This window comes from Pantoea sp. sgz302252, from assembly GCF_047713085.1.
GTDB lineage: Bacteria > Pseudomonadota > Gammaproteobacteria > Enterobacterales > Enterobacteriaceae > Scandinavium.
Genome location: NZ_JBLFJW010000001.1, coordinates 284,941 through 341,561 on the forward strand (window position 1 = coordinate 284,941; position 56,621 = coordinate 341,561).

At 52.7% G+C, this 56,621-nt stretch carries 59 protein-coding genes (2 of these 59 only partly in view); 20 read left to right on the forward strand and 39 right to left on the reverse strand.

The window, feature by feature from the left end; all coding sequences use genetic code 11:
* The 9 genes from pabC to yceD all read right to left on the reverse strand — a co-directional run.
* Positions 1-654 carry the 5' portion of an aminodeoxychorismate lyase gene (gene pabC, locus ACLW56_RS01425; protein WP_330982032.1) on the reverse strand. 162 nt of this gene lie to the left of the window's left edge, so 654 of the gene's 816 nt are visible here — the first part of the coding sequence; the start codon lies at positions 652-654; its stop codon lies beyond the left edge, outside the window.
* Between the two features lie 269 nt (positions 655-923).
* Complete coding sequence (gene fabF, locus ACLW56_RS01430; RefSeq protein WP_330982033.1) at positions 924-2,165, reverse strand: beta-ketoacyl-ACP synthase II; 1,242 nt, start codon at positions 2,163-2,165, stop codon at positions 924-926.
* An 88-nt stretch (positions 2,166-2,253) separates the two neighbouring features.
* Positions 2,254-2,490 (reverse strand): acyl carrier protein, encoded by a 237-nt coding sequence (gene acpP, locus ACLW56_RS01435; protein WP_000103754.1) that lies wholly within the window; start codon positions 2,488-2,490, stop codon positions 2,254-2,256.
* Positions 2,491-2,700: 210 nt separating this feature from the next.
* Complete coding sequence (gene fabG, locus ACLW56_RS01440; RefSeq protein WP_330982034.1) at positions 2,701-3,435, reverse strand: 3-oxoacyl-ACP reductase FabG; 735 nt, start codon at positions 3,433-3,435, stop codon at positions 2,701-2,703.
* A 19-nt stretch (positions 3,436-3,454) separates the two neighbouring features.
* On the reverse strand, positions 3,455-4,384 hold the full coding sequence (gene fabD / locus ACLW56_RS01445) for an ACP S-malonyltransferase (RefSeq protein WP_330982035.1): 930 nt from the start codon (positions 4,382-4,384) through the stop codon (positions 3,455-3,457).
* 14 nt (positions 4,385-4,398) lie between these two features.
* Positions 4,399-5,352: a beta-ketoacyl-ACP synthase III gene (locus ACLW56_RS01450; RefSeq protein WP_330982036.1), complete on the reverse strand. Its 954-nt coding sequence runs from the start codon at positions 5,350-5,352 to the stop codon at positions 4,399-4,401.
* A 6-nt stretch (positions 5,353-5,358) separates the two neighbouring features.
* Entirely contained in the window at positions 5,359-6,393 is a 1,035-nt protein-coding gene (gene plsX, locus ACLW56_RS01455; RefSeq protein ID WP_330982037.1) for a phosphate acyltransferase PlsX, read from the reverse strand.
* 79 nt (positions 6,394-6,472) lie between these two features.
* Positions 6,473-6,646 carry a 50S ribosomal protein L32 gene (rpmF, locus tag ACLW56_RS01460; protein ID WP_330982038.1) on the reverse strand — a complete coding sequence of 58 codons (174 nt, stop codon included), beginning with the start codon at positions 6,644-6,646 and terminating at the stop codon, positions 6,473-6,475.
* A 16-nt stretch (positions 6,647-6,662) separates the two neighbouring features.
* Entirely contained in the window at positions 6,663-7,184 is a 522-nt protein-coding gene (gene yceD, locus ACLW56_RS01465; RefSeq protein WP_330982039.1) for a 23S rRNA accumulation protein YceD, read from the reverse strand.
* A 141-nt stretch (positions 7,185-7,325) separates the two neighbouring features.
* On the opposite strand from yceD, the gene ACLW56_RS01470 reads away from it, so the two are divergent.
* The gene (locus ACLW56_RS01470; protein WP_330982040.1) at positions 7,326-7,910 is read left to right on the forward strand and encodes a nucleoside triphosphate pyrophosphatase; all 585 of its coding nucleotides are present in this window, start codon (positions 7,326-7,328) and stop codon (positions 7,908-7,910) included.
* Positions 7,911-7,998: 88 nt separating this feature from the next.
* On the opposite strand, the gene rluC is transcribed toward ACLW56_RS01470, so the two are convergent.
* Positions 7,999-8,952 carry a 23S rRNA pseudouridine(955/2504/2580) synthase RluC gene (gene rluC, locus ACLW56_RS01475; protein WP_330982041.1) on the reverse strand — a complete coding sequence of 318 codons (954 nt, stop codon included), beginning with the start codon at positions 8,950-8,952 and terminating at the stop codon, positions 7,999-8,001.
* A gap of 693 nt (positions 8,953-9,645) precedes the next feature.
* Here rluC and rne point away from each other — a divergent pair.
* A complete protein-coding gene (gene rne, locus ACLW56_RS01480; RefSeq protein ID WP_330982042.1) occupies positions 9,646-12,822 on the forward strand; it encodes a ribonuclease E in 3,177 nt (1,058 codons plus the stop codon).
* Positions 12,823-13,044: 222 nt separating this feature from the next.
* On the opposite strand, the gene flgL is transcribed toward rne, so the two are convergent.
* From flgL to flgB, 11 genes are all read right to left on the reverse strand, one after another.
* Positions 13,045-13,995, reverse strand: a complete 951-nt coding sequence (gene flgL / locus ACLW56_RS01485; RefSeq protein WP_330982043.1) for a flagellar hook-associated protein FlgL — start codon at positions 13,993-13,995, stop codon at positions 13,045-13,047.
* A gap of 13 nt (positions 13,996-14,008) precedes the next feature.
* A complete protein-coding gene (gene flgK, locus ACLW56_RS01490; RefSeq protein ID WP_330982044.1) occupies positions 14,009-15,670 on the reverse strand; it encodes a flagellar hook-associated protein FlgK in 1,662 nt (553 codons plus the stop codon).
* Positions 15,671-15,745: 75 nt separating this feature from the next.
* Positions 15,746-16,699 carry a flagellar assembly peptidoglycan hydrolase FlgJ gene (gene flgJ, locus ACLW56_RS01495; RefSeq protein ID WP_330982045.1) on the reverse strand — a complete coding sequence of 318 codons (954 nt, stop codon included), beginning with the start codon at positions 16,697-16,699 and terminating at the stop codon, positions 15,746-15,748.
* Positions 16,699-17,796 (reverse strand): flagellar basal body P-ring protein FlgI, encoded by a 1,098-nt coding sequence (locus ACLW56_RS01500; protein WP_330982046.1) that lies wholly within the window; start codon positions 17,794-17,796, stop codon positions 16,699-16,701. Before ACLW56_RS01500 ends, flgJ begins: the two co-directional genes overlap by 1 nt.
* A gap of 11 nt (positions 17,797-17,807) precedes the next feature.
* Positions 17,808-18,506, reverse strand: a complete 699-nt coding sequence (flgH, locus tag ACLW56_RS01505) for a flagellar basal body L-ring protein FlgH (RefSeq protein WP_330982047.1) — start codon at positions 18,504-18,506, stop codon at positions 17,808-17,810.
* Positions 18,507-18,563: 57 nt separating this feature from the next.
* Complete coding sequence (gene flgG, locus ACLW56_RS01510; protein ID WP_330982048.1) at positions 18,564-19,346, reverse strand: flagellar basal-body rod protein FlgG; 783 nt, start codon at positions 19,344-19,346, stop codon at positions 18,564-18,566.
* Between the two features lie 161 nt (positions 19,347-19,507).
* Positions 19,508-20,266, reverse strand: a complete 759-nt coding sequence (locus tag ACLW56_RS01515) for a flagellar basal body rod protein FlgF (protein ID WP_330982049.1) — start codon at positions 20,264-20,266, stop codon at positions 19,508-19,510.
* A 20-nt stretch (positions 20,267-20,286) separates the two neighbouring features.
* Positions 20,287-21,540 carry a flagellar hook protein FlgE gene (gene flgE, locus ACLW56_RS01520; protein WP_330982050.1) on the reverse strand — a complete coding sequence of 418 codons (1,254 nt, stop codon included), beginning with the start codon at positions 21,538-21,540 and terminating at the stop codon, positions 20,287-20,289.
* A gap of 20 nt (positions 21,541-21,560) precedes the next feature.
* A complete protein-coding gene (gene flgD, locus ACLW56_RS01525) occupies positions 21,561-22,256 on the reverse strand; it encodes a flagellar hook assembly protein FlgD (protein WP_330982051.1) in 696 nt (231 codons plus the stop codon).
* An 11-nt stretch (positions 22,257-22,267) separates the two neighbouring features.
* Positions 22,268-22,672, reverse strand: coding sequence for a flagellar basal body rod protein FlgC (gene flgC, locus ACLW56_RS01530; RefSeq protein ID WP_330982052.1), 405 nt, complete (start codon positions 22,670-22,672; stop codon positions 22,268-22,270).
* A gap of 3 nt (positions 22,673-22,675) precedes the next feature.
* Positions 22,676-23,089 (reverse strand): flagellar basal body rod protein FlgB, encoded by a 414-nt coding sequence (gene flgB, locus ACLW56_RS01535; RefSeq protein ID WP_330982053.1) that lies wholly within the window; start codon positions 23,087-23,089, stop codon positions 22,676-22,678.
* A gap of 158 nt (positions 23,090-23,247) precedes the next feature.
* On the opposite strand from flgB, the gene flgA reads away from it, so the two are divergent.
* The 3 genes from flgA (at position 23,248) to flgN (ending at position 24,721) form a co-directional block, all read left to right on the forward strand.
* Positions 23,248-23,907, forward strand: a complete 660-nt coding sequence (flgA, locus tag ACLW56_RS01540) for a flagellar basal body P-ring formation chaperone FlgA (RefSeq protein WP_330982054.1) — start codon at positions 23,248-23,250, stop codon at positions 23,905-23,907.
* Between the two features lie 93 nt (positions 23,908-24,000).
* On the forward strand, positions 24,001-24,294 hold the full coding sequence (gene flgM / locus ACLW56_RS01545; RefSeq protein WP_330982055.1) for a flagellar biosynthesis anti-sigma factor FlgM: 294 nt from the start codon (positions 24,001-24,003) through the stop codon (positions 24,292-24,294).
* A gap of 4 nt (positions 24,295-24,298) precedes the next feature.
* Positions 24,299-24,721 (forward strand): flagella biosynthesis chaperone FlgN, encoded by a 423-nt coding sequence (gene flgN / locus ACLW56_RS01550; RefSeq protein WP_330982056.1) that lies wholly within the window; start codon positions 24,299-24,301, stop codon positions 24,719-24,721.
* A gap of 66 nt (positions 24,722-24,787) precedes the next feature.
* Here flgN and ACLW56_RS01555 read toward each other — a convergent pair whose 3' ends face one another.
* From ACLW56_RS01555 to rimJ, 5 genes are all read right to left on the reverse strand, one after another.
* Positions 24,788-25,240 (reverse strand): LysR substrate-binding domain-containing protein, encoded by a 453-nt coding sequence (locus ACLW56_RS01555; protein ID WP_330982057.1) that lies wholly within the window; start codon positions 25,238-25,240, stop codon positions 24,788-24,790.
* Positions 25,218-26,756 carry a murein biosynthesis integral membrane protein MurJ gene (gene murJ, locus ACLW56_RS01560; RefSeq protein ID WP_330982058.1) on the reverse strand — a complete coding sequence of 513 codons (1,539 nt, stop codon included), beginning with the start codon at positions 26,754-26,756 and terminating at the stop codon, positions 25,218-25,220. The genes ACLW56_RS01555 and murJ overlap by 23 nt, the downstream gene beginning before the upstream one ends.
* Before the next feature lie 113 nt (positions 26,757-26,869).
* Positions 26,870-27,796 (reverse strand): Gfo/Idh/MocA family oxidoreductase, encoded by a 927-nt coding sequence (locus tag ACLW56_RS01565; RefSeq protein WP_330982059.1) that lies wholly within the window; start codon positions 27,794-27,796, stop codon positions 26,870-26,872.
* A 2-nt stretch (positions 27,797-27,798) separates the two neighbouring features.
* Positions 27,799-28,446 carry a YceH family protein gene (locus tag ACLW56_RS01570; protein ID WP_330982060.1) on the reverse strand — a complete coding sequence of 216 codons (648 nt, stop codon included), beginning with the start codon at positions 28,444-28,446 and terminating at the stop codon, positions 27,799-27,801.
* Between the two features lie 9 nt (positions 28,447-28,455).
* Positions 28,456-29,040, reverse strand: a complete 585-nt coding sequence (gene rimJ, locus ACLW56_RS01575; protein ID WP_330982061.1) for a ribosomal protein S5-alanine N-acetyltransferase — start codon at positions 29,038-29,040, stop codon at positions 28,456-28,458.
* A 222-nt stretch (positions 29,041-29,262) separates the two neighbouring features.
* Between rimJ and mdtH the strand changes: the two genes are divergently transcribed.
* The 7 genes from mdtH (at position 29,263) to ACLW56_RS01610 (ending at position 34,874) form a co-directional block, all read left to right on the forward strand.
* Positions 29,263-30,471 carry a multidrug efflux MFS transporter MdtH gene (gene mdtH, locus ACLW56_RS01580; protein WP_330982062.1) on the forward strand — a complete coding sequence of 403 codons (1,209 nt, stop codon included), beginning with the start codon at positions 29,263-29,265 and terminating at the stop codon, positions 30,469-30,471.
* A 106-nt stretch (positions 30,472-30,577) separates the two neighbouring features.
* Positions 30,578-31,138 (forward strand): lipoprotein, encoded by a 561-nt coding sequence (locus ACLW56_RS01585; RefSeq protein WP_330982063.1) that lies wholly within the window; start codon positions 30,578-30,580, stop codon positions 31,136-31,138.
* A 142-nt stretch (positions 31,139-31,280) separates the two neighbouring features.
* Positions 31,281-32,327, forward strand: a complete 1,047-nt coding sequence (pyrC, locus tag ACLW56_RS01590; RefSeq protein WP_330982064.1) for a dihydroorotase — start codon at positions 31,281-31,283, stop codon at positions 32,325-32,327.
* 76 nt (positions 32,328-32,403) lie between these two features.
* Positions 32,404-32,646 carry a DNA damage-inducible protein I gene (dinI, locus tag ACLW56_RS01595; RefSeq protein WP_330982065.1) on the forward strand — a complete coding sequence of 81 codons (243 nt, stop codon included), beginning with the start codon at positions 32,404-32,406 and terminating at the stop codon, positions 32,644-32,646.
* 411 nt (positions 32,647-33,057) lie between these two features.
* On the forward strand, positions 33,058-33,312 hold the full coding sequence (bssS, locus tag ACLW56_RS01600; protein ID WP_330982066.1) for a biofilm formation regulator BssS: 255 nt from the start codon (positions 33,058-33,060) through the stop codon (positions 33,310-33,312).
* A 119-nt stretch (positions 33,313-33,431) separates the two neighbouring features.
* On the forward strand, positions 33,432-34,550 hold the full coding sequence (gene solA, locus ACLW56_RS01605) for an N-methyl-L-tryptophan oxidase (protein WP_330982067.1): 1,119 nt from the start codon (positions 33,432-33,434) through the stop codon (positions 34,548-34,550).
* A gap of 210 nt (positions 34,551-34,760) precedes the next feature.
* Positions 34,761-34,874, forward strand: coding sequence for a DUF2770 family protein (locus ACLW56_RS01610; protein WP_330982068.1), 114 nt, complete (start codon positions 34,761-34,763; stop codon positions 34,872-34,874).
* Here ACLW56_RS01610 and ACLW56_RS01615 read toward each other — a convergent pair.
* A complete protein-coding gene (locus ACLW56_RS01615) occupies positions 34,836-35,927 on the reverse strand; it encodes a rhodanese-related sulfurtransferase (protein WP_330982069.1) in 1,092 nt (363 codons plus the stop codon). The genes ACLW56_RS01610 and ACLW56_RS01615 overlap by 39 nt on opposite strands.
* Positions 35,928-36,148: 221 nt before the next feature.
* Here ACLW56_RS01615 and ACLW56_RS01620 point away from each other — a divergent pair, with 221 nt between their 5' ends.
* Positions 36,149-37,078: a Kdo(2)-lipid IV(A) acyltransferase gene (locus ACLW56_RS01620; protein WP_330982070.1), complete on the forward strand. Its 930-nt coding sequence runs from the start codon at positions 36,149-36,151 to the stop codon at positions 37,076-37,078.
* 189 nt (positions 37,079-37,267) lie between these two features.
* Here ACLW56_RS01620 and ACLW56_RS01625 read toward each other — a convergent pair whose 3' ends face one another.
* From ACLW56_RS01625 to ACLW56_RS01640, 4 genes are all read right to left on the reverse strand, one after another.
* Positions 37,268-38,407, reverse strand: a complete 1,140-nt coding sequence (locus tag ACLW56_RS01625) for a CfaE/CblD family pilus tip adhesin (protein WP_330982071.1) — start codon at positions 38,405-38,407, stop codon at positions 37,268-37,270.
* Complete coding sequence (locus tag ACLW56_RS01630) at positions 38,407-41,097, reverse strand: TcfC E-set like domain-containing protein (protein WP_330982072.1); 2,691 nt, start codon at positions 41,095-41,097, stop codon at positions 38,407-38,409. The genes ACLW56_RS01625 and ACLW56_RS01630 overlap by 1 nt, the downstream gene beginning before the upstream one ends.
* A 135-nt stretch (positions 41,098-41,232) precedes the next feature.
* Positions 41,233-41,766 (reverse strand): fimbrial protein, encoded by a 534-nt coding sequence (locus ACLW56_RS01635; protein WP_330982073.1) that lies wholly within the window; start codon positions 41,764-41,766, stop codon positions 41,233-41,235.
* Between the two features lie 100 nt (positions 41,767-41,866).
* The gene (locus ACLW56_RS01640) at positions 41,867-42,583 is read right to left on the reverse strand and encodes a fimbrial protein (RefSeq protein WP_330982074.1); all 717 of its coding nucleotides are present in this window, start codon (positions 42,581-42,583) and stop codon (positions 41,867-41,869) included.
* A 545-nt stretch (positions 42,584-43,128) separates the two neighbouring features.
* Between ACLW56_RS01640 and mdtG the strand changes: the two genes are divergently transcribed.
* Positions 43,129-44,385 carry a multidrug efflux MFS transporter MdtG gene (gene mdtG / locus ACLW56_RS01645; protein ID WP_330982075.1) on the forward strand — a complete coding sequence of 419 codons (1,257 nt, stop codon included), beginning with the start codon at positions 43,129-43,131 and terminating at the stop codon, positions 44,383-44,385.
* Between the two features lie 94 nt (positions 44,386-44,479).
* Entirely contained in the window at positions 44,480-44,854 is a 375-nt protein-coding gene (locus ACLW56_RS01650; protein WP_330982076.1) for a MysB family protein, read from the forward strand.
* Here ACLW56_RS01650 and ACLW56_RS01655 read toward each other — a convergent pair whose 3' ends face one another.
* From ACLW56_RS01655 to mdoG, 3 genes are all read right to left on the reverse strand, one after another.
* On the reverse strand, positions 44,855-45,082 hold the full coding sequence (locus ACLW56_RS01655) for a YceK/YidQ family lipoprotein (protein WP_330982077.1): 228 nt from the start codon (positions 45,080-45,082) through the stop codon (positions 44,855-44,857).
* A 70-nt stretch (positions 45,083-45,152) separates the two neighbouring features.
* A complete protein-coding gene (gene mdoH, locus ACLW56_RS01660) occupies positions 45,153-47,681 on the reverse strand; it encodes a glucans biosynthesis glucosyltransferase MdoH (protein ID WP_330982078.1) in 2,529 nt (842 codons plus the stop codon).
* Complete coding sequence (gene mdoG, locus ACLW56_RS01665) at positions 47,674-49,227, reverse strand: glucans biosynthesis protein MdoG (protein ID WP_330982079.1); 1,554 nt, start codon at positions 49,225-49,227, stop codon at positions 47,674-47,676. Before mdoG ends, mdoH begins: the two co-directional genes overlap by 8 nt.
* 252 nt (positions 49,228-49,479) lie before the next feature.
* On the opposite strand from mdoG, the gene mdoC reads away from it, so the two are divergent.
* Positions 49,480-50,613, forward strand: coding sequence for a glucans biosynthesis protein MdoC (mdoC, locus tag ACLW56_RS01670; protein ID WP_330982080.1), 1,134 nt, complete (start codon positions 49,480-49,482; stop codon positions 50,611-50,613).
* A gap of 56 nt (positions 50,614-50,669) precedes the next feature.
* On the opposite strand, the gene ACLW56_RS01675 is transcribed toward mdoC, so the two are convergent.
* The 5 genes from ACLW56_RS01675 to csgB form a co-directional block, all read right to left on the reverse strand.
* Positions 50,670-52,124, reverse strand: coding sequence for a phospholipase D family protein (locus ACLW56_RS01675; protein WP_415377461.1), 1,455 nt, complete (start codon positions 52,122-52,124; stop codon positions 50,670-50,672).
* 70 nt (positions 52,125-52,194) lie between these two features.
* Complete coding sequence (locus tag ACLW56_RS01680) at positions 52,195-52,518, reverse strand: type 1 fimbrial protein (protein WP_330982081.1); 324 nt, start codon at positions 52,516-52,518, stop codon at positions 52,195-52,197.
* 142 nt (positions 52,519-52,660) lie between these two features.
* Positions 52,661-52,990 carry a curli assembly chaperone CsgC gene (csgC, locus tag ACLW56_RS01685; protein WP_330982082.1) on the reverse strand — a complete coding sequence of 110 codons (330 nt, stop codon included), beginning with the start codon at positions 52,988-52,990 and terminating at the stop codon, positions 52,661-52,663.
* A gap of 226 nt (positions 52,991-53,216) precedes the next feature.
* Entirely contained in the window at positions 53,217-53,660 is a 444-nt protein-coding gene (locus tag ACLW56_RS01690) for a hypothetical protein (RefSeq protein WP_330982083.1), read from the reverse strand.
* A gap of 39 nt (positions 53,661-53,699) precedes the next feature.
* On the reverse strand, positions 53,700-54,158 hold the full coding sequence (csgB, locus tag ACLW56_RS01695) for a curli minor subunit CsgB (RefSeq protein ID WP_330982084.1): 459 nt from the start codon (positions 54,156-54,158) through the stop codon (positions 53,700-53,702).
* 720 nt (positions 54,159-54,878) lie between these two features.
* Here csgB and csgD point away from each other — a divergent pair.
* The 4 genes in view from csgD to csgG are tightly spaced (at most 25 nt apart) and all read left to right on the forward strand, a layout consistent with a single transcriptional unit that may run on beyond the window.
* Positions 54,879-55,526 carry a biofilm master transcriptional regulator CsgD gene (gene csgD, locus ACLW56_RS01700; RefSeq protein WP_330982085.1) on the forward strand — a complete coding sequence of 216 codons (648 nt, stop codon included), beginning with the start codon at positions 54,879-54,881 and terminating at the stop codon, positions 55,524-55,526.
* Positions 55,527-55,543: 17 nt separating this feature from the next.
* On the forward strand, positions 55,544-55,936 hold the full coding sequence (gene csgE, locus ACLW56_RS01705) for a curli production assembly/transport protein CsgE (RefSeq protein WP_330982086.1): 393 nt from the start codon (positions 55,544-55,546) through the stop codon (positions 55,934-55,936).
* A gap of 21 nt (positions 55,937-55,957) precedes the next feature.
* Positions 55,958-56,368 carry a curli production assembly/transport protein CsgF gene (csgF, locus tag ACLW56_RS01710; protein ID WP_330982087.1) on the forward strand — a complete coding sequence of 137 codons (411 nt, stop codon included), beginning with the start codon at positions 55,958-55,960 and terminating at the stop codon, positions 56,366-56,368.
* A 25-nt stretch (positions 56,369-56,393) separates the two neighbouring features.
* On the forward strand, positions 56,394-56,621 hold the 5' end (the start) of the coding sequence (csgG, locus tag ACLW56_RS01715; protein ID WP_330982088.1) for a curli production assembly/transport protein CsgG. The gene runs 606 nt beyond the window's last position; only the first 228 of its 834 coding nucleotides appear in the window; its start codon is at positions 56,394-56,396; the stop codon falls past the right edge of the window.

Consider the following 56,621-nt stretch of genomic DNA (forward strand, 5'->3'; position numbering starts at 1 on the left):
TTCGACAACGCGAAAACGGCTTTGTGCCAATAGTGAAAGGCAGTGCTGTCGCATAATGCCATTCACTCCGGCCTGATCCAGCCGCGGCGTGAATACGGTATCACCGGCTCGCCAGAATAAATTAGCCGCACAGCATTCCGTAACCCACCCTTCACTGTCAAGGACCACCGCCTCATCGGCAGGCGTCTGTTCAAGATGCGAGCGGATTAAGACCTGTTCGAGACGATTGAGATGTTTTAGTCCCGCCAGCATGGCGTTGCGTCCAAGGCGCACAGGGCTTAATGCGAGCGTAATGCCTTCGCTTTGCCAGCGCGGATAATGTGCAGGAGCAGGAGAAACCGACAGAATGCGAGTGGGTGACTGGCAGCCGTTAGTGCTATAGCCGCGTCCGCCGCTGCCGCGCGTAATAACGACTTTCAACACACCCTCGTCCGCCGTCTTTGCCAGTGCCTGCATTTCTTCGGCGAGAGTGGCCCAGTCGGTAAAGGGGATAAATAATGCAGCGCAGGTTTTCTGTAGACGCTCAAGATGCTGGGTGAAAAACGCGATTTCACCGCGCTGAATGCGGGCGGTGGTGAAGCAGCCGTCACCAAATTGCAGGCCGCGATCGCCGGCGCTCAGAAAATCCTGGTTAATACCATTAATCATCAACATGGCATCTCCTAATCAATGGCCTTTCAGTCTGACAGGAAAGCTCAAGGGGACCAGCGGATAATACCTAAAGAAAAGGCCTGCTATGCAGGCCCGAGAGTGATGACAAACCTCTAACGAATGAAGATTTGTCATAGGGTGCCTAATAAGAAACAAGGAAAATCAATTTATTGATTTTCGGCTACTCACCACAAAGAAGGAAAAACCACGTTTTATCCTTCTTTGTCAGCAACTAAGGCCTGCTATGCAGGCCTTTTTCATCTGGCTGGCTGTCAGACCTTTTTAAAGATCAGAGAGCCGTTGGTGCCACCAAAGCCGAAGGAGTTACACAGTGTGTATTCCATGCCGCTAACCTGACGCGCTTCGTGCGGAACCAGATCCAGGCCAAGGCCCTCTTCCGGATTATCCAGGTTAATGGTCGGCGGAACAGCCTGATCGCGCAGAGCCAGGATGGAGTAGATTGACTCAACCGCCCCCGCCGCGCCTAACAGGTGACCTGTCATTGACTTCGTGGAGCTGACCATCACGCGGCTAGCATCTGCACCAAACACAGACTTCACAGCCTGGGCTTCAGCGATATCGCCTGCCGGAGTGGACGTGCCGTGGGCGTTAACGTAGCCAATCTGACCCGGTTCAATGCCCGCATCGCGAATCGCGTTAACCATGGCCAGGGCTGCACCTGCGCCGTTTTCCGGCGGTGAGGTCATGTGGTAGGCATCGCTGCTCATACCAAAGCCAACCACTTCAGCGTAGATTTTCGCACCGCGTTTTTTCGCGTGCTCATACTCTTCAAGCATGATGATGCCTGCGCCGTCGCCCAGCACAAAGCCATCACGATCTTTATCCCACGGACGGCTTGCGCCCTGTGGGTTATCGTTGCGAGTAGAGAGTGCGCGTGCGGCACCGAAACCCCCTACGCCCAGCGGGGTACTGGCTTTCTCAGCACCACCTGCCAGCATCGCGTCAGCGTCGCCGTAGGCAATCATACGTGCGGCATGACCGATGTTATGCACACCGGAAGTACACGCCGTGGCAATAGAAATGCTAGGGCCACGTAAACCAAACATAATGGTCAGATGACCGGCCACCATGTTAACAATCGTAGACGGGACGAAGAAGGGGCTAATTTTACGTGGACCGCCGTTCACAAGCGAACTGTGGTTTTCTTCGATTAGACCAAGACCGCCAATGCCGGAGCCGATAGCAGCACCGATACGTGTGGCGTTCTCTTCCGTCACTTCCAGGCCAGAATCCTGCATGGCCTGAACGCCAGCGACAATTCCATATTGAATGAAAGCATCCATCTTGCGCTGTTCTTTGCGCGAGATAATGTCTTCACAGTTAAAATCCTTTACTAAGCCAGCAAATTTCGTTGCATAGGCGCTAGTATCGAAATGGTCGATTAGGCTGATGCCGCTCTGACCGGCAAGAAGAGATTTCCAGGTGGACTCTACGGTATTGCCGACAGGAGACAACATGCCAAGTCCGGTCACAACTACACGACGCTTAGACACGTTTGTCCTCCAGGGAGGGATAAAAAAGAGAAATGTGGAACTAAAAGATAAAACTCAGGCGGTCGAATGACCGCCTGGAGATGTTCACTTACGCCTGGTGACCGTTGATGTAATCAATGGCAGCCTGAACGGTGGTGATTTTCTCAGCTTCTTCGTCCGGAATCTCAGTATCAAACTCTTCTTCCAGAGCCATTACCAGCTCAACGGTGTCAAGAGAATCAGCGCCCAGGTCTTCAACGAAGGAAGCATTGTTGGTAACTTCTTCCTGCTTAACGCCCAGCTGTTCGCCGATAATTTTCTTAACGCGTTCTTCGATAGTGCTCATACTCTTAAATTTCCTATCAAAACTCGCTTTCGCGATGGTTTTCGTAGTGTATAAAATGTTGAAAAATTTGCAACTAAATCCCGGCAGGTCTTACCACGATTTTACGCTATTTTGCGGGTGTTTGCCCCAATAACGCAAATCATTTTGCACGTTATTATGTCCAGGAGCGCACAGACTGCGCGGTTCCTGAGCATTTTGTGCAAACTACGGTCAGACCATGTACATTCCGCCGTTGACGTGCAGAGTCTCACCAGAGATGTAACCCGCTTCGTCAGAGGCTAAGAATGCCACCGCACTGGCGATTTCTTTTGCATCGCCAAGGCGACCCGCTGGAACTTGCGCCAGAATACCCGCACGCTGATCGTCTGACAGCGCACGCGTCATGTCCGTTTCAATAAAGCCCGGAGCAACAACGTTCACCGTAATACCGCGAGACGCAACTTCACGCGCCAGCGATTTACTGAAACCAATCAGACCGGCTTTCGCCGCAGCGTAGTTAGCCTGACCAGCATTTCCCATGGTACCAACCACAGAACCGATAGTGATAATACGACCATGACGCTTCTTCATCATAGCTCGCATTACCGCTTTTGACAGACGGAAAACAGATGACAGGTTGGTTTCGAGAATGTCGTTCCACTCATCATCTTTCATTCGCATTAACAGGTTATCACGAGTGATCCCGGCATTATTGACCAGAATGTCCACTTCGCCAAACTCTGTACGAATATTTCCCAGAACAGATTCGATAGATGCCGGATCGGTCACATTCAACATCAGACCTTTCCCATTTGCACCCAGATAATCGCTGATGGCCTGCGCACCGCTTTCGCTGGTTGCAGTGCCGACAACTTTCGCGCCACGGGCAACGAGTGTTTCAGCAATCGCACGGCCAATGCCGCGGCTTGCACCGGTAACCAGTGCAACTTTTCCTTCAAAACTCATGGTTTTGCTTTTCCTCTTATTATTGTTCAAGCGCCGCTGACAGTGCCGCCGGCTCGTTAATGGCCGACGCAGTCAGGGTGTCAACAATACGTTTTGTCAGGCCGGTGAGGACTTTACCCGGACCCACTTCATACAGATGTTCAACGCCCTGAGAGGCCATGAACTCAACGGTTTTGGTCCACTGAACCGGGCTGTAGAGCTGACGAACCAGCGCATCGCGAATCGCGTCTGCAGAGGTTTCGCCCTTCACATCTACGTTATTGATAACCGGAGCCTGTGGAGCGCTGAAGGTAATGTTCGCCAGTTCAGCAGCCAGTTTTTCCGCAGCAGGTTTCATCAACGCACAGTGAGATGGCACGCTAACCGGCAGCGGCAGCGCACGCTTCGCGCCAGCAGCTTTACAAGCAGCACCCGCACGCTCAACGGCTTCTTTATGCCCGGCGATAACCACCTGGCCCGGTGAGTTAAAGTTCACCGGCGAAACCACCTGCCCTTCAGCAGACTCTTCGCAGGCTTTGGCGATTGCCGCATCATCCAGACCGATGATAGCAGACATACCGCCCGTGCCTTCTGGCACAGCTTCCTGCATGAATTTACCGCGCAGTTCAACCAGACGAACGGCATCGGCGAAGGCAATGACGCCTGCACAAACCAGCGCAGAATATTCGCCCAGGCTGTGGCCCGCCATCAGCGCTGGCGTTTTACCGCCCTGCTGCTGCCATACGCGGTACAGCGCAACGGAAGCGGTCAGCAGCGCAGGCTGTGTCTGCCAGGTTTTGTTCAGTTCTTCAGCCGGGCCCTGCTGAGTCAGTGCCCACAGATCGTAACCCAGAGCATCAGAAGCTTCACGGAATGTTTCTTCGATAACCGGGTATTGCACGGCCATATCAGCCAGCATACCGACAGTCTGAGAACCCTGTCCCGGGAACACAAAAGCAAATTGCGTCATGTTGTAATCCTTAATTAGAAACGAACCAGTGCAGAGCCCCAGGTGAATCCACCGCCGAAGGCTTCAAGCAGCACCAACTGACCACGCTTAATACGGCCATCACGCACGGCTTCATCAAACGCGCAAGGCACGGAAGCGGCGGAAGTATTCCCGTGGCGGTCAAGCGTGACCACGACATTATCCATCGGCATGCCCAGCTTCTTCGCTGTCGCACTGATAATGCGCAGGTTGGCCTGATGAGGCACCAGCCAGTCGAGTTCGCTACGATCCAGATTGTTCGCCGCCAGCGTCTCTTCGACGATATTGGCCAGTTCTTTCACCGCCACTTTGAAAACTTCGTTTCCAGCCATGGTCAGGTGAATAGAATTTTCCGGATGAACGCGATCGGCATTGGGCAGGGTGAGCAACTCACCGTAGTTGCCATCTGCATGCAGGTGCGTGGAGATGATCCCCGGCTCTTCGGAAGCACTCAGAACGACGGCGCCAGCGCCATCGCCAAAAATAATGATCGTCCCGCGATCGGTCGGATCGCAGGTACGTGCCAGCACGTCAGCGCCAATCACCAGGGCGTGTTTAACCGCGCCTGACTTAACATACTGATCGGCAATGCTCAGCGCATAGGTAAATCCTGCACAGGCCGCAGCGACATCAAATGCCGGGCAGCCTTTCACGCCCAGCATAGACTGGATCTGGCATGCCGCACTTGGGAACGCATGGGTGGCAGAAGTGGTCGCGACCACGATCAGGCCAATCTGCTCAGCCTCAACGCCCGCCATCTCCAGCGCACGTTTTGCGGCTTCATAGCCCATGGTGGACACGGATTCGTCTGGCGCGGCGATACGACGCTCACGGATACCTGTGCGTGTGACAATCCACTCGTCAGACGTATCTACCATTTTTTCCAGGTCGGCGTTGGTACGCACTTGTTCAGGCAGATAGCTGCCGGTACCTACAATCTTCGTATACATGTACGCTCAGTTTTTTGGTGGTAATACAGATTCGAGGCGAGCGCCGATCCGTTGTGGGACCTCGCGCTGCACCGCCTGCACTGCCTGTTCAATTGCCACGCTAAACGCGCGCTGATTGGCTGCACCATGACTCTTAATCACCGTGCCGCGCAATCCTAACAGACAGGCGCCATTATACTGGTCGGGGTTGAGGTGACTGAATCGCCTGGAGAGGCTTTTTTGTAACCAATGTTTCAAAATTTTCAGCCACCACGGTTGTTTTTTCCCCTCGCCCTGAGATTTCAGCAGGGAAAGAAACATTCTGACAACGCCTTCCATGGTTTTTAACGTGACGTTTCCCGTAAACCCGTCACAAACCAGCACATCTGTTTTGCCGGTTAATAATTCGTTGGCTTCAAGATAGCCGATATAGTTGAGGGAGGAGACTTTTTTCAGCAGCGCTGAAGCATCACGAATATTCTCATGACCTTTGCTCTCTTCCTCACCAATATTGAGCAGTGCCACTCGCGGCTGGCTAATGCCGACGACTTCTTCGGCCATCACTGCGCCCATGACAGCAAACTGCACCAGCATCGTACTGTCGCAATCCACGTTAGCGCCCAAATCAAGCACTACCGTTTTGCCCTTTTGCTGGTGCGGCAATACCGTCACCAACGCCGGACGCTCAATGCCGTCAATCGGCTTGAGTAATAATTTTGCAAGCCCCATCAGCGCGCCGGTATTCCCGGCGCTGACACAGGCCTGTGCTCTGCCTTCTTTCACCAATTCAAGCGCAATACGCATTGAGGTTCCCCGGCTGTTGCGAACCGCATAGGCCGGACGGGCATCACTGGCAATAACTGACTGGGCAGGGATTATCTGCAGACGTGAACGTTGTTCAAAATCAGCTTTGGCGAGTAATGGCGTTATGGTGTCGGGATTGCCGACGAGAAGAAGCGAGAGTTGTGGGTTAGCGTGCAGTGCCTGCAATGCTGCAGGCACCGTCACGGAAGGGCCAAAATCGCCCCCCATGACATCCAACGCCAGGGTCAGACGTGTCAAGGTTTCGTCGCCGCCTGGTTCGGTTTATCCCCGCTTGCACGGGGAAATCCTCACTAAGCTTCATCACGCTCGCGCGTGATTACTTAGCGATAACCTTGCGACCGCGGTAGAAACCGTCGGCAGTGATGTGGTGACGCAGGTGTTTTTCACCAGTAGTCTTGTCTACAGACAGGCTGGTAACTGCAGTCAGCGCGTCATGGGAACGACGCATGCCACGTTTGGAACGGGTTGGTTTATTCTGTTGTACGGCCATGGACCTTACTCCTCAATTACTTACGCTTTAAGCTGGCTAATACGGCAAATGGGTTTGGTTTTTGTGCCTCTTCAGGCAGTTCGCCAAAGACCATGTCCGCGTCGGACACTTCACAGTGTTCAGAATCATGCACCGGAACGACAGGTAAGGAGAGGATAATTTCATCCTCGACTAAAGCCCGCAGATCGATTTCACCGAATTCGTTAACCTGAATCGGCTCATACGCTTCCGGGAGTGCTTCAGCCTGTTCATCATTTTTGATCGGGCTGAAACAATACGTTGTGTGAACGGCATGTGGGAACGGTTTCCCGCAGCGCTGGCATTCGAGAGTCACCGCAACCTTTGCCTCACCTTTAATAACGGCGAGGCGCTGATTGTCGATGGCGAATGTCATGTCGCATTCCACATCACTGTCCACACTGACTACAAATTCGGCAAGACGCTCAACCTGTTCCGGGGTGTAGACACCCGCGTAATCAAGGCGTTTTTGAGCGGTACGAACCGGATCAAGAGTCAGGGGTAATTTTACCTTTTGCATAGGGCGCGCATATTAACTTTGTAACGTCATAGAGTCAAAGAAAAAGGCACCCTCAGACGCCTTTTGCCATTTATTCGCACACATTGCGGCCTGTAGTTTAAAATGCCGCAATCCGAATCACCAGATCCTGGTAAAAAAATTATGCCACGTCTAGTTCTTGCTTCCACTTCCCCCTATCGCCGCGAACTGCTTAAAAAGCTGGAGTTGCCTTTTGAATGCGCTGCGCCGCAGGTGGATGAAATGCCTCTGCCTGGCGAATCCCCTCGCCAACTGGTTTTACGTCTGGCTCAGGCCAAAGCCATGGCGCTGAAAGAACGCTATTCCGACCATCTGATTATCGGTTCCGATCAGGTCTGCGTGCTGGATGGGAAAATTACCGGTAAACCGCATACTGAAGAAAATGCTCACCAGCAGCTGCGTAAAGCAAGCGGGCATGTCGTCACCTTCTATACCGGCCTTGCGCTTTATAACAGCACTACAGGGCATTTACAGACCGAATGCGAGCCGTTTGACGTCCACTTCCGCCAACTGACCGAAAGCGAAATTACCCATTACATCCAAAAAGAACAGCCGCTGAACTGTGCGGGAAGTTTTAAAAGTGAAGGGTTGGGGATCAGTTTGTTCGACCGGCTGGAAGGCAGAGACCCGAATACGCTGGTCGGGCTACCGTTGATTGCGCTGTGCAAAATGCTGCGCAATGAGCAGCATAATCCACTGTTGCGTTAGATTGTCCGGTGGCGGCTGCGCCTTACCGGACCTACGCGTCAGGATGCCCTTGTAGGCCCGGCAAACGCAGTGCCGCCGGGCAACTGAATTATTTCTGGCTACGCAGTACCTGCAGGCAGCGCTTAAGTTGCTCGTCCATCGGCGCTTCGATACGCAGCGTTTCACCCGTTCCCGGATGCGTGAACTTTAACGCTGCCGCATGCAGGAACAGACGATTAAGACCCGTGCCCGCAAGCTGGCGATCAAATTCACGATCGCCGTAACGATCGTCAAACGCTATCGGATGACCCGCATGCAGCGTATGCACACGAATCTGGTGCGTACGCCCAGTCACCGGGCTACAGCGAACCAGCGTCGCATGGGTAAAGCGCTCTTCCACTTTAAAGCGAGTTTCGGACGGCTTCCCTTCCTGGCTCACACGCACAATACGCTCGCCGCTTTGCAGAATATTTTTCAGCAACGGGGCCTGCACCACTTTCATGTGGGACTGCCACTGCCCGCGCACCAACGCCAGGTAATCTTTCTGCATACCCTTTTCACGCAATTGTTCGTGCAGGGAGCGCAGGGCGGAACGTTTTTTGGCAACCAGCAGAACACCGGAAGTGTCCCGGTCAAGACGGTGAACCAGCTCAAGGAAACGTGCTTCAGGACGCAATGCGCGCAGCCCTTCAATCACGCCAAAGCTCAGACCGCTGCCGCCATGTACCGCCGTGCCTGAGGGTTTATTCAGCACCAGAATATGATCATCTTCATAAAGGATAACGTCGCTCAGCGCGGCCACTTTTTGCAGATGCGGTGATACAGCGTCTTCTTCACGCTCGGCGACGCGCACGGGCGGAATACGGACTTCATCGCCCGCTTCCAGCTTATATTCCGGCTTAACGCGCTTTTTGTTTACGCGCACTTCACCCTTACGCAGGATGCGGTAAATCATGCTTTTCGGCACACCTTTAAGCTGGGTGCGCAAAAAGTTATCAATTCGCTGTCCCGCCTCATCTTCGGCGATGGCAACCATTTTTACGGTCGGAGTCTCAGTTTTCATGGGGGGCGATTCTAAAGAGGCACACGCATTCGCGCCACTCCTTTTTCTGTGCTTATATTATGACGTCAGCGGCACTCCTTTTTTATCTCACTGACCGAATTGATGGTTATTAGAACAATCCGTTCGGAAAAGTGAAAAAACTGTGAGTAACCGGGTGATAAATGGTAAAAGTCATCTTGCTATAACAGGGTGAGCAAGGAATAATGATGCCGTTTTCCGTGCTGATATCTTGTGAGTACAAGCAGTAAGCGGAATGACCCATTTTGTCTGAATGATTTTTTATGCAGCAATGGCGTAAGACGTATTTATCTTTCAGACAGTTAGCGGGCTGCGGGTTGCAGTCCTTACCGGTTGATACTCTGAATTTCAAGCCGCTGTTGGCGGCAAACCTGAGATCTCCAGGCGCTACTCCAGTGAGTGACTGGGGTAAGCAGGTGAAGCCAACCATCTGCGACTTGAAAAGCAACGAGTATAGAAGGAACCTTCTCTGGAGAATCATTCCCAGGCTGTTCCCCTGAATAATTGCGCTGTGTTTCCGTTTGAAACGCAGGCTACCGACACTTTGCGCCTCTTAAGCGAGCGACAACCGTGAGGTTGGCGACGTGAACAGTCACGAGGCCATCGGTTTACCCCCGGCAAGGAAAACTCTGCCCGTAGCTTAGTCGTCAATGCAAGAATAATGAGTAAGTTACGATGAAAAGAATGTTAATCAACGCCACTCAGCAAGAAGAGTTGCGTGTCGCCCTCGTGGATGGGCAGCGTCTGTACGATCTGGATATCGAAAGCCCAGGACACGAACAGAAAAAAGCAAACATCTACAAAGGCAAAATTACCCGTATCGAACCCAGCCTTGAAGCCGCATTCGTAGATTACGGTGCTGAGCGTCACGGTTTCCTCCCTCTTAAAGAAATCGCCCGCGAATACTTCCCGTCAAACTACAATGCGCATGGCCGCCCGAACATCAAAGATGTTCTGCGCGAAGGCCAGGAAGTCATTGTGCAGATTGACAAAGAAGAGCGCGGCAACAAAGGGGCGGCACTGACCACCTTTATCAGCCTTGCCGGTAGCTACCTGGTGCTGATGCCAAACAACCCGCGTGCCGGTGGTATCTCTCGCCGCATCGAAGGTGACGACCGTACCGAACTGAAAGAAGCGCTGTCCAGCCTGCAACTGCCAGACGGCATGGGCCTGATTGTGCGCACTGCGGGCGTGGGCAAATCTGCCGAAGCGCTACAGTGGGATTTAAGCTTCCGTCTGAAGCACTGGGAAGCGATTCAGAAAGCCTCTGAAAGCCGCCCTGCCCCGTTCCTGATTCACCAGGAAAGCAACGTTATCGTCCGTGCCTTCCGCGATTATCTGCGTCAGGACATCGGCGAAATCCTTATCGATAACCCGAAAGTGCTTGAGCTGGCTCGCCAGCATATCTCTGCGCTGGGCCGTCCGGATTTCAGCAGCAAAATTAAGCTCTACACCGGTGAAATCCCGTTGTTCAGCCACTACCAGATCGAATCGCAGATTGAATCTGCTTTCCAGCGTGAAGTGCGTCTGCCGTCAGGCGGCTCTATCGTTATCGACAGCACCGAAGCGTTGACCGCTATCGACATCAACTCCGCGCGTGCCACTCGCGGTGGTGATATCGAAGAAACGGCCTTCAATACCAACTTGGAAGCGGCCGATGAAATTGCTCGCCAGCTGCGTCTGCGTGACCTCGGCGGCCTGATTGTTATCGACTTCATCGATATGACCCCGGTTCGTCACCAGCGTGCTGTTGAAAACCGTCTGCGTGAAGCGGTGCGTCAGGATCGTGCACGTATCCAGATTAGCCACATTTCTCGCTTCGGCCTGCTGGAGATGTCTCGTCAGCGCCTGAGCCCGTCACTGGGTGAGTCCAGCCACCACGTGTGCCCACGTTGTAGCGGCACCGGCACCATCCGTGACAACGAATCCCTGTCACTTTCTATTCTGCGTCTGATTGAAGAAGAAGCGCTGAAAGAGAATACCCAGGAAGTTCACGCGATTGTTCCGGTTCAGGTTGCTTCTTACCTGCTGAACGAAAAGCGTGCTGCCATCAGTGCTATCGAAACCCGTCAGGGTGACGTACGCGTGATCGTGGTACCAAACGATCAGATGGAAACGCCACACTACTCCGTGCTGCGTGTCCGTAAAGGCGAAGAAACTCAAACCCTGAGCTATCTGCTGCCGAAACTGCACGAAGAAGAGATGGCCCTGCCGTCTGAAGATGAACCAGCAGAACGTAAACGTCCTGAGCAGCCTGCTCTGGCCACATTCGTGATGCCTGATGCACCGCCAGCGCCTGCCGCTGAAACGGCGAAAGTGGCTGCACCAGAAGCGAAGAAAGCTGCACCGGCTGCTGCAACCGCAGCGGCGCCAGGCCTGCTTTCTCGTTTCTTCTCCGCGCTGAAACAAATGTTCAGTGGCAGCGAAGAAGCAGTGGTTGAACCGCAGCCGGTGAAGACAGAAGAGAAACCAGAACGCCAGCAGGATCGTCGTCGTTCTCGTCAGTCTAACCGCCGTGACCGCAACGACCGTGGCGATCGTCGTGATAACCGCGATAACCGTGGCGAACGCGATAATCGCAATGAAAACAGCGAAGGCCGTGAAGAGAACCGTCGCAACCGTCGCGAAAAACCGCAGCAAAATGCTGAGACTCGCGAATCACGTCAGCAGAACGTCGTGGAAGAGGCTGATAAGTCTAAATCCCGTGACGAGCAGCAGCCGCGTCGTGAGCGTAACCGTCGTCGTAACAATGACGAAAAACGCCAGCCTCAGCAGGATGTGAAGGTTCAGACTCGCGAAGAACAACCGGCTCAGGAAACCGAGCAGGAAGAACGCATTCAATCTATGCCGCGTCGTAAGCAGCGTAATCTGGCGCAGAAAGTGCGCATTGAAACCGCCGCAGAAACCGCTGAAAGAACGGCTGTTATCGAGCCAGTTGCGCCTGTCGCTGCTGCGCCAGCACAGCGTACTGAACTGGCGAAAGTCGACCTGCCCGCTGTTATCGACACGCCAGCAGAAGACGAAAGCAATGATAACCGTGAAACTGCCGGTATGCCGCGTCGTTCACGTCGCTCCCCGCGCCACCTGCGCGTGAGCGGTCAGCGTCGTCGTCGCTACCGTGACGAGCGTTACCCGACCCAGTCTCCGATGCCACTGGCTATCGCCTGTGCGTCCCCGGAAATGGCGTCTGGTAAAGTGTGGATCAGCTACCCGGTATCACGTCAGCATGACAACCAGGTTGAAGAAACCCGCGAGCAGGAAGTTGTTCAGGCAGCAGAAACGGGAGAAACCGTTGCTCCTGTCGTTGAACAGGCTGCACCTCAGGTTGAAACGCCCGTTGCAGAAACGGTTGAAGTGGTAGAGCCGCAGTCTGTTCAGGCTGAACCTGCAGCGCCAGTGGTTGAAACCACGCATCCTGAAGTGATTGCCACGCCGGTTGCTGAGCAGCCACAGGTGATTGCTCAGGAAGATGCTGTTGTCGCCGAAGTCATCGCAGAAGAAGCTGCTCCAGCTGTGGCTGAAGAAGTGGAACAGGTTGTTGTCGTTGAATCAATCGTTGAGCAACCTGTCGTTGAACAGCCAGTGGTTGCCGCTGAACCTGCACCGGTTGTCTCTCAGCCAGTCGTCGAAAAAGCAGCAAAATCTGTTGTTATCGCCACGGCACCAGAGGCTCACCACCACGCGACTGCGCCAATGACTCGTGCTCCAGCACCGGACTATGTGCCAGAAGCGCCACGTCAAAGCGACTGGGTTCGTCCTGACTTCAACTTTGAAGGCAAAGGGTCTGCCGGTGGCCATAGCGCTACGCACACAGCAACCGCTGGCCCTACCCGTCCACAGTCAATGGAATAAGCGTAAAGATCATTACAAACCGCCTTCGGGCGGTTTTTTTTATGCCTTGAATTCGCATTTTGCCTGGCGGCGCTTCGCTGGCACAGGCCTAAGGGTGGTGGTAGGCCCAGTAAGCGAAGCGCCACTGGGCATCACCGGAAGTAAAAAAAGCCCGCGCCGGGGTGAGTGGCGCGGGCAGAGAGAACCTGCCCAGTTTCATGACAGGTTCTAAAAGGTTGAGGCTTATTTATTCAACTGGAACAGGGACATTCCCTGCATATCGCTGAATGTTTTGTAGGATGCTTGCAGGGCCGCCTGCTGCATGGTGTAGTTGGAGATGGTTTCGTTCCAGTCCACGTTCACCAGGTCACTCATCTGTTGGGTCTGGCTGAGTTTGCGGTCATCGCCCAACGCATCAAGCTTATCGAGTTCGTTAAGCTGGGTACCCACTTCGGCACGGACCGTCAGCACGTTGTTGAGAGAGTTACGCAGACCACGGTTGGTTTTATCAATCGCTGCTTGTGCTGTTGCCTGTGCCGCATCGTCGTCTGCTACTGGTGTTTTCAGTGCCGTAATGGCGCTATCCAGCATTTTAAAAATGTTTGTTTCAGAAGCGGAACCATCCGGCTCTTTCACGGCATTGCTGGTAATCGAGTCAAAAATCTTATCACCCGTATGGCCAATGACCATGGTGCGCGAAGAGTCTACCTGCTGCTCCACGTTAGTTGTACCGCCGCCATAAGTGCCGTCGGCAGCAAAAGGCGCGGTGTCCGTGCTGTAACCCGCAAACATATAGCGTCCGTTGCCATCCTGGCTGTTTGCCAGGTTCAGCAACTGGTCACGGATACCTTGCAGATCCGTCGCCAGTGAAGCGCGGTCATCGTCGCTCAGCGTGCCGTTACCCGCATAAACGATTTTTTCCTGTGCAGACTGAATCGCCGTCGTCACCTGCGACAGCGTGTTCTCTTCTTGAGAGATACGCTGAGTCGCAAAGCTGCGCGCGGAAGCAAACTGGGCGGTTTGCGCCTGGGCCTGCGAAAGGACAACAGCCTGAGAAGCGGCAATCGGGTCATCGGAAGGACGGTTCACACGCAGCCCGGTGGACATCTGCTCGCCGTATTTCATCCAGGTGGACTGAGAGTCAGTGATACCACGCATGTTTTGCTGGTACATCATTAAAGTGGTCACACGCATCGTTCACTTCTCCTTAGCGAATGTTGATGATGGCATCGAACAGGGTGCTGGCGGTCTGCAGAACCTGAGCATTCGCCAGGTAATATTGCTGGAACAGCTGCAGATTGCCGTATTCCTCATCGAGGCTAACGCCAGAAATGGACTGCTGCTGTTTTGTCAGCTGCGTGACCACGTTACCCTGCGTCGTGCTGCTGGTTTCGAGGTTGGCGGTTTTGTTCCCCACGTCACTCACCAGCGCCGCATAGGCATCGTTAAAGGATTTGTTGCCGCCGACCAGCTTGCTGTTTTGCAGATCCAGCATCGCCTGGCCGTTACGGTTATCACTTTCACCGCTGTTGCCATCCGGCAGCCCCATCGCAATGGTGCCTGGGTCAGAAATCGCGACGCCCATGTTGACGATAGCGTTCGCCACGGGCTTCACGGTGAAGCTGTCATTTTTGGCGGCGTTGCCGCTGATGCTGACCGAAAGGCCGTCAAATTTCAGCGTGCCTGCCGTGCTGTCGTCCACCGTGACGCTGGTGTTGTCCGACAGACGCGTGACCTGCCAGTTGCTGCCATCAAAACTGACTTTGTAATCTGTAGCCTGCACTTTGGTGCTGTTGGCAGGATCGACGGTTGCCGTCAGCTGCGCTGTCCCGGTGTTACGCGTGTTGCTCAGGACTGACGGTGAGCCAATAGTGAAGAAATCGCCACCGGTCTGTGTATTACCGTCAGCATCAATATACGTACCCTGAGCATTTTGTGCGTTAAACGCATTAGCAAACGACAGCGCCATCTGGTTCAGGCTATTACGGGTCTGATCGAGATCCTGAGAGCGGAACGTTATCAGGCCGCCCAGTGAGCCGGTCGTCAGCTGTTTTTCCGGAATTTCGATATTCCCGGCAACGTTATCGACATACGCAACAGTGGTACGCGAAGGATCGGCGCTGCTTGGTACCGCCGCCAGTTTGTGCGACGTACTGCCCTGCACCAGGCTGTAGCCGTTGGCCATGGTGATGTTATAGGTGCCGCCGTCCTGGACGTTCACTTCCACGCCGACCAGCTGGTTTAACTGGCTGACGAGCTGATCACGCTGGTCGAGCAAGTCGTTTGGCGATGCGCCTGCGCCCACACCGGTGAGCTTAGAAATCTTGTCGTTAAGGGAAGCAATCTGCTGCGAGTAGTTGTTAATCTGGTCGACGCTTGAAGCAATCGCGCCGTTAACCTGCTTATCCTGGTCACGCAGATACTGATCGGTGGTTTTGAACTGATTAACCAGCCCTTGCGCTTTGCCGATCACCGTCTGGCGAGCAGCCGGATCTTCGGCGTTGCTGACCAGCGTTTGCAGGCTGGTGAAAAAGTCCTGCAAGGTCGCTGAAATGGAATTGGTGGTGTCAGACAGCATGTCGTCGATTTTCGACATCTGCTGATAACGCGTGGTCAGGCCGCTGCTCTGGTTTTGTGCCGCATTCAGCTGGTTGCTGATAAAGGCGTTGTATTCGCGCTGCACGCCGGTAACAGTCACACCGTTCCCGACCCAACCGCCCATACCCAGCGTACTGTTTGACGCCGACAGAACCGTCGTCTGGCGGGTATAGCCAGCCACGTTATAACTGGCAATGTTGTTACTGACGGTATTCAGTGCCGCCTGTGCAGCGCCCAGGCCGCTCATTGCACTATTAAATAAACTGGACATGGAGGTTCCTTTATTCTTTTGAGACACGGGTCCTGACGAAGATTATCGGCACTGTTCAGGTGAACTTGAGCGGTTTCAGAACAGATTTTCAATCTCGTTGCTGTACGCCTTACTGACCTTCTCACTCATTCCTTTTAACTGCTGGATCATGCTGGTGAGCTTGCGTGCATAGTTCGGGTCCGTGGCGTAACCGGCGTTCTGCAAGGCCTGTGCGCCCTGCTCTGGCGTTGCCGCTTTGGTGACAGCGGCGTAGCGAGGATTACGGGTTAACAGGCCAACGTAATCCGACAGCGCATCAAGATAAGAGCTGTAGACGCGGAAACGCGCCTTAACCTTTTTCATCTCACCGTTTTCAAATTCGGTGGTGGTGATTTCGGTGACTTTGCCCTTCCAGTCTGAAGAGGCCTTCACGCCAAAGAGGTTGAAGCTTGGCTCGCCGTTTTCACGGCGGATTTGCCGTTGTCCCCAGCCGGATTCCAGCGCCGCCTGAGCAAGGATCAGGTGATGAGGAATACCGCTTTGTTCACTGGCGAGTTTCGCAGGCAGCGAGAGCTGCGCGAGGAAGTCCTGGCTGCCGCCCGTCAAATCCGCGGCGTCTGTTGCTGTAGGCGCTTTCGGCATCGCTTTGCGCACCATTTGCGTCAGCGCCGAGTTCTGATAGCTGGTCACCGTTTCGAGGTCAAACTTCAGCGGCACCTGCGCAGGCGTGTCTTTCACTTCTCCTTGCGCCGCCGCCATCTGTTTCACCATCTCATCGGCCAGCCCCAGTCCTTTGCCCGCCGTTAACTGCTGGGCAATTTGCTGATCGTACATACTGGTGTACAGCCGGGTCTGGTCGCTGCTAAAAAGCCCGTCTTTCGGCAGCGCATCACGCATGCTTTTCAGCATCATTTGCACGAACATGCCTTCCACCTGACGGGCCACGGGCTTGAGATTCGCCCGTGGATCCTGTCCGGCTTTCATTTTCAGTTCGTTGAGCGATTGCGCGTCCCAGGCCGCGCTCGCCATCAGCTTGCTGTCGCCCAGCATCAGATGATTTCCACTTTGGCACGCAGGCAGCCTGCGGTCTGCATGGATTGCAGGATAGACATCAGTTCCAGCGGTGATGCTCCCAGCGCATTAAGCGCACGCACGACGTTATTCAGGTTGGCGCTGGAACGCACGCTTTGAATCGCACCGCCGCTCTGACGCAGATCGATTTGCGTTTGCGGAGTCACCACCGTTGAGCCGCCAGCAAATGGCGTATCCGGCTGGCTGACCTGAGCAGAACGGTTCACCGTGACGGACAAGTTGCCTTGCGCCACCGCGCAGTTATCCAGCGTGACTTCGCGGTTCATTACCACCGATCCGGTACGCGAGTTGATGATCACTTTCGCATCCTGAGGCGTGACGTTCACTTCCAGGTTCTGAATGTCCGCCAGCATACGCACCTGACTGCTGTTGCCGCTTGAACCCTGAATCTGCACGGTACGGGCATCCAGCGCGGTCGCCATGCCAAATCCGCCGCGGCGGTTGATGGTATCGGCAATCTGCTGCGCCATGCCGAAGTCGTCTTCGTTGAGTTGAAGATTAATGGTGTTACCCGCCCCAAACTGACTAGGCAATTCACGTTCGATGGTCGCGCCACCGGTGATACGCCCGCCGTTCAGCTGGTTAACCTGCACGCTGCTGCCACCCGCAGACGCACCGGCACCGCCAACAAGTATGTTGCCCTGCGCGAGGGCATAAATCTGGCTATCAACGCCTTTTAAAGGAGTCATCAACAGCGTACCGCCGCGAAGGCTTTTCGCGTTACCCATTGAGGACACCACCACGTCGATGGTTTGCCCCTGACGGCCAAACGCCGGGAGTTGCGCCGTCACCATGACCGCCGCCACGTTTTTTAACTGCATGTTGGTCCCAGCCGGAACCGTGATCCCAAGCTGCGACAACATGTTGTTCAGACTTTGCGTGGTGAACGGCGTTTGCGTCGTCTGGTCACCGGTACCGTCAAGTCCTACCACCAGCCCGTAGCCGATCAGCGAGTTTTGACGTACGCCCTGTACGCTGGTGAGGTCACGAATGCGATCGGCCTGGGCGAATCCCGCCACCAGAACCAGAGCAATGCCAACCAGAGTTTTAAACATAAGTCACCTCGTTACATCGGTGAGAGATTAAGGAAGAAACGCTGCAGCCAGCCCATGTTCTGCGCTTCATTGATATAGCCGTTACCCACGTATTCGATACGCGCGTCCGCCACTTGGGTAGACGGTACGGTGTTACTGCCGCTGATCGTGCGAGGGTTCACCACGCCCGAGAAGCGAATAAATTCTGTGCCCTGATTGATGGCGATTTGTTTTTCACCCACCACGTGCAGGTTGCCGTTAGCCAGCACCTGATCCACGGTCACCGTCAGCGTGCCGCTGAAGGTATTGCTGGCGTTAGCGCCGCCTTTCCCGTTAAAGGAATTGCCGCCAGAAGCGTCCACATCGGCGCGGGCATTGCCAAACAGGCCTTGCAGATAACGCGGCACGGTGTCGAAGCCGAAATTCGTTTTGCCGTCGCGGCTGGCATTCGCGGAAGAACTCTTCGACGCGCTGACGTTTTCCTGCAACTGGATGGTCAGAGTGTCACCAATATTGCGCGGACGACGGTCCTCAAACAGCGGTTGATAGCCGTAGTTAATCGGCTGGGCGCTTTGAAAAATAGACCCATTGACCACTGGCACAGGGCCGGGCACAGGTTGTGCCGTGGTCGCCCCTTCCACCAACGGTTTAGAAGGGATCCATGCGCATCCTGCCTGCGTCAGAGCAAGAAGCACGAAGAACGGATAACGAAGCGCTGAGGATTTGTGCATGGCCTTTATCTTCTGAATCAAAAAAATCCGGTGCGGGAAATCCGCACCGGAGACAACTTACAGCTGAGTGAGTTTCTGCAGCATCTGGTCGGTGGTTGAGACCGCCTTGCTGTTGATCTCATACGCACGCTGAACCTGAATCATGTTGACCAGCTCTTCCGCCACGTTGACATTCGAGGTTTCCACATAACCCTGATACAGCAGACCCGCACCGTTCAGACCAGGCGTGGTGTCGTTTGGCGCACCGGAAGCCTGCGTTTCGGTGTAGAGGTTCTCACCAATGCTTTCCAGCCCGGAGTCGTTCATGAAGGTGGTCAGGTTAAGTTGCCCCACCTGCACCGGGTTCGCTTGCCCCTGCTGAGTCACGCTCACCACGCCGTCACGGCCAATGGTAATGCTCAGAGTGTTAGCCGGAATGGTGATAGCAGGCTGAACCTGGTAGCCGCCTGCCGTCACCAGTTGACCGTTCTGATCGACCTGGAAAGAGCCGTCGCGGGTATAAGCAGAGGTGCCATCTGGCAACAGAACCTGGAAGAAACCTTCGCCTTTAATCGCCACATCTTTGCTGTTGTCGGTCTGCGACAGGTTGCCCTGAGTGTGAATGCGCTCAGTGGCGACCGGACGAACACCGGTACCAATTTGCAGGCCAGAAGGCAGCGTGGTTTGTTCAGAAGACTGGGCACCTGGCTGGCGCACGGTCTGGTAAAGCAAGTCTTCAAACACGGCACGTTGACGCTTAAACCCGTTGGTGCTGACGTTCGCCAGGTTGTTGGCGATAACGTCCATGTTGGTTTGCTGCGCGTCGAGACCGGTTTTGGCGATCCATAATGAACTGATCATAGATGTCCTCAAATTGCTGACAAAGAAGGAAAAAACGTGGTTTTTCCTTCTTTGTGGTGAGCAGTCGAAAATCAATAAATTGATTTTCCTTGTTTTTTATTGGTCAGAACATGACAGACCGGTGCCGTAATGTGATTTCTCATCAGTCTCATATCCTGTTATTAGCTCATTGACAGTAGCTGGTTAGCCTTCTGCGCGTTGTCGTCAACGCTGCTGATGACCTTCATCTGCATTTCAAAACGGCGCGAGCTGGCAATCATTTCGGCCATCGCCGCCACGGGTTTGACGTTACTGCCCTCTAACACGCCGGACTGCAGACGCACGCTCGGGTCAGACTGCAAGGTCTGCCCACGAGTCGCCTGAGCCGTGGCGGTCAGGCGGAACATACCGTCATCGCCACGAATCACTTCGTTGTTCGCCGCTTTCACCATTTTGAGTTTGCCGACCGGCGCAATGGTGTTGGCAGGGTCACCCGGGTTGAGCGCAGAAATGGTGCCGTCTGCGGCAATGGTGACTTCTGAGCCTTCCGGCACCACCACAGGCCCGCCGCCATCGCCCAGCACCGGGTTGCCCTGAATGGTCAATTGCCCCGTGGAGCTCACCTGAATGCTGCCGTTGCGGGTATAGCCTTCCGTACCGTCTGCGGCCTGGACAGCCAGCCAGCCGTCCTGCTGCAACGCCACGTCCAGAGGGCGAGCGGTATAGTCGAGCTGACCCGGTGTCATGTCGGCGCCAGGCGTCGAGCCCGCCACCAGCGTACGAGTCTGGTAAGTCTCCCCGTTGACCGGCACCGCTCGCAGCGCGGTCAATTGCGCGCGAAAGCCCGGCGTAGAGGTGTTGGCGAGGTTGCTGGCGGTGACCGCCTGCAGTTCCATCGTCTGACTTGCCGCGCCCATCGCGGTATAAATTGCGTGATCCATGAAGCCGTCCCGTCAGGCGCTTAGCGCAGGTTAACCAGGGTGTTGAGGATCTGATCCTGGGTTTTGATGGTCTGCGCGTTCGACTGGTAGTTACGCTGCGCGACAATCATGTTCACCAGTTCTTTACTCAGGTCGACGTTGGACGCTTCCAGCGCGCCGTTGGTCAGGGTGCCGAAGTTCCCGGTACCCGCAGTTCCCAGCAGTGCCACGCCTGAAGACTGGGTGGCTGACCAGACGTTATCGCCTTCCGACTGCAGGCCTTCGTTGTTGGCAAAGTTCGCCATCACGATTTGACCAAGAAGCTGAGTCTGTTCGTTGGAGTAGTTGCCGACCACGGTGCCATCGTCGTTAATCTGGTAGCTCACCAGGTTGCCCGGCTTGTAACCGTTCTGGTTGGTCGCAACGATGTCGTTGGAGCCGGTGTTCTGCTGCATGGAGTTAGCGAGGCTGAGGGTGAAGGTGCCGCCTGCTGAACCGTTCAGGCCCACCAACGGAATACCAAATTCAGGTTTAGCGCCTGTCGCTGGAGGCGTCAGCACACCGCCAGCGTAGGTTCCCACGCCTGTCAGGGTGCCGTTATTGTCAAAATTCATTTGTGCGGCTTGTACTGCTTTCGCACCTGCAACGCTGGAGTCCTGGGTATAAATATCCCAGGTGTTATCCGCCGTTTTAACGTAATACAGGTTTACGTCGTGGGAGTTACCCTGCGAGTCATAGACCGTGACGGTGCCTTTCTTGTTGTAGGTATCCGAGTTCGTCGCATCAAACGGTGAGGTCGCTGGCTTAGCATCGGTGGAGTTGAGGTTAATCTGCATCGATGCGGTGGTGGTTGCTTTCGCCGCCATCAACGTATTGGGAATGCTCAGGCCAACCGGGTTTGCCCCCTGCTGAATGGTTGGCGGCGTGCCGGTGGCCGGATAGCCGGTCAGCTGCAGGCCCTGCATGTTCACCAGATTGCGGTTTTCATCCAGTTTGAACTGGCCGTTACGGCTGTAATAGACGGAACCGTTGCTGTCCGTCAGACGGAAGAAGCCGTTCTGGCTGATGGCGACATCCAGCGCACGCCCGGTGCTGGTGGTGGTGCCGTCGGTAAAGTCCTGGGTTATCCCGGCGACTTTAACGCCCAGCCCGACTTTGGAACCGGCGAACATATCTGCAAACGAGGCCGTCCCGGATTTAAAGCCGTAAGTGGCGGAGTTGGCGATGTTGTTGCCGATCACGTCGAGGTTGGTGGAGGCCGCGTTCAGGCCGCTGACCGCTTGAGAAAAGGCCATGTCTTTACTCCTGCTAAGGGTTAAATAATCTGACGAACTTCGTCGAGCGTGGTGGTGCCATACGTGCCGAGATCCAGCAGATTACCGCTGCTTCCCTTCGTAATCCCTTGCACAAGCGCGAACTGGAGCGGCTGAGCCACCAGTTGGGTGCCGTTTGTGCTGGCGGCAATCGAGACGCTGTATGCGCCATCCGGAACCGTCGTGCCATCAGCGGCAGTCCCGTCCCAGGTAAAGGTGTGTACGCCTGCGGTCTGAGCACCCAGATCGAGGGTACGGATCACTTTGCCACTGCTGTCAGTGATGGTCGCCGTGGCTTTATCCGCCGCCTGGGTTAACTCAACCCCAAACGGCGTGGTGCTGGCGGAACCATCAGAATTCGCACCTGCCAGAACCACGGAACCCGGGATCATCACGCCGTGACCAATCAGGTTTGAGGCCTGCAAAGACTGGCTGTTATCAATCTGACCGGAGATAGAGCCCAGCGTGGTATTGAGTTTCTCAATCCCGCTGACGGTGCTGATTTGCGCCAGCTGCGAGGTCAACTGGCTGTTGTCCATCGGGTTGGTCGGGTCCTGGTTTTGCAACTGGGCTACCAGCAGCGTCAGAAAGCTGCTTTGCAGGTCGGACGCGCTGCTGCTGGTTAAGTCACCGCTGGTGGCTTTGGTGGTGCTGACGCCGGTGTTAGTCGGGTCGTTGACATTGACGGCAATAGACATCGGTTTCTCCGTTACTGGCCGAGGGTCAGTGTTTTGAGCATCATGCTCTTGACGGTATTGAGGACTTCAACGTTGGCCTGATAGCTGCGGGACGCTGACATAGTGTTGACCATCTCCTCGACCACATCGACGTTAGGCATCTTGACGTAGCCTTTGGCGTCCGCCAGCGGGTTGCCCGGCTGAAAGACCATCTTGAAAGGTGCCTGGCTTTCCTGCACGTCAGCCACTTTTACGCCACCGGTTGCCGCCCCTGTCGGCGCATCCACCTGAAAGACCACTTGTTTGGCGCGATAGGGCTGGCCGTCTGGTCCGGTCACACTGTCGGCGTTGGCGAGGTTACTGGCCGCCACGTTCAGGCGTTTGGACTGGGCCGTCAGCGCGGAGCCCGCCACATCAAAAATATTCAGTAAAGCCATGGCTTAGTTCCCCTGTAGCACGGTCATCATGCTTCTGATTTGCCCGCCCAGTACGGTCAGGCCGGTCTGGTATTGCAGGCTGTTGTCGGCGAATTGCGTGCGCTCCCGATCCATGTCGACGGTGTTACCGTCCATTGAAGGCTGATCGGGGACCCGATACATCAGGTCAACAGAGGGGGCAGACATCGCCTGGGCCGGAATGTGGCGCTCGGAGGTCAGCGTCAACGACACGCTGCTGGTTTGCGCGCGCCCGCGTTCCATCACTTTTTTGAGTTCTGAAGCAAAATCGACATCACGCGCCTGATACCCCGGGGTATCGGCGTTAGCGATGTTAGAGGCCAGTATTTCCTGACGCTGAGCACGCAGGTTTAACGCTTCCTGTTGAAAACGTAGCGCGGCATCGAGTTTATCGAGCATGTCTCCTCCGCTAAGGGCAAAGTTCATTCAGCGTTCAGATTAATCCCAATCTCAAGACGCCATCGCCGGAATAAACACAAAATGCAGCGCTATTTGTTGCGTTGATGTTCTGTCGGTAAAGGTAAAATTCTGTCATTCCCGACAGACTGGAGTTGGCAATGCGAAACCTGAAACGCACGCTCGCGGTGATGCTGGCGCTCTTGAGCCCGGCAGCGATGGCGCAGGATATGACCCCGCAGCTCACTGACTTTTTTACCCAGCGCCTCGCCGGTTTTAGCGACAGCGTGGTCGTGACGGTGCGCAGTGCGGGCAACCTCATGCCGCAGTGCGAGCAACCTGCGCTGAGCGTGATGGGCAATGCCCGTCTGTGGGGGAACCAGACCGTTCTGGCTCAGTGCGGAACGGAGAAACGGTATATTCAGGTGATGGTTGCGGCGACAGGCAACTATGTTGTGGCGGCGCAGCCGATTGTGCGCGGCACCACGCTGACACCGGGAAGCGTGACGCTCAAACGCGGTCGGTTAGATCAGCTGCCGCCGCGCACGATGCTGGATATCAACCAGGCGCAGGATGCGGTCATGTTGCGCGATCTTGCTCCCGGCCAGCCTGTTCAGTTATCGATGCTACGCCAGTCCTGGCGAGTGAAAGCCGGGCAAAAAGTGCAGGTTATCGCCTGCGGTGACGGCTTTAGCGTTAACGGTGAAGGCCAGGCGTTAAACAATGCCGCCGTGGCGCAAAATGCCCGCGTGAGGATGCCTTCAGGCCAGGTGGTGAGCGGTCAGGTTGATACGGATGGGAATATTCTGATTAACCTATAATGTTTTTAAAGATTCCGTGATGCTTGCCGATAAATAATCAACAACCGATGATGGCAGGCAGTCGCGCCACGAAACCTCGATGAGGACAGGACAATGAGCATTGATCGTACATCGCCCCTGAAGCCCGTTAACGCCGTTCAGCCGCGTGAGCCGAATGAAGCCCAGGCGCAGAAAACCCGTCTGGATAAATCGTCCACCGCCAACAGCACCAATGTGACGTTGAGCGAAGCGCAATCCAGCCTGATGCAACCGCGCACCAGCGACATCAATATGGAACGCGTGGAAACGCTGAAAAACGCCATCCGTAACGGCGACCTGAAAATGGATACCGGCAAAATCGCCGACGCCCTGATTGCGGATACCCAGAGCTGGCTGCAGAGTAAATAAAAGCATGAGTCGTCTGTCAGAAATACTGGATCACATGACCGTCATCCTGAACTCGCTCAAAGAAGTGATGGATGCCGAGCAACAACAGCTTTCCGCGGGCAGCGTGAACGGCAGCACTTTGCAGCGTATCACCGAAGAAAAAAGCTCGTTGCTGGCGACCCTGGATTATCTGGAAAAACAGCGTCGGCTCGAACAGGAAGCGATGCGCTGCGCCAATGATGACGTGGCCGAGCGCTGGCAAAACATTACCGAAAAAACCCAGCATTTGCGTGACCTGAACCAGCACAACGGCTGGTTGCTGGAAGGCCAGCTTGAACGAAATCAGCAAGCCATTGAGGTGCTGAAACCCCATCAGGAACCCGGGCTGTATGGCAAAAACGGTCAGACCTCCAGTACGCCTCGCGGCGGGAAGAAGTTCTCCGTTTAACCCACGACTTTACAAGCAGCAGGTCGCCGGGCGCTGGTATTCAGCCCTTGGTCCTGCCGTTTTGCTTTACCCCTTCCCCCCTTGTTTCAGCCAGGTTTTCACGGCTGGGTTGCTCTCTTCTTTTCGGGCGATCATCAGCAAATTGGCAGTCAGTTCCGGCGCATCAAGGCGACGATAGGCCAGCCCTGGAACATGGACTTGCTCTAACGGTTCCGGTACCAATGCCACGCCTAATCCCGCGGCCGCAATCGCCAACACATTCAGGCTGCTGCCTGTGCGCCAGGCAATGTTTAAGCGGCTTCCAAGACTCTGGCTTACGTGCTGTAGAAAAGCGGCTTTCCGATGAATCGCGTGGTTGCAGGCATAGCGACTGGAATTGTGCCGGGTGGCGTTGACATAGGGGACAGAGCTGCCTGATGCCCTCTCCCCCGCCCCTCTCCCACAGGGCGAGGGGTGCAAACACAAAAAAATCCTCTCAAAAGAGGATTTTTGCTGTTTACCCTGCAGTACGACGCGCAAACTCCTTCACGCGGAAACCTAACAGCATCAGCGTGGCGAAGTAAGCCGCAATCCCCGCGACCACGACCGCCATCAAACGCATCAGGCGGAACGGCATCGAGCCCTGTGACCACTCAGGCATGATGTGCATCATGCCAAGCAGCACCGCCGACATCACCAGCACCGCCGCAATCATGCGTGCAAAGAATTTGCCCCATCCGGGCTGTGGGGTGAAAATTTTCTGCTTACGCAACTGCCAGTACAGCAGGCTCGCATTAAGGCAAGCCGCCAGACCAATCGACAACGACAGCCCGGCATGTTTCAGCGGGCCAATAAACGCCAGGTTCATCAACTGGGTCATGATGAGGGTAAGGATGGCGATCTTGACCGGCGTTTTGATGTCCTGACGTGAATAGAAGCCCGGCGCCAGCACCTTCACCACAATCAGCCCCACCAGACCAACGGAATACGCCACCAGCGCGCGTTGCGTCATCGCGGCATCAAAGGCGGTAAATTTCCCGTACTGGAACAGCGAAACCGTCAGCGGTTTTGCCAGAATCCCCAATGCCACCGCACTTGGCAGCGCCAACAGGAAGCACAGGCGCAGACCCCAGTCCATCAGGCGGCAATATTCATCGTGGTTGCCACTGGCGAAACTTTTCGACAGCGACGGCAGCAGAATCGTCCCGAGCGCCACGCCCAATACGCCAGAAGGAAACTCCATCAGGCGGTCGGCGTAGTACATCCACGAGACAGAACCCGACACCAGGAACGAGGCGAAAATAGTGTTGATAATGAGTGAAATCTGGCTGACGGAAACGCCGAGGATCGCCGGGCCCATCTGTTTGACTACGCGAAGTGAACCTGCATCTTTCAGGTTGATGCGTGGCAGCACCAGCATGCCGATTTTTTTCAGGTGCGGCAGTTGATAAAACAGCTGTAGCACGCCGCCCGCAGTCACCGCCCACGCCAGCGCCAGCACAGGAGGATTGAAGTAAGGCGCGGCAAACAGCGCAAAACCAATCATGCTGACATTGAGGAACGTTGGCGCAAACGCAGGGACCGAAAAACGGTTCCAGGTGTTGAGGATAGCCCCCACCAGCGAAGCGAGGGAGATCAGCAAAATATAGGGGAAAGTGATGCGCAGCAGTTGGCTGGTCAGCGCAAATTTTTCGGCGGTATTCGCAAAGCCTGGGGCTGTAAGGGTGATAACCCACGGTGCAGCCAGCATCCCGACAATCGTGACGACAGCCAGCGCCAGCGTTAACAGACCTGAGACGTAAGAAACAAAGACACGCGTCGCATCTTCACCCTGTTTGCTTTTGTATTCCGCAAGAATCGGCACGAACGCCTGAGAGAATGCGCCTTCCGCAAAAATACGGCGCAGCAGGTTTGGCAGTTTGAAGGCAACGAAAAAGGCGTCGGTTGCCATTCCTGCCCCAAAAACCCTCGCCACAATGGCATCGCGCGCAAACCCGAGCACGCGGGAAAACATGGTCATCGAGCTGACGGCCGCCAGCGATTTTAACAGGTTCATTAACGTGTGATTCCACAACCCTGAAACAAAGAGCGTCCGAATGACGGACGCTGGAAAGTGGCGATAGTCTACCTGGATCCCCGGTAATTTCTACTGGCAGATGTTACAGGGGCTTACTCGCTCATGGCCTCCTGCCACAGTTTTTCGACCAGACGCTGGGCGGCAATCGCCTGTTCCCCTGCGGTTTCCGGAACTGTCTGATTTTGCACGCATTCAATGAAATGGCGAGCACAACCTGCAAAGCCACGCTGTTCGAGCGTACTCTGCCAACCTGGCACCGGGCGTTCTATTACGCCAGCGCCCCGCTCTTCACGCCAGTCACGCATGTCGGTGATATCAATCAGCGCGCCATCGGTCACAGCCTGCACCCCTTCACGCTGGCTGCCAGCCCGACGGTGCATGCTGGTGGTAATTTGCATCTGCGGCAGGCTGAAATGGTGCTCGGCATAGAGCATTTCCCCCTGCTCAGTCGTCTGCAATGTTCCACCACTTAACTGGGGTTTACCGCCCGCCAGCCATAACGCCGTATCAACAACGTGAAGATAGTCATCAAGCAGCGTGAAACGGAGATCGTGTGGCCCGACGCTATCGGTACGGTGTTTATCCATTCGCAATGAAGCACCACCAGAGAGATGCGTTTTCAGCTCGCGATAAAGCGGGGCGAAACGGCGATTAAAGCCGACCATCAAGGTGAGCTTTTTCTTTTCGGCCAGCTCAAGCAGGCGAATGGCATCGCTGAGTTTATCCGCCAGGGGCTTATCCACGCAGACGTGAACACCGGCATTCAGCAGTTCACTCACTACATCGTAGTGCGTCGCGGTGGCGCTATGCACAAACACCGCGTCGCACTGAGAAGCCAGATGCTGCAGGGAATCAGCCAGCGGCACGCGATAGGTCTCACAGATGCGTAGCGCTTTTTCGCGCCCGGGAGACCAGGCGGCTTGCAGCGTCCAGTCATTGGCAGCGCTCAGCACCGGCAGCCACGCTTTTTGCGCGATGCCCCCGAGCCCTACAACGCCGATTCGAAGTTTTGCGGTCACGTTCAGTCTCCTAAATGAGCCAGCAGAGAATCAAGGCGCTGTTTGAGGTCGGCGACTTCCGCTTCAAGGGCTTCAACGCGCCCAGCCAAATCGTTGGAGGCGGGTGAAGCGCTTTCTGGCGCGGTGGCTGAAAGGTCCACTTCACCGCTAAACAGATGCATATAGCGCTGTTCACGCTTGCCCGGCTCGCGCGGCAGACGCACCACAAACGGGCCATCTTCACGCGCGGCCAGATGCTCAAGCGCATTTTCGACTTCGGTAGTATCACCAAATTCATGCATACGCTGTGCTCTGCTGCGCAGTTCGCCTGGCGTTTGTGGGCCACGCAGCAGCAGCGTAGTGATCAGCGCGACTTCTCCCGCCGTCAGTTTCAAATCGCCAAATTCGGAATTGCAAAAACGCTGTTCGTATTTAGTGACGCGATTGCCAAACCCACTGACGGTACGCAGATAATGGCGCTTCACCAGTTGATCAAGCTGGTCCTGCACTTCGCTCTCAGAGAGCGACATCACCGGTTCACGGTTGGTTTTCTGGTTGCAGGCCAACGTCACGGCATTGACCGATAAAGGATACTGTTCCGGCGTCGTCACCTGCTTTTCCAGCAGACAGCCAATCACTCGCGCTTCATGCGCCGTTAACTGATATTTCATGGTTTCTCCTTAGCGACCTGCCGTCCACTCGCGGGTGGTCAGCGCCGTCAGAACATGGTCACGCCACTGCCCGTCAATCAGCAGATAATCTTTGGCATACCCTTCTTTTTCAAAGCCAAGCTTCGCCAGCAGTGCGCCACTGCGCTGATTGTGCGGCATGTAGTTGGCCATAATGCGATGAATGTGTTGGGTGCGCTGCATGTAACGAATCGCCGAGGTCAGCGCTTCATACATCAGCCCTTGCCCCTGCCACTTCTGGCCGACGGAGTAGCCCAGATAACACGCATGGAATGAGCCCCGAACAACGTTCGAGAAATTAGCGACTCCGATAATCTCTTTCTCTTCCGGGTCGAGCAGGGCGAAGTAGAACGCAGAGCCCTGTTTGTGAAATTCGCTGATCATCGATAAACGCGCCTGCCAGCCTGAAGGGTAGCAATGGCTGTCGTCACGAACGGGTTCCCAGGGTTTTAAGAACGCTTTATTTTCGGCGTAATAGTCAGCCAGTCGCCAGGCATCACGGTCATGAACCAGACGCACCACCAGCCGGTCTGTTGTTAAGCGCACTTTCGGCACGTTACTGCGGTAGCCAAACATCTTACCCCACTCCTCAACATCGCAATTGTCTTCACTATACCTGCCCGCTGGCACCTTGTGAAAACAGCAACCTACGATTTTCTGCGTCACTTCTGCTTTTCGATAAATTAACTCTATCAAAAATGTCTTTTGATAAAAAAATATTGTCGCGACTCGCTGCAAGAAACCTCCGATTGTCACGCTAGAATGGTAGCCTCACCGTTCTGTTTCCCTGGAGGGGAAATGCCGTCCCGCATCTCGCAGGCGCGAAGCCTGGGTAAATATTTCCTGCTAGTCGACAACATGCTGGTTGTGCTCGGCTTTTTTGTCGTGTTTCCGCTGATCTCCATTCGTTTTGTCGATCAGATGGGCTGGGCCGCACTGATGGTTGGCATCGCGCTAGGATTACGCCAGTTCGTGCAGCAAGGTCTGGGGATTTTTGGCGGCGCGATAGCCGACCGCTTCGGCGCCAAACCGATGATTGTCACCGGCATGCTGATGCGTGCTGCGGGTTTTGCCACCATGGCGATTGCGCATGAGCCGTGGATGCTTTGGCTTTCGTGCATTCTTTCCGGGCTTGGCGGCACACTGTTTGATCCTCCTCGTGCAGCTCTGGTGGTCAAACTGGTGCGCCCGCAGCAGCGTGGGCGTTTCTTCTCTTTGCTGATGATGCAGGACAGCGCTGGCGCGGTGATCGGTGCCCTGCTCGGCAGTTGGCTGCTGCAATATGATTTTAGGCTGGTGTGCAGTGCCGGCGCGGTGCTGTTTATCCTTTGCGCGGCCTTTAACGCCTGGTATCTGCCTGCCTGGAAACTCTCCACGGTGAAAACACCTGTGCGCGAAGGGCTTTCACGAGTGCTGAGCGATAAACGCTTTGTGACCTATGTGCTGACACTCACCGGCTATTACATGTTGGCGGTGCAGGTAATGTTGATGCTGCCGATCATGGTTAACGATATCGCCGGTTCAGCGTCGGCGGTGAAGTGGATGTATGCCATTGAAGCGGTGCTGTCGCTCACTCTGCTCTATCCTATCGCCCGCTGGAGCGAAAAGCGTTTTCGCCTTGAACACCGTTTGATGGCGGGACTGCTCATCATGACGCTGGCGATGTTGCCCATCGGGTTATCAAGCAATCTGCAACAGCTCTTTACCTTGATTTGCGTGTTCTATATCGGCTCAATTATCGCAGAACCGGCCAGAGAAACGCTGAACGCTCAGCTTGCTGACCCGCGGGCGCGTGGCAGCTATATGGGCTTTAGTCGGCTTGGTCTGGCTTTCGGTGGCGCGCTGGGTTACGCCGGTGGCGGTTGGTTGTTTGATGCAGGGAAAGCGATGTCGCAGCCGGAGCTTCCCTGGGCGATGCTGGGTGCCATTGGCTTCATGACTTTGCTGGCGCTGTGGTGGCAGTTTAGCCAGAAAAGAGCGGCGGCCGGGATGGTGCCACGGGTATAATGTCAACCATGGTAACAATTCAGCGCATTCTGCTGGTGTGCATTGTACTGACAGGGCATGCTGCTTTGTGTCAGGATGAGACAAAGGCAATATATTGAGGACCTCCATGAAGAAGATGTTGTTTGTGGCTGTGATGATGGCCAGTGCCGTGCTGTCTGGCTGTAATAAGCTGACGCAGTATACCGTCAGCGAGCAAGAAATTAATCAGGCGCTGCAAAAGCACAATAATTTCTCCAAAGATATTGGCCTGCCTGGCGTGGCGGATGCACATATTGTGTTGAGCAACCTCTCCAGCGCTATCGGGCGCGAAGAACCGAATAAAATCACACTGAACGGTGTGGCGAATCTGGACATGACCTCGCTGTTTGGCAACCAGAAAGCAACCATCGACCTGAAACTGAAAGCGCTGCCGGTCTTCAATAAAGAGAAAGGCGCCATCTTCCTGCAGGAAATGGAAGTGGTCGATGCCAAAGTTCAGCCGGAAAAAATGCAGTCAGTGGTGCAGACCATGATGCCGTACCTGAATCAGTCTCTGCGTAGCTACTTCAATAAACAGCCAGCGTATGTGTTGCGTGACGACGCCAGCGAAGGTGAAGCAATGGCGAAGAAATTAGCCAAAGGCATTGAAGTGAAGCCAGGCGAAATCGTGATTCCGTTTACCGATTGATTGCGGATTCATTCATCAAGGGCGCATCAGCGCCCTTTTTTTCGCGCTGACCTTTTTCAAACAAAAGAGTGCAAAGGAAAACGTTTCCGCTTATCCTTAGTGCCCGGCAAAAATAGCCCTTATTAACCAGCCGGAGCCCACCATGACAGCCCAATCCAATCGCCTGAAAATCCGCCGCCCCGACGACTGGCATATCCATCTGCGTGATGGCGATATGCTCAAAACCGTCGTGCCTTATACCAGTGAAGTGTATGGCCGTGCGATTGTGATGCCTAACCTGGTGCCACCTGTCACCACCGTTGAAGCCGCCATCAGCTATCGTCAGCGCATTCTGGATGCTGTGCCAGCTGGGCATGATTTTACGCCGCTGATGACCTGCTACCTGACCGATACACTCGACCCGAATGAACTCGAGCGCGGGTTCAAAGAAGGCGTCTTCACCGCCGCGAAGCTTTATCCAGCGAATGCCACCACCAACTCCAGCCATGGCGTAACCAGCATTGATGCCATCATGCCGGTGCTTGAACGCATGGAAAAGCTCGGCATGCCCCTGCTGGTGCACGGGGAAGTCACTCACGCTGACATCGATATTTTTGACCGCGAAGCGCGTTTTATTGAATCCGTGATGGAGCCGATGCGTCAGCGCTTACCGGGCCTCAAAGTCGTGTTCGAGCACATCACCACCAAAGATGCCGCGGAATATGTGCGTGACGGCAACGAACTGATTGCAGCCACCATTACACCTCAGCACTTGATGTTCAACCGCAACCACATGCTGGTTGGCGGCGTGCGCCCTCACCTGTATTGCTTGCCGATCCTCAAGCGCAACATCCACCAGCAGGCGCTGCGTGAGCTGGTTGCCAGCGGCTTTGCGCGTGCTTTCCTCGGCACCGATTCCGCTCCACACGCACGCCATCGTAAAGAAGCCAGCTGCGGCTGTGCGGGTTGCTTCAACGCCCCAACCGCTCTTGCCAGCTACGCGACGGTGTTTGAAGAGATGAATGCGTTGCAGCATTTCGAAGCGTTCTGCTCGCTCAATGGCCCCCAGTTCTACGGCCTGCCAGTGAATGAAAGCTTTATCGAACTGGAGCGTAAAGAGAGTCAGGTTGTCGAAAGTATCGCCCTTACCGACGACACGCTGATCCCGTTCCTGGCGGGTGAAACCGTTAACTGGAGCGTAGTCCGCTAAAAAAGTGTCAGTCCCCTGTTGTAAGTTGTCAAAACTAACTGTATAAATATCCAGTATATTCAACAGGGGGCAAACTATGCGTATTGAAGTGACCATTGCCAAAACAACCGTCTTACCGGCTGGCGCTATTGATGCGCTGACCAGCGAGCTTTCCCGCCGTATTCTGAGCCAGTTTCCCGACCGTGACGGTCAGGTCAGCGTGCGCTATGCCGCCGCCAACAACCTTTCTGTTATCGGCGCGCCGAAAGAAGACAAAGACCGCATCAGCGAAATTCTCCAGGAAACCTGGGAAAGCGCTGATGACTGGTTTATGCCCTAAATAATTCGAGTTGCAGGTAGGCGGCAAGGGAGCTCATCCCCAGGAGCTTACTTGAGTAAGTGACTGGGGTGAGTGAGTGCAGCCAACACCCCTGCAACTTGAAGTATGACGGGCAAATCACTGATTAAAAAATGCTCCATCATTGTGTTAACGTTTGCCGGGTCGCCCCGGCTTTTTTTATTTTTCCATTGTTCCTTTTTTAACCTTTTTCTTATTGCATCGTTAATCTTTTAAAAAATAACGAACTAACTGCCGTTTTATTGTTCAAAAAAACGAATGGTGTAGAAAAAGATCTTGCTGTTCGGTTAAAAATTCGAATATTTTCATAGTTGTTGATATAATTAGTTTGCTTCAGAAAACATGCATTGAACCTCGAACCGTTGTCTTTAAACACGCTAATAAGGGGTTATGATGGAAAAGAATAATGAAGTCATCCAGACCCACCCACTCGTTGGATGGGACATCAGCACCGTAGACAGCTACGATGCGTTGATGTTGCGCCTGCACTACCAGAACCCCACAGAGCCAAGTCACAACGAAGCAGAAATCGGCCAGACGTTATGGTTAACGACCGATGTCGCCCGCCAGTTTATTTCCATTTTAGAAGCGGGTATCGCGAAAATAGAGTCGGGCGAATTCCAGGAAAACGAGTATCGCAGGCATTAGTGCATAATGCTGAAAATTCACGCAACAGGCACCCTATGGGTGCCTTAATTATTTGTGCCCTTGTCACGCTGAATCAGATTAATTACTCTGCTAATAAAGAAAAGAGCTGAGAGAAACGTATGAATTACGACTTAATTATTATCGGCAGCGGATCTGTCGGTGCCGCCGCCGGTTACTATGCTGCTCGCGCAGGGTTGTCCGTCCTGATGACGGATGCTCATCTTCCCCCTCACGCTGACGGCAGTCATCATGGGGATACGCGCCTGATTCGTCACGCTTACGGTGAAGGTGAAAAATATGTGCCGATGGTGCTGCGTGCACAGGAGCTTTGGGATGAGCTTGCAGCCCTCAGCGGTGAACCTATTTTTGAGCAAACTGGCGTGATCAATCTTGGCCCAGCCCATTCACCGTTTCTCAGCAATGTAGCGCAGAGCGCTCAGCAATTTGGTCTGAATGTCGAAAAACTGGACGCTCAGGCCGTCATGAAACGCTGGCCTGAGATTCGTGTTCCGGACGATTACATCGCGCTGTTCGAGCCCGCTTCCGGTGTGCTGAAAAGTGAACTCGCCGTGAAGGCATGGATTGAGTTAGCCCGTGAAGCCGGTTGTGCGCAGTTGTTTAATTGCCCGGTCACCGCTATCGAGCATCACGCTGATGGCGTTACTGTGAAAACGGCCGAAGGTGAATACCAGGGCAAACGCCTGTTGGTGAGCGCGGGGACCTGGGTCACGAAACTTTTGCCAGAGTTGCCTGTTCAGCCTGTGCGTAAAGTGTTTGCCTGGTTCCAGGCCGACGGTCGCTACAGCCGTAAAAATAACTTCCCAGCATTCACCGGCGAGCTGCCAAACGGCGATCAGTATTATGGTTTCCCGGCTGAAGACAACGAGTTGAAGATTGGCAAACACAACGGTGGGCAGGTGATTAGCTCGCCAGAAGAACGCAAACCGTTTGGCGCGGTGGCAACGGACGGCTCAGAAGCCTTTAACTTCTTGCGAAATGTTTTGCCTGGTATTGGTGGCTGCCTGCACGGCGCGGCCTGTACGTACGACAACTCCCCGGATGAAGATTTCATTATCGACACGCTGCCAGGACAGGCGAATACCCTGCTGATTAGCGGCCTGAGCGGTCATGGATTTAAATTCGCTTCAGTACTGGGTGAAATCGCTGCTGATTTTGCGCAGGGGAAACCTGCTGCGTTTGATCTCTCGCCCTTCCGTCTGTCTCGTTTCACCGCCTGACAAATGCAAAAAGCCCGGTACACACCGGGCTTGAGACTGATGACAAACCTCTAACGAATCCCGTTTTGTCATGGTGGCAGAACAATAAATAAGGAAAATCAATTTATTGATTTTCGGCTGATAACCACAAAGAAGGAAAAACCACGCTTTTTCCTTCTTTGTCAGAAAGTTAAAGCCCGGTACACACCGGGCTTTCATCACGGGACTTTCATGCGACGCATTTATGATTATCTGCTGAACAACATTCGCGAACACTTTGTGGTCTGGCTGGTGCTCTGGCTGCTGTTAGCCGCCATTGACCTCATCTACCTTTACTTCTTCTGAGGCTGGTTTCGGGTCGGGAATACCTAAACGTGTATTGAGGTGGCCACGAGATTTATTGAAAATCTTATTGCCGTTTTCACGCCCCGCCCGACGGCGACGCTGCTCTTCTTCCGGCAACTGGCTCTCTTCCTGACACAGCTCGCTGCAGCACCCCTGGAATTTTTCAGCACAAGTCGGACACTGAATAAACAGCAGATGGCAACCGTCATTCAGGCAATTGGTGTGCGTGTCGCAGAGCGCACCACACTGATGACAATGGGCAATCACCTCTTCTGAAATACGCTCGCCCATCCGCTCATCGAAGACAAAGTTTTTGCCAATAAAACGCACGGGCAGACCCTGCTCACGAGCACGGCGTGCATATTCGATAATCCCGCCTTCGATGTGCCAGACCTTGTTAAAGCCTTTGTGCTTCATGAATGCACTGGCTTTCTCACAGCGAATGCCACCGGTACAGTACATCACGATTTTTTTATCGCGGTACTCTTCCATCATTTCGACCGCTTTCGGCAACTGGTCGCGGAAGGTGTCTGCCGGGATTTCCAGCGCGTTTTCGAAATGCCCCACTTCATATTCGTAGTGGTTACGCATGTCGATAAAGACGGCATCGGGATCGTCCAGCATGGCGTTTACTTCTGCCGCTTTCAGGTATTCGCCTACGTCACTGGCATCAAACGTCGGGTCATCGATGCCGTCCGCCACAATGCGATCGCGCACTTTCATGCGCAACACCCAGAACGATTTACCATCGTCATCTAAGGCAATATTGAGACGCAGATTATTGAGCGCCGGATCAAAGCCGTACAGCAGCTCACGAAAAGCTTCTACTTTGCTGTCCGGTACGCTGATTTGAGCGTTAACGCCTTCGTGGGCAAGATAGACACGACCGAATACGCTGAGCTTAGAAAACGCCTGATACAGTGCGTCGCGGGTGGCTTTAGGGTCGGTAATAGTGAAATATTTATAGAATGAGATCGTCGTGCGCGGCTCGGTTTCGGCCATCAGCTGCGCCTTCAGTTGCTCATTCGAGATGCGGTTGTGTAACACTGGCATGGTGTTGGTTCCTGCAATCATCTATGAGAAATTCGCGGGGCGCATCATATAGCATGTGCTGCGAATTTACATCCCCACATTTTGCGCTACATTTCTCTCACTTGAAACCGCTACACTGATCTACATTTGCCGTAATAAGCACCGTTCCGTCGGCCCGAATTTGGGCGAAGGATAAAAAAAGTGCGATAATAGAGACAGTTGTCAGATAGAACAGGACAGAGATGACGCATTTACCCAAATTCACCTCCGCATTACTCCATCCACGTTATTGGTTAACCTGGCTTGGCGTTGGCGTATTGTGGCTGGTGGTTCAACTTCCCTACCCTCTCCTTTACCGCCTTGGCACCTCTGTAGGTCGTCTGTCTCTGCGTTTTATGAAGCGGCGGGCCAGCATCGCTTACCGTAATCTGGAACTTTGCTTTCCAGATATGAGCGCAGAAGAACGCCATCAGTGGGTAGTCAAAAACTTCGAGTCCGTCGGCATGGGTCTGATGGAAACGGGGATGGCGTGGTTTTGGTCTGACAAACGCATGGCCAAATGGAGCGATGCGAGCGGCGTCGATCAAATCCGTCTGGTGCAAGAACAACAACGCGGCATTCTGCTGATTGGCATCCACTTTCTGACGCTGGAAATGGGGGCCCGCATGTTCGGCCTGCACGCCTCTCCTGGCATTGGCGTTTATCGTCCCAATGACAACCCGGTGATTGACCTCGTGCAGACGTGGGGCCGCATGCGTTCCAATAAAGACATGCTCGACCGTAAAGATCTGAAAGGCATGATCCGCGCCCTGAAAAACGGCGAAGTGATCTGGTATGCGCCAGATCATGACTACGGCCCACAGGGCAGCGTCTTCGTGCCGCTTTTTGCCGTTGAGCAGGCCGCGACGACTTCCGGCACCTACACGCTTGCTCGTATGTCGAAGGCCTGCATTGTGCCTTTCGTACCGCGTCGCAAACCGGATGGCAAGGGCTATGAGCTGGTGATCCTTGATGCCGAATGTTCTCCCCCGCTTGAGGATGCCGAAAGCACCGCCGCGTGGATGAACAAAGTGGTCGAGAAATGCATTCTGATGGCGCCGGAGCAGTATATGTGGCTGCATCGCCGCTTTAAAACTCGCCCGGAAGGCGTGCCTTCTCGCTACAAATTTTAAGCGCCTTTAGCGCCGGTGTATCACCACGTAGATTCAGAGTATGCAGGGTGATTCATCGGCGTTTGTCGTGCTGCTTGATACGAACGAACCGGTGAATATCGGCCCGACACAATACGAATGAATATCCCATGTGATAGGGGTATCAAAAAGCCCGCAGGGTCCAAGCCTCGCGGGCTTCAGATGTTGCTATCAATCCACAGTCGGGGTGGTTGGCGTGAAAATGACGGTGAGTACGCCACGGTAATGACCGGCATTTTTGTCTTTCACATAAAACTTATCAACACTCAGCACCAGAGGTGCAGGGACACATAAAACCGGATAGGTGATAGCGGGTAATCTTACGGGCCTGATGAGATTTTGGTTGATCTGCGTCCAGACGATAGTTTCATTATTATTTACCTTGCGCAGACTTCGGGTTTCCGGATCCATTAACTGAACATGGTAATCTATTCGATCCCGTAGCGGGCCTTTCTCTCCCCCGTCCCGGTAAATAGAGAAGTCCCCCGTTGCTCGCCCGGAAGGCAGAGAACCTTCGTCTTTGAGCAATACTTCATAGCGGGTGCTGTTGGCGTTATAGCCATCGTACAGGCACATATCCAGCGTCGTAATGTCCTGGGCAAACGGGCTTTCATCCGGTGCTCCGTGTGGGCGTAAATCCAGTTCGACTAACGGCGCCGCACTGCTAAAGTCAGGAAAATAAATGTCAATATGACCCGGGTCGATAACATTCAGGTCAATATGTGCGTTGAAGTCTGCCAGAAACTGGTAAGGATCCCACTCCATCAACTTCAGGTGCAAATCGGCCTGCCACAATCCACCCACCGGCAGTTTTGCCAGTTCGGTTGCCGGGATATAAACAGTTAATCCCGCTTCTGCATTGCCTCCGCCACCTGTACACGTTACATAGGTCGCAGTATAAACTTGATACTGCGCTGGCGAGAAACTGCTGGAGCCACAGCTGTTTGCACGCTGATGAGTCTGGTTATAACCAATCAGATTGAGAATAACGCGCATTCCGCTGCGTTTTTCGGTGAACAATAAAGGTAGCGTGGTTTGTCCATTTCCGCCCCATTTGGATTTCGTATTACACTCTCCGTGTTTGGGATCTGAACTGCTCTCGCATACCCAGGAATTTCGCCCCCATTTACTCGGCTCATCGGTATCATATCCGCCTGATTCCTGTAACCAGATACTGATATCCCCGGAAGGCGGTGACATGCGGTCAAAAGTCCGTTCAATATTCACCGTACTGGGCGCGGGGGGTTGTATTTCTGCATGCAGCACAAAAGTGGCTGCCCACAGCAATGCCACAGCCATTATCCGTTTCATTATTTTTCTTCCTTCATATTTGATACGGTATCTATCTCGCGCTGAGACTTCAGTTTCACCAGCAATTGTTCATTTACCTCAGCAGGGAGATTGTTGCGGTCTGTCAAACGGCAGGTGGACTCTCCCACGTAATGCACAATCCCTCGCTGTTTCTGTATTTGCAAAGGGCACTGATAAATAGCCTGACCGGATAAGAGATACAGCGCAGACGCTTTGCTCGCCAGTTCAGCGGTGAAGCCGCCGTCATCGCTGAGTATCAGCATCTTGCTGTTCAGGCCGATAATATTATTGTTGCGGGCTGAGCGCGGTAAAATAAGCTGGCCGACAAAGCCGTAGCGGTGTTCAACCACCACGCTGCGTAAACGCATTTTTCCCGGTAATAACATAATATTTCGCTCCCCCGCCCCATTGAGGATATTGGTTGAGCTGTCAGTATTCAGGGAGACACTGCTGTCGTTGACCGAAACGGTTGTCGGTTCAAAACCCATGGTGGGGAATAATGCAGATCCCCCTTGCATGATATGCGCGGTACGACTGCCTGATACCTGTGCATCAATGGCTATGCCGTCGTCTTCCTCACCCAGATAGTCAATATCGATTAGCACCGCTGGCGATGGCTCGTTAAAACCGGCAGCCCCCCAATGTAGCCCCTGAGTACTCACGGCAAAGCTTGAACTCCATGAGCCACTGAATGCGGTAGTGTGCTTGTTATATTCATTATCATAACTGTCTGTCAGTGCGGCATTCACATTGCCATACTGCCCTTCCAGCCGGGCACTTAATCCGCTGTCCAGGGTATCGGTATTGATCCCTCCCGCTTCGAGGGTAAGCTCTTTATGCGCATTCTGATCGCTGTACCATGAATGCGAGGCGTTATATGACAATTGTGATGACTGGTTCTTGCTGTCCCGGTAATCGGTACTCAGGCGGGTTGACTGGCTCTTACCGGCACTGTTCTGGCGGGGAGACTGACTTAGCGTGAGTGAAAGATAGACACCGTTATCAATACCGTCATAGCCATCATCATCGCGACGAAATAACCCAAAGGTGCCACTGTAAACCCAGTCGCTCTGGGTGGTGAAGGCTCGGGAGGCGCTGAACTGAATGGTTTTTGAGGTAGATTCTTCGGTGGTCTGTGCAAGCAGGTTATCTTCGAAAGATTTATCCTGTTGCCAGGGCATGCTGTCAGTGGCGTTGTTTTGCGTCTGGATATAGCCCAACATCAGGTTCCAGGACTGGACACTGGCTGAAAGTGTGGTGTTAATGCTCTCATAACAACTCTGGCGCGTGTAATCGTTATTGTCATTTTGCGCGGAGCCTGAACAATCATCGCCTGAATAAGAATAGCGATAGATGCTAAGTGATGGCCAGCTACTGACTGACCAGCTTAGCTGTTCGCTGTCACCGTGGCCGTTATCAGAGCTACGGGAAAGTCTGCCGGTAAAACTGGGCGAGCCTGCCGGGCCTAAATCCGGGGCATAATCCACCCCGGGTTCGACGAACGCCGTGCTGTCCACCGCTGCACCACCGAGCGTGAAAGAGAATGCAGGCGTGAAGGGAACGCGGACCCCCATCTGAAAGGCAACATTTTCACTGGTCTCTGAATCGGCGATTTTCCCCCCCTGGATAAACCAGTGGAGGCTGCCATCATCCAGCGAGCCCGTTTTAGTGAACGGCGCATTTTCGGTGCGCACCAGTTGGTTGCTTTCATAAATGCGCAACTGCACGCTGTAACTACCCGAGGGAAATAATGAGGTATCAATGCTCTGGTCGCCGGGGGAAAGATAAAATGTCCCCAGTAACTGATTATTGCGGTAAGCATCGACCCGTGAATTTCGTGTGAGCAACACAGTCAGTGGCGTGCCCTGGCTTGCCACCTCGCGATTCAGATAGCTGAGGGTTGTTCCGATTCTGACGCCATCAATGGCCCCCAGAGGTAAGAAGCTAAAATTAAAATTCCCGCCCTGGCTGTTAAATAACATCCGGTTATCCATACGACCAACCTGGGAATAATAACGCTGGTGAATATCATAGCGATAATACAGATCGTTTAAGTCAGCACTATTATCGCTCTCATCATCATTCTGAGCGGCAGTAAACGACCAGTCACCACCAATATAACTGTTATCAGTGATACCGAGTGCTCCTGCCCCCTGAATAAAAAAATCGCTGTAATCATCCTGCACCAGCAGGTTCATATCCTGCTGGTGAATAAACGCATTCACCACATTGTTTGTGGTGGGGGTGATATATAAATCATTTCTTGTTGTCGCGGGTAGCCACTCTTTTCTTATAAATAATGTTATCGTGCCTTCGCTACCGTCATATATTGCATCAATACTTTTACTGTCTATAAAACCGCAGCCTTTGCTTTGCTGTGAATTTGTGCAGGCGAGAACATCATTGCGTGAAAAAGAGTTATTTAGCAAATTTCGTATTGTGTCATAGTCTTTATCCCCCGGTCTGGAAGAAAGCGGCAGTGCCGCCATGATGCTTCCTGGATCAACAAACTTTACCTGGTCGAGGCTGACAATGGCATCATAAAAACCGATATGCTTTCCGGCAACGATCACATCAACACGTTCCTGCATCCCTTGTGAAAGAATTTCAAAACCTGAGGGAATATGTAGAGGGGAGGCATAAACAGGAATACTGGAAAGCGCAAATAGAATTATAAACTGTTCTTTCATAAAATTACATTCACGCCTATTTTTAATAACAACAGCACCATTTTATCTATGGTGCTATCAATACTTGCCATATTAACAAACAGCACTGAGATTGAAATCAGTCAGAATAATCTGGCTGATTTCAAATTTTATTAATTAAGCACCTGTTGCTGCATCCTGATAGAGATAAATACTTACTACCCCTTGATACATACCGGTTTCTACCGCGCCTTTAGTCGCCTGCGAAATTTGTAATTCTTTTGCAATGGAACCCGTTGTTGCTGCATCTGCACCATTCGGGAACAACACTGCAGCGGTGATATCAATAGGCGTCGCAACGCTTAAGGTTTCCCCACCCCAGCTAACACTCAATGGGATTGGGTTCGCTGACGGCCCGGTATTATTAATTAATTGTGGGTCCGTAATCAGTTGTAAATGAACGTCACCCGCGTCAGCCGTCGTCGCGTTCGACCAGATCTTCGTCATCATCGAAACAGGAGACAGGCCATTGCCCGGAATGTACTGCATTTCAACAGATTTTGGTAATGCGCTGCCATCGGACAGCGTCATATCAATCGAAGCGTCAACATTCGCCGTGACAGTAATATCCTTCTGAACGGCAGATGCAGTGCCAGTGAGGGCAACAAACAGCGCGGCTACTGTTAGTGGTTTTATGAATGTATTTTTCACAATTATTCCTTTAGTTTATTTAGAACGACTTGTCATATCAAACCCGGTAAAATACCGGAGGTCAGATGTAAATGGGTTACGCAATGACATTTACTTAGATTCAACCGAGATTAAAATTCAATTCACCATCAGAAGTTTTCTTAACCCAGTCTTTATATTTAATCACCAGCCTTACATACCCTTTCGTCTCCGGCAAGCTGTATTGTTTTTCGGGGAAGATATTACGATTATCCTTTTTCCAGTCACACTTTTTATCATTCCCTGTTTGTTTGCACAGCCCAATTTCGGTAATTTTTATCCGTTGGGTACCATTATTTTGCAAATGCTGATGATCAGCGCTTAAGGCAATGTCAATCTTCGGCTGCGCAGGAGGGACAGATACCAGGATTCCCCATACCAGATTAACACTGACATCGGTGCTGATAGCTTTAGTGCCTTTAGATAAATCATCATCAAGAGTGGGAACAGCCTGAAACATAACCCGATAAATTTCTTCTTTTTCAGGGATATTCATCGCAACGAAACGAACCAGCTTGCTGCTTCCACCAGGTATAGCCAGTTTGGGGGGCATGACGACAAGCCCATCACCCTTGTTAGAATTAATATCAACTTCTTTTTCTTCAGGCGTGCCGGGGTTGGTTATTTTGAGAACTTTTGTTTTAATAAACTGAACTTCATTTGTCCTGGACAGCAAGCGAACACTCCCCTCACCTTTATCATTCAGGCTAACAACCATAGGGTAGACCGTCATATTAGCGCTCGTCGTAAAACTTAAAAGCATGGAAATAATCAATGCTCTTTTGTTTAGGAAAAACATAAGATTCCTTTTTATTAACCATAATAAAAAATGAGTAATCACCCTGCATCCAACAGGTGAAAATATACAACACAACAGCGCGACATTATAAATAAAAAATATCGATCGATAAGATCGATGTTTTCATTTATAATACTATTAGCAATGAAAATTATATATCACACGAAAATGCATTTTCCACATGAATAATTCTGTGGGGGTAGTGTAAAAAAAATCTGATAATAGGGCTATAGTGGTAAAAATACCGTTGTCATTGTTGCAGCAATGAGTCATTAGCGTTACTAATCTTTACACATAAATTTGATCCTATCCACATAATGGGGATACAACGCTAAAAGAGGTTCCGATTTTCACATTATGTCAGAACAGGGAAAGATGACGAAACCCCGCCCGCGCAAGGACTGAAGCGTGATAGTTTTTGCCCATCACGGCTTTTTTTCTCTTCAGCTTTCGCTGCCGTTGATTGCACTCATGGTTTAGCGAGCGCATAATTAGCCTGCTTATTACTTCTTTTTTGAATTGCTTGCGCCATTACGCGGACCCCTATGCTCTCCTCAGATGCCCCCATAAGCTGGAAACGGAATCTCACTATTGCCTGGATTGGCTGTTTCTTAACTGGCGCTGCCTTTAGCCTGGTCATGCCCTTCCTGCCGCTGTATGTCGAACAACTTGGCGTAACGGGGCACAGCGCGCTCAATATGTGGTCCGGGCTGGTGTTCAGTATCACCTTTCTGTTTTCCGCTATTGCCTCCCCTTTCTGGGGCGGTCTGGCTGACCGTAAAGGGCGCAAAATCATGCTGCTGCGCTCTGCTCTTGGCATGGGGATTGTGATGGTGCTGATGGGCTTCGCACAGAACATTTGGCAATTTTTGATGCTGCGCGCGCTGCTGGGGTTGCTCGGCGGTTTTATTCCCAATGCCAATGCGCTTATTGCGACTCAAATCCCACGGCATAAAAGCGGCTGGGCACTGGGCACGTTATCGACTGGCGGCGTGAGCGGCGCGCTGTTGGGCCCGCTTGCTGGGGGATTACTGGCGGACAACTACGGCTTGCGTCCGGTCTTTTTCATGACCGCCAGCGTGCTGTTTTTATGCTTTGCACTGACGCTTTTCTTTATCCGTGAGCAGTTTGTCCCCATCGCCCGTAAAGAGATGCTCCACGCCCGCGACGTCCTCACTTCGCTGAAAAGCCCCAAACTCGTCCTGAGCCTGTTTGTCACCACGATGATTATTCAGGTTGCTACCGGGTCTATTGCCCCGATTCTGACGCTGTATGTCCGCGAACTGGCTGGCAATGTCAGCAACATCGCGTTTATCAGCGGGATGATTGCGTCTGTACCCGGCGTTGCAGCACTGCTGAGTGCTCCTCGATTGGGGAAGCTTGGCGATAGAATCGGCCCGGAAAAAATCCTGATAGCCGCCCTGATCGTTTCGGTCTTACTGCTTATTCCTATGTCCTTCGTGCAAACGCCGTGGCAGTTAGGCTTACTACGCTTCCTGTTGGGTGCGGCTGATGGCGCTTTGCTGCCCGCGGTACAAACGCTGCTGGTGTATAACGCCACCAACCAGATTGCCGGGCGTATTTTCAGCTATAACCAGTCGTTTCGTGATATCGGGAATGTCACCGGCCCGTTAATTGGCGCTTCAGTTTCAGCCAGTTACGGCTTCCGTTACGTGTTCCTGGTGACCGCAGGCGTGGTGCTGTTTAATGCCATCTACACCGGGCTAAGTATGCGTCGTGTACGCCAGCGCGACAATGCCGCGACTGAGAGCAACCAGGAAGATTCGACCCTCGCCAGTTAATCCATCTGGATGATTTTTGGTTCAACTTTCTTGCTAACCGTAAACTTCGTCTATTCTTTTCCTGAAAACCACGTCAAACCGCAGGGAGAATGAGATGACCATGTATGCCACGCTCGACGAAGCTATTGATGCGGCTCGTGAAGAGTTCATCGCCGACAACCCCGACGCCGGTGAGAAAGACGCCAGCGTTCAGCAATTCAATCTCCAAAAATACGTGCTGCAGGATGGCGATATCATGTGGCAAGCCGAGTTCTTTGCTGACGAAGGGGAAGACGGCGATTGCCTGCCCATGCTCAGCGGGGAAGCGGCGCAAAGCGTCTTTGACGGTGATTTCGATGAGATTGAATTAACCCAGGAGTGGATTGAAGAAAATACGCTGCATGAATGGGATGAAGGTGAATATCAGCTGGAGCCGCCACTGGACACTGAAGAGGGTCAGACGGCCGCCGATGAATGGGATGAGCGCTGATTACTCGTAAGGGCCGTGGTGAGCATCAATAGGCAGCAGCAGCGTATCGAAGACCAGTGAAAAAGGCAGGTCGAGGATGGTGATATAGCGCCACGCGCTGTCTCGCACATCCCACTGCACACCGGGATAATACTGGTTACCATGCCCCTGTCCGGGAATAGTACGGCTGATGATGCTGCCACAGCCACTCAGCAAATACGCCATCAGGCACACTGCAATCACTCTCACTACACACCTCATCGTAAAAAAATACCGGTCAGCTGACCGGTATTTTCATTTTAAGCACAAACTGGCTGATTTACTTCGTTTTCAACGCCAACGGATTGAGCGCTATTTCAGAGTAATGATTTACCCAGGAAGAGTAACGCTCCGGCGAAGACCACACGCGGTAGTGCAGGCGTGCCATGGTCACCGGGTCGCTCAGCAACACCAGACGACGGTCACGAGTGAGCTTGTCCGGCGTTTCGTTCAGCGCCTGTTCAACGTGGCGATCGCGGGCAATCTCCAGCACCTTACTTTTACGGTGACGCGCTGTCGCCATCGCAGTGGCCAGGGCATTAAACGACGGGTTGAAGACCGCGTGCATGAAACCATCATCCAGCGAACGGGCGCGGTTCAGCTCAACAAATCTGTCGGTATCCTTCAGAACCTGCGGTGGAGAATATTCCTCTGGAATGAGGAACAGCTTCCAGCGCTTGGTGCGCAACCCCACGGTTGAACGGCTGGAAATCACCGACACAAACGGAGACAGGATCAGCGAGAACACGATAGGCGCCAGCCAGAACAGGAAACGCAGATCCAGCCACGCCATACCGACCGCCCACACCAGGCCCAACAGCAGCTGAGAGCCGTGACGCATGAACGCTTCACCCCAGGGAGTGGAGTCATCATCACGCTGCGGTGAATTCCAGACCACCTCCCAGCCGAGGAACGCACTGACCACGAACACGGTGTGGAACAGCATACGAACCGGCGCCAGCAGCACGGAGAACAGCACTTCCAGCAGCAAAGAAGCGGTAACACGGAAGAAGCCGCCAAACTCTTTCGAGCCTTTGCACCAGATCAGAATGATACTGAGCAGCTTAGGCAGGAACAGCAGCACCATGGTCGAGGCAAACAGCGCAATCGCCAGTTCCGGACGCCACTGCGGCCAGACCGGGAACAGCTGACGTGGCTGCAGGAAGTATTGCGGTTCCGTCAGCGCGTGCACCACCTGAAGCGCGGTGGAAAGCGCAAGGAACATAAACCACAGCGGCGCAGACAGATAAGACATCACGCCCGTCAGGAACACCGCGCGGTGGACCGGGTGCATCCCTTTGACCAGGAACAGACGGAAGTTCATCAGGTTACCGTGGCACCAGCGACGGTCACGCTTCAGTTCATCCAGCAGGTTCGGTGGCAGTTCTTCGTATGAGCCTGGCAGGTCATAGGCAATCCACACGCCCCACCCTGCACGGCGCATTAACGCGGCTTCTACGAAGTCGTGAGAAAGGATAGATCCAGCAAACGACCCTTCACCTGGTAACGGCGCAAGCGCACAGTGTTCGATGAACGGTTTCACACGGATTATCGCATTGTGACCCCAGTAGTGGGATTCACCCAACTGCCAGAAGTGCAAGCCTGCGGTAAACAGCGGCCCGTAAACACGGGTGGCAAACTGCTGACAACGTGCGTACAGCGTGTCCATGCCAGACGCTTTTGGTGAAGACTGGATGATCCCGGCATTCGGGTTGGCTTCCATCAGACGCACCAGACCGCACAGGCAGTCGCCGGTCATGACGGAGTCCGCATCCAACACTACCATGTAGCTGTACTGGTTGCCCCAACGACGGCAGAAGTCATCGATGTTGCCGCTTTTACGCTTCACACGACGACGACGACGACGGTAAAAAATCTGCCCTTCACCCTGCACTTCGGCAATCAGCTCCATCCAGGCTTTCTGTTCACGCATGCAGATATCAGGATCGTAACTGTCGCTCAGCACATAGACATCGAAATGCTTATGGTTGCCGGTGGCTTTGACCGATTCCCACGTCGCACGCAGGCCCGCAAATACGCGGTCCACGTCTTCGTTACAGATGGGCATGATGAGCGCGGTGCGATGCTCAGGATTCAGCGCTTCATCACCGACGGTGGAGGCTGAAATGCTGTATTTATCGCGGCCGATCAGCAGTTGCAGGAAACCCATTAAGGCTGTCCAGAACCCTGCAGAAACCCAACAGAAGAGGATGGCGAACAGGATGAGGATCCCAGTTTGCAGCATGTACGGCAGGAGCTGCATAAAGGAAACCCACAGATCCTGACCGCGCATGTCCAGCGGATTCACTAACGCCCAACCCTGGTAAGGCAGAATGGTTTTCATATACCAGGTAGCGACAACAGTCTGCGCCAGCGTCAGCACCAGCAGGATGTAGCGGCGGATAGTCCCGACGGTACGCCATTTGGCTTCATGCTCACGCTCTTCCCGAGTCAGACGTGACAGATAGCGAGGTTCAACCTCACGCCCCAGCATTCTGTCCCAGAAGCGCCCAATCGGGTTAGTACGCCACGGGTCCGGAAACATGGAGGAACGCGTCGCTTTCGGCATGGCTTCCAGCTGCGCGCGACCTTCATCGTCTTTCATCAACTGACCGTCGGCCAGCGAATCGGGCCAGGCTTGTTTCAGGCGGCTTTCAACCGAGGCCAACGGTGAATCATCTTCACGCGCGACGGCCCTGTGATCGGTGTCCAGCGCCTGATGCAGAGCACGAAAATCCGTGGTCGGCAATGCCGCTTTCTCAGTCTCTGAGAGCGGCATGGCATCGATGTAGTCGTTTATCTTATTCATTGGCAGGTAGCTGATAGCTCCAGGTTTCACTCAGCGTCTGATCGCCATTGACCAGCGCAGCACGCATGTCTGTCGTTTTATTCGCATCTTTCACTTTCACGCGCAGCGTCAAACGCCAGCCTTTGCTCACCGGGTTGTAGCGAACATTGCTGTCCACGATTTCCCCGTTGTCGCCAATGCTGGTCTGAGCGGTCATCGGCGTATCCTGCGGCAGCTTTTTCATGTCTGCGCCAGTGAAGTCGACAACAAACGCCGTGGTGCCGTCCGGCTGACGGATCAGGTTCGACTGTTTGACATCACCCGTTGAACGACGAGTATCCATGACATAGGCATTATCCGGCGCATGCAGTTTATCTTCATCACGGCTGAAGGTGATGGTGTACTTGAAGTTCATCTCTTTACCGGCTTCCGGCAGCTGATCCGGAGTCCAGTACGCCACGATGTTATCGTTGGTTTCGTCGTTAGTTGGAATTTCAACTAACTCCACCTTACCTTTACCCCAGTCGCCTTTCGGGGTGATCCACGCGCTTGGACGCTGATCGTAACGATCGTCGAGATCTTCATAACGAGAGAACTGACGGCCGCGTTGCAGCAGGCCAAAGCCTTGCGGATTTTCAGTCGCATAGCTGCTGACTGCCAGGTGTTTCGGGTTGTTCAGCGGACGCCAGATCCACTCACCATTGCCAGCATGAATCGACAGACCATTGGAGTCATGCAGTTCAGGACGGAAGTTGGTGGCTGGAGACGGTTGGTTCGGCCCGAACAAGAACATGCTGGTCAGCGGCGCAACACCCAGTTTGCCGACTTTATCGCGCAGGTAAACTTTAGACTGCACGTCCACCACGGTATCGCGGCCCGGCATAATCACGAAACGGTACGCTCCGGTCGCACGCGGTGAATCCAGCAGCGCATAAATGGTCAGACGCTTATCGGTTGGCTTTGGACGCTCAACCCAGAACTCGCGAAAACGCGGAAACTCTTCGCCAGACGGCAGCGCGGTATCAATCGCAAGACCACGGGCAGACAGGCCATAAACCTGACCCTGGCCGAGTACGCGAAAATAGCTGGCTCCGAGCATGCTGACGATTTCGTCGTTTTTATCTTTGCTGTTGATCGGATACAGCACTTTGAAGCCGGCAAAGCCTAAATCCTTCACGGTGTCTTTATCGTGCTGGACGCTGCCAAAATTGAAGTAATCCGGGTTGTATTTGATTTTCTTCACGGACGTGGCGGTCACTTCGTTGATGGCGACCGGCGTGTCGAAATACATCCCCTGATGGTAGAATTCGAGCCTGAACGGAGTCTTAACGTTGCTCCAGTAAGCTTTGTCGTGGTTGAACTGAATTTGCTGATAGTCCGCATATTTCATGTCGCGGAAAACAGAGGGCAGGTTACTTTTTGGTGCTTCGTAGCCCTTACCAGCAAGCGATTGAGCCTGCTTCGCTACATCATCAATACTAAAAGCCCATGCAGATGAAGTACACAGGGACAACATTACGGCTGCGCCTAACCAACGCAGTTTCATCATCTGTGGTTTATTTTTCATAATTAGTAAGCACTTCCCCCTTTGTGTGCTTAAATCGATCCAATCCATTTTAATGGAAACTCAAGCAATCCGACAACATAATCCCTATTTTGTTCGGCTCAGTAGCCTGTTGCGTAAACAACTCGTTATCACTGGTTGCACTTTGCGTGCTTATCCTGGAGACAGGTTCCCGGACTTCGTGTAGGGTTGCTGCGAATGTAACCTTTGTCGCATTTTGCGATAAGACGATTAGTCTGAGAATTCCTTGAATTTATGAATAAAGTACCCGCACAACGTGAATATTTCCTCGACTCCATTCGCGCCTGGCTGATGCTGTTGGGGATCCCTTTTCACATTTCGCTTATCTATTCCAGCCATACCTGGCATGTCAACAGCGCGGAGCCTTCCTGGTGGCTGACGCTGTTTAACGATTTTATTCACTCCTTCCGCATGCAGGTGTTTTTCGTCATTTCCGGCTATTTCTCCTACATGCTTTTTTTGCGCTACCCGATGAAGAAGTGGTGGAAGGTTCGCGTTGAGCGTGTGGGTATCCCGATGCTGACAGCCATTCCTCTGCTGACGGTGCCGCAATTTTTAATGCTGCAGCATGTGAAAGGCAAGACCGAAGCCTGGCACTCGCTCTCTTTCTACGACAAGTACAATACGCTGGCCTGGGAGCTCGTTTCCCATTTGTGGTTCCTGCTGGTACTGGTTGTGCTGACTACGGTCGGTCTGGCGCTGTTTCGCTGGATTAAGAAGCGGCAGCAGGCCTCCCTTGTCGCGTTCTTTGATAACGTGAATATGGGCAAGCTGACCGTGCTGTTTTTAGCACTCGGCGTTTGCTATGCGATGATTCGTCGCACCTTATTTATGGTCTACCCGCCGATTCTTAGCGATGGCCTGTTCAATTTTGTGGTGATGCAAACGCTGTTTTATCTGCCCTTCTTTATTCTGGGCGCGCTGGCCTTTGTGAACCCTCGCCTGAAAGACTTGTTTACCACGCCGTCACCGTGGTGCATGGCAGGCGCGGTACTGGGGTTTGTCGCTTACCGTCTGAATCAGCAATACGGTTCTGGCGATGCCTGGATGTATGAAACGGAATACGTGATTACCATGGTGCTTGGCCTGTGGATGGTCAATGTGGTGTTCGCCTTTGGCCACCGGATGCTGAATTTCAAATCGAGCCGGGTGACCTATTTTGTGAACGCCTCGCTGTTCATCTATCTGGTACACCACCCGCTGACGCTGCTGTACGGCGCATGGATAACGCCAGCGATTCAGTCCAACACGCTGGGCTTTATCACCGGCCTGGTATTTGTGGTCGGTATTGCCATTGTGCTGTATGAACTGCATCTTCGCGTGCCGCTGCTGCGATTCCTTTTTTCCGGTAAACCTCAACACCCGTAAACCCAAGCCCAGCCTTCCGCACAGTAAATATCAACCGGGTTGCTCAGGCAGCCCGATTACAGCAACCACTCGACCGGCAGCAAATAAGCCAGTTGAACAAGAAAACGCCGCCAGAGCTTCACTTCAGGTTCTTTCTTCAGCACTTTCTCGCCCCCTTCTTCCCGATCAATCCAGCGAATTTTTCCCCATCGTGATAAGCGCAACTGCCATGCGGCGTTTCGCTGGCTGTGTAAAAAGCGGTGATGAATACGCCGGGCAAGATGTTCACTGTCGATAACCAGTCCCATCTCGGTATTCAGTAACGCCGAGCGCGGGTCAAAATTAAACGAACCAATAAACACTTTTTGGCCGTCAATACTGAACGTTTTGGCATGCAAACTGGAACCCGAATTCCCCGTCAGCCCGCGATCGTGCAAGCCCGGTCTGGCGTTATTGGTGGGCTTAAGCTCATACAACTCAACCCCATGGCGCAGCAGCTTCTTGCGCCAGCGAGCATACCCCGAGTGCACTACCGCCACATCGTTAGCCGCCAGAGAATTGGTCAAAATAGCGACCTTCACGCCCTTGCGAACCAATTGCAGGATAAGTGCAACACCCGCTCGACCGGGAACAAAATAAGCGGAAATAATATCAATGTGCGATTGGGGTGTGCCCATCACGCTACGCAAGCGTTCAGGCAACAGCATTCGCGGCGTGGCTTTCCCCTCGCCTTTTCGCGGATCGTCGCTCAGCATTTTTGTTCTGGCGCGGATAAACGGTAAATCCCCGTGCGCCATCCGCTGCATCACAGTCGTTGTCGCCAACCGTGCCAGAAATCGCTCGGCTGCAATCTTTTGCTCAGGCGAATCAACAAGCGAGTTGTTGTGGTCAACATCCTCACCGGACAACACATGTTTCAACGGAGAAACCGAGTCACACTGCCAGTAGCGCTCAAAGTCTTCCACGACTTCATCGACCACTGCCCCCACCGCCAGCACATCAAGATCGGTGAACAGCGGCTCCTCACCAATGCCAAAATAGGCATCTCCCACATTTCGACCACCAACGATGGTCGCCTCGCCATCTGCAGTAAAACTTTTATTGTGCATACGCCGGTTCAGCCGCGCGAAATCGGTCACATACCCCAGCATGCGCAGCGTGCGAAACGAAAAAGGATTGAACAGACGAACGTCTATCAAAGGGTGTGAATCGAGCCGTTGCAGAATGTCATCCAGCCCGGAGGTATTGTTGTCATCTAACAGCAATCGCACCTGTACACCGCGATCGGCCGCAGCCAGCAATGCCTGAAACAACAGTCGCCCGGAAATATCGTTTTCCCAGATATAGTACTGAACATCGAGCGTATGCGCCGCTAAACGGGCAAGCTCGTAGCGTGCGGCAAACGCCTCAAGGCTGTCTTCGAGCGTATGAATCCCGCACACATCCGCTGAGAGAAGCTCTGCGGAACCTAATGAATCCGCAAGGCGCTTCTCTGGCGCCGGGCTGTCGTAATGACCGTGCAATGTCTCCATCCCCCTGCTAAAGCGCCACTGTGACTCAAGCTTAGCTAATAGCAGGGGGAAACGGAGAAAAGAGAATGGGTTATTTGTAATCTACCATCACGATCCCCAGCGTTTTCTCTGTGTTGAGATAATGCATAGAGATGGCAGCCACATCGTTGTCGACTGGTTTTCCAGTGCTGGCTTGCTGATAAGAAATAGTAGAGGTTTTAACCTGTCCGGCGCGATAACAACTCATCGCAATATGCCGGGTGTTAGCGGCGATATTACAGGGATCTTCAACGATAGCCCCAACAAAATGAATCACACCGCCTTGTGTCGTTGAAGAAGTCGCCAGTGCGCTGCCTGAAAAGAAGGCCGCGGTAAAACAAACGAGGGATAACGCCTGTTTAGTTAAGGTTTTCATCGCGTAACTCCGTGGAATAGATTCATCCCTGAGAGAGTGAGGCACACGTTGCCCTGCACCGTGTGGTCTTTCACGACACTGTAAACCCTTAATATAAAAGTAGTCACAAGGATGAAATCTCGCCAGTCACCCTGATGAGTTGCTATGTCCTTTCCGCAGATGGCCACTGTGCAGACAGATGCAGTGCCTGCCCGTCTGTTAACGTCACCACCACTTTCACTGTGTCGCTCGGGGAAATAGTTAACTGCATACGTGATACTTCTATCGGTTGATTAGCGGGTAACTTTAACGTTTTACTCTGTTGGATGTTGCTGGTGCCACCAGACCCCTCTCGAACGGTCTGGATATTGACCTGACATTGGCAAGGTTGCGTGACCGTCACCTGCGGCGTGATGGTGTACATGTCGCCCTGATGCGTCACATTAAAAGCGATGCTGTTGGTCAGCACGGCGGCAATAAGTAAGGTGTTCATCTCTTCCTCCCATAAAAAAAACAGGGCACAGGCCCTGTTTCAGACTGCTGACAAAGAAGGAAAAAGCGTGGTTTTTCCTTCTTTGTGGTGAGCAGCCGAAAATCAATAAATTGATTTTCCTTGTTTCTTATTAGGCACCCTATGACAAATCTTCATTCGTTAGAGGTTTGTCATCACTCTCAAACAGGGCACAGGCCCTGTTTTTTTATAGTTCAAGAACGGTTAATCAGTACTGATTAACGTTCGCCCAGTTAGCGTTACCGTATTGGGTCACGTTAACCGCTGAGTTATCAGCACTCTGGCTCACGTTGGAGTAGTTACCTGCCCCACCGAAGTTAGCCTGAGTGACGTTGATTTTTGAACTGTCGCCTGATTGTGCGTTGTAAGAAACGTTATTTGCGCCAGTCTGATTCACGTTAATCTCACTGCCGGAACCCAAACCGAAGATGGCTGGATTTGCGCCAATTTGGTTAGCCCCAGCCAGGTTATTCACCCCGTTCTGAGTAATATTGACTGTACCTTTGTAAGAGTCGCCCTGAAGCACGTTAGCGCCGTTACCGTAGCCTGCCTGATAAATATTGGTTGTTTCGCTATCCGGGAATTGAAGTGTGGCGAATGCGCTACCGGATACAATCACCATTGCAAGAACAGATAATTTAATCAGTTTCATAAAACCCCCATTGGCTTGATAGTGTTCGTTCGCAATTTATTAGTGCGTAATAACACGCACAGACATTTGCGACGAGTTCTGCACAATAACTGTTCTACTACCTACGGACTGCTGTTGAGAAATACTGGCATGATTACCTGAACCTCGTTGGATAATTATGCCCGCATTACCATAGCCAGATTGGCTAATATCTGCATCATTACTATTTCCGGCCTGTTCTACATAAGCCAGATTGTACCCACCGGATTGCGAAACATCAGACTGATTACCGTTACCTCGTTGAGAAACAACGGCTATTTGATGATCACCCCCCTGCAGAACATTCGTGCCATTCCCGTATCCTCGCTGATTAACAATGGCGTTTTCATTTGAGGTATTCAGGTTTAGCCCGTTGGCAACCAGATTATATTCTGAACCGGCCAGATCATAACCCGATGCAGCTGCAAATCCAGGTATCGCCAGCAGTGATAACGAAAGAAAAACGATTTTCTTGTTCATGTTCCACCCGCTTGAATCCTGGTAACTTCATTTCATGTTAAATAACGCCGCGGCTCTTGTTAATGCGACGTTATGATGAACAGTATGTTGCTGACCAAAATTAAAAGGTGTCACCCGCAAGGTTGATTTTAATTTTTTCGGATCATTCCTAAGTATGAGTTTTACCGTATGTCCCCGTCTTTAAATAAAAATAAATCTGTTTCTATTATAAGAACATATCTCGAAATCTGGATAAGCTTATAAATCAATGTGTTTAACGTTGACGGAAAAAACCAATCGTAAAGATGGGGATCACGATCTCATTTACTTAACTTTTTTCAGAGAAAAAACCGTTACAGAGGTGAGTATTATATGCAAGATTTGCAAACGCACCATGCCAATAATATATCCCTTAATTATTATAGCGATAGCACATTTGTGTGATTAATTAAATTGATGCATATTTATTAGCATGTACAACTTTATCATCATTTCTAATTGTCGAACCCAGCCAGTTATTACATTTTAAAATTCTGAGTTACATTATGTTACAGTGTTTGATCTTGCTTAAAGATTGGTAATGACTAGATTGAAATCAGAAGTAGCAAGTATTGTCTTATTGATTTTTTCCCCATTTGGGGCTTTGACTTTCACGTATACACAGCAATGCAGCCTCTCAGTACTTCTGGAACCCCTATTTAGGGGAAACTGTTAGCTGCTAGAAAACAGTGGAGTTTCATCATGTTAAATGAAGTCCATAGTTTAGGCAGTACGCTCGTCCTTGTGACTAAACCATCATTACAAGCCAGCGCGCTTTTACAATATTTAAAATCGACACTGGATATATCAGGGAAAGTACAAAATATTCATCGCGTTAGCGAAGAAGCTTTGCCTGATAGCATTATGATCTTCGATATGATGGAAGCAGATAAAAGGCTGATCGGACACTGGCAAGAAAATCTTGGCCGTAAAAACAATGGGATGAAACTGGTGTTGCTCAATACACCCGAAGAGTACCCTTTCAAGGATATCGAAAACTGGCCACACATTAACGGTGTTTTTTATAACAATGAAACGGAAACTCGCCTGATTGAAGGATTAAGCATGATTATGCATGGCGAGTGCTATTTCTCGCATAAACTCGCCAGCTATTTGATTACCCATTCTGGAAATTACCGTTACAACAATGCGGAGAGCGCAATGCTGACGCAGCGAGAACGGGAAATCCTGAATAAATTGCGGGTCGGCGCATCGAATATTGAAATTGCCCGCTCGCTATTTATCAGCGAAAACACCGTCAAAACCCATCTGTACAATCTTTTCAAAAAGCTAGCCGTAAAAAACAGGACCCAGGCCGTCTCATGGGCCAATGATAATCTCAGGCGTTAGTTAACAGGCGTACCAAAATGAAACGTTCCCTGTGTTGGCTTGCATTAGCAAACCTGCTACTGCTTGCGCCTTCTGTGCATGCTGGCCCAGAAGTGGAAATACCGGGTATCGTGGCCGACCATACTGTATCGTCGGTGGGGCATGATTTCTATCGTGCCTTTACCGACAAATGGGCCAGTACTACCCGAGAAAATTTATCGATAAATGAAAGACCCAGCGCTCGCTGGGGAAGCTGGATAACCATTACCGTTAATCAGGATATTATGTTTCAAACATTTTTATTCCCGATTAAACGGAATTTTGACAAGACCGTAGACGCAGCACTACAGATTACGCAAGAGAATATTAACAAACGCCAAATCGACCAGTCGTTATTAAAAACGGACGATCTGGCACACGATGAATTTTAAACATAGAAGGTGGAGGCAATCATGCGCATCGCCTGTACTGTTGTTTTGCTCGCATTGATTACACCAGCAAGTTGGGCCGGAAATATGGTATTCCAGTTCGTTAACCCTAATTTTGGTGGAAACCCGAATAATGGCTCTTTTTTGCTAAATGAAGCTCAGGCGCAGAATTCCTATAAAGCGCCTGGTGGGAGTGATGGTTTTACACAGACATCCGCCCTGGATAACTTCACGTCTGCCATCCAGTCACAGCTGCTCAGCGGATTGCTGGGGAACGTGGCTACCGGTAAGCCGGGCCGTCTGGTGACCAATGACTTTATTGTTGATATTCAGAACAGCAATGGCCAGCTCACCTTAAACGTGACCGACAGAAGCACCGGTAAAACGTCAACCATCCAGGTCTCCGGTTTGCAGACCACGGGTGGCGACCAATAGTCACTGACCTAACAGGAAGATAATCATGAAACGTTTATTTGTACTTCTGGTGGTCATCTTACTCAGTGGCTGTCTGACCGCCCCGCCGAAAGAGGCTGCAAAACCGACGTTGATGCCGAGGGCACAAAGCTACCGTGATCTGACTCATTTACCGACTCCTGCCGGTAAGCTTTATGTCTCCGTCTACAATATTCAGGACGAAACCGGGCAATTTAAACCTTACCCGGCCAGTAACTTCTCAACGGCCGTACCG

Excerpts from the sequence above, each read along its gene's own strand:
- acpP (WP_000103754.1), bottom strand. The coding sequence starts at position 2,490 with ATGAGCACTATCGAAGAACGCGTTAAGAAAATTATCGGCGAACAGCTG.
- fabG (WP_330982034.1), bottom strand. The coding sequence starts at position 3,435 with ATGAGTTTTGAAGGAAAAGTTGCACTGGTTACCGGTGCAAGCCGCGGC.
- fabD (WP_330982035.1), bottom strand. The coding sequence starts at position 4,384 with ATGACGCAATTTGCTTTTGTGTTCCCGGGACAGGGTTCTCAGACTGTC.
- ACLW56_RS01450 (WP_330982036.1), bottom strand. The coding sequence starts at position 5,352 with ATGTATACGAAGATTGTAGGTACCGGCAGCTATCTGCCTGAACAAGTG.
- rpmF (WP_330982038.1), bottom strand. The coding sequence starts at position 6,646 with ATGGCCGTACAACAGAATAAACCAACCCGTTCCAAACGTGGCATGCGT.
- yceD (WP_330982039.1), bottom strand. The coding sequence starts at position 7,184 with ATGCAAAAGGTAAAATTACCCCTGACTCTTGATCCGGTTCGTACCGCT.
- ACLW56_RS01470 (WP_330982040.1), top strand. The coding sequence starts at position 7,326 with ATGCCACGTCTAGTTCTTGCTTCCACTTCCCCCTATCGCCGCGAACTG.
- rluC (WP_330982041.1), bottom strand. The coding sequence starts at position 8,952 with ATGAAAACTGAGACTCCGACCGTAAAAATGGTTGCCATCGCCGAAGAT.
- rne (WP_330982042.1), top strand. The coding sequence starts at position 9,646 with ATGAAAAGAATGTTAATCAACGCCACTCAGCAAGAAGAGTTGCGTGTC.
- flgL (WP_330982043.1), bottom strand. The coding sequence starts at position 13,995 with ATGCGTGTGACCACTTTAATGATGTACCAGCAAAACATGCGTGGTATC.
- flgK (WP_330982044.1), bottom strand. The coding sequence starts at position 15,670 with ATGTCCAGTTTATTTAATAGTGCAATGAGCGGCCTGGGCGCTGCACAG.
- flgJ (WP_330982045.1), bottom strand. The coding sequence starts at position 16,699 with ATGCTGGGCGACAGCAAGCTGATGGCGAGCGCGGCCTGGGACGCGCAA.
- ACLW56_RS01500 (WP_330982046.1), bottom strand. The coding sequence starts at position 17,796 with ATGTTTAAAACTCTGGTTGGCATTGCTCTGGTTCTGGTGGCGGGATTC.
- flgH (WP_330982047.1), bottom strand. The coding sequence starts at position 18,506 with ATGCACAAATCCTCAGCGCTTCGTTATCCGTTCTTCGTGCTTCTTGCT.
- flgG (WP_330982048.1), bottom strand. The coding sequence starts at position 19,346 with ATGATCAGTTCATTATGGATCGCCAAAACCGGTCTCGACGCGCAGCAA.
- ACLW56_RS01515 (WP_330982049.1), bottom strand. The coding sequence starts at position 20,266 with ATGGATCACGCAATTTATACCGCGATGGGCGCGGCAAGTCAGACGATG.
- flgE (WP_330982050.1), bottom strand. The coding sequence starts at position 21,540 with ATGGCCTTTTCTCAAGCGGTCAGCGGCCTGAACGCGGCCTCCACCAAC.
- flgD (WP_330982051.1), bottom strand. The coding sequence starts at position 22,256 with ATGTCTATTGCCGTCAATGTCAACGACCCGACTAACACCGGCGTCAGC.
- flgC (WP_330982052.1), bottom strand. The coding sequence starts at position 22,672 with ATGGCTTTACTGAATATTTTTGATGTGGCGGGCTCCGCGCTGACGGCC.
- flgB (WP_330982053.1), bottom strand. The coding sequence starts at position 23,089 with ATGCTCGATAAACTCGATGCCGCGCTACGTTTTCAACAGGAAGCGTTA.
- flgA (WP_330982054.1), top strand. The coding sequence starts at position 23,248 with ATGCGAAACCTGAAACGCACGCTCGCGGTGATGCTGGCGCTCTTGAGC.
- flgM (WP_330982055.1), top strand. The coding sequence starts at position 24,001 with ATGAGCATTGATCGTACATCGCCCCTGAAGCCCGTTAACGCCGTTCAG.
- flgN (WP_330982056.1), top strand. The coding sequence starts at position 24,299 with ATGAGTCGTCTGTCAGAAATACTGGATCACATGACCGTCATCCTGAAC.
- murJ (WP_330982058.1), bottom strand. The coding sequence starts at position 26,756 with ATGAACCTGTTAAAATCGCTGGCGGCCGTCAGCTCGATGACCATGTTT.
- ACLW56_RS01570 (WP_330982060.1), bottom strand. The coding sequence starts at position 28,446 with ATGAAATATCAGTTAACGGCGCATGAAGCGCGAGTGATTGGCTGTCTG.
- rimJ (WP_330982061.1), bottom strand. The coding sequence starts at position 29,040 with ATGTTTGGCTACCGCAGTAACGTGCCGAAAGTGCGCTTAACAACAGAC.
- mdtH (WP_330982062.1), top strand. The coding sequence starts at position 29,263 with ATGCCGTCCCGCATCTCGCAGGCGCGAAGCCTGGGTAAATATTTCCTG.
- ACLW56_RS01585 (WP_330982063.1), top strand. The coding sequence starts at position 30,578 with ATGAAGAAGATGTTGTTTGTGGCTGTGATGATGGCCAGTGCCGTGCTG.
- pyrC (WP_330982064.1), top strand. The coding sequence starts at position 31,281 with ATGACAGCCCAATCCAATCGCCTGAAAATCCGCCGCCCCGACGACTGG.
- dinI (WP_330982065.1), top strand. The coding sequence starts at position 32,404 with ATGCGTATTGAAGTGACCATTGCCAAAACAACCGTCTTACCGGCTGGC.
- bssS (WP_330982066.1), top strand. The coding sequence starts at position 33,058 with ATGGAAAAGAATAATGAAGTCATCCAGACCCACCCACTCGTTGGATGG.
- solA (WP_330982067.1), top strand. The coding sequence starts at position 33,432 with ATGAATTACGACTTAATTATTATCGGCAGCGGATCTGTCGGTGCCGCC.
- ACLW56_RS01610 (WP_330982068.1), top strand. The coding sequence starts at position 34,761 with ATGCGACGCATTTATGATTATCTGCTGAACAACATTCGCGAACACTTT.
- ACLW56_RS01615 (WP_330982069.1), bottom strand. The coding sequence starts at position 35,927 with ATGCCAGTGTTACACAACCGCATCTCGAATGAGCAACTGAAGGCGCAG.
- ACLW56_RS01620 (WP_330982070.1), top strand. The coding sequence starts at position 36,149 with ATGACGCATTTACCCAAATTCACCTCCGCATTACTCCATCCACGTTAT.
- ACLW56_RS01625 (WP_330982071.1), bottom strand. The coding sequence starts at position 38,407 with ATGAAACGGATAATGGCTGTGGCATTGCTGTGGGCAGCCACTTTTGTG.
- ACLW56_RS01630 (WP_330982072.1), bottom strand. The coding sequence starts at position 41,097 with ATGAAAGAACAGTTTATAATTCTATTTGCGCTTTCCAGTATTCCTGTT.
- ACLW56_RS01640 (WP_330982074.1), bottom strand. The coding sequence starts at position 42,583 with ATGTTTTTCCTAAACAAAAGAGCATTGATTATTTCCATGCTTTTAAGT.
- mdtG (WP_330982075.1), top strand. The coding sequence starts at position 43,129 with ATGCTCTCCTCAGATGCCCCCATAAGCTGGAAACGGAATCTCACTATT.
- ACLW56_RS01650 (WP_330982076.1), top strand. The coding sequence starts at position 44,480 with ATGACCATGTATGCCACGCTCGACGAAGCTATTGATGCGGCTCGTGAA.
- mdoH (WP_330982078.1), bottom strand. The coding sequence starts at position 47,681 with ATGAATAAGATAAACGACTACATCGATGCCATGCCGCTCTCAGAGACT.
- mdoG (WP_330982079.1), bottom strand. The coding sequence starts at position 49,227 with ATGAAAAATAAACCACAGATGATGAAACTGCGTTGGTTAGGCGCAGCC.
- mdoC (WP_330982080.1), top strand. The coding sequence starts at position 49,480 with ATGAATAAAGTACCCGCACAACGTGAATATTTCCTCGACTCCATTCGC.
- ACLW56_RS01675 (WP_415377461.1), bottom strand. The coding sequence starts at position 52,124 with ATGGAGACATTGCACGGTCATTACGACAGCCCGGCGCCAGAGAAGCGC.
- ACLW56_RS01680 (WP_330982081.1), bottom strand. The coding sequence starts at position 52,518 with ATGAAAACCTTAACTAAACAGGCGTTATCCCTCGTTTGTTTTACCGCG.
- csgC (WP_330982082.1), bottom strand. The coding sequence starts at position 52,990 with ATGAACACCTTACTTATTGCCGCCGTGCTGACCAACAGCATCGCTTTT.
- ACLW56_RS01690 (WP_330982083.1), bottom strand. The coding sequence starts at position 53,660 with ATGAAACTGATTAAATTATCTGTTCTTGCAATGGTGATTGTATCCGGT.
- csgB (WP_330982084.1), bottom strand. The coding sequence starts at position 54,158 with ATGAACAAGAAAATCGTTTTTCTTTCGTTATCACTGCTGGCGATACCT.
- csgD (WP_330982085.1), top strand. The coding sequence starts at position 54,879 with ATGTTAAATGAAGTCCATAGTTTAGGCAGTACGCTCGTCCTTGTGACT.
- csgE (WP_330982086.1), top strand. The coding sequence starts at position 55,544 with ATGAAACGTTCCCTGTGTTGGCTTGCATTAGCAAACCTGCTACTGCTT.
- csgF (WP_330982087.1), top strand. The coding sequence starts at position 55,958 with ATGCGCATCGCCTGTACTGTTGTTTTGCTCGCATTGATTACACCAGCA.